This is a genomic window from Blastococcus sp. SYSU DS0533, assembly GCF_054050775.1.
On record NZ_JBJGZZ010000008.1, the window covers coordinates 113,191 to 169,775 of the forward strand.

Sequence of the window (56,585 nt, forward strand, 5' to 3'; positions counted from 1 at the left end):
CGCCGTCCTTCGCGCGGCGGAGGGTCTCCAGCGGGCTGGCGAGGGTGCCCGTCGGGTCCGACAGCGCCAGCCCGACCCGCACGGTCCCGACGTCGACGCCGAGCACCCGGCCCCGGGCACGGCCGGCCCCGGGGCGGCGCGGGGGCACCTGGAGGTGCTGCGGCCAGCCGCCGGAGAGGTCGATCTCGGTGGTCTCGTGCTTGACCGGTGGGAAGCCCTGGCTCAGGTCGATCTCGGTGGTGGGGTGGTACGTGGGCTGCTCCCCCGTGGTCGGGCGCGGACGCGCCGGCGGCACCGCCGGCAGGTCGCGCCGCCGACCACCGACCGGGCCGGTGTCCTCGGGGTTGTAGTCGGTGTCGGGCACGTTGGTCACCTTCCCGTGGCGGTCGCGACCGCCTGCTCGCCGGCCTGCAGTGCCGCGGGGATACCCGCGGGATCGGTTCCGCCCCCCTGGGCGACGTCGGACTTGCCGCCACCGCGGCCGCCGACGGGTGCCGAGGCCGCCTTGAGGACGTCGTTGGCCGACAGCCCCCGCGAGACCGCGGCCGGGTTCAACGCCGCCACCAGCGCCACCTTGCCACCGGACTCCGACGCCAGCAGCACGACGGCCGGCCGGTCGGCGCCGAGCCGGCCGCGGACGTCGAGCGCGAGCGTGCGCAGGTCGCCGCCGCCGAGGCCGGCCGGGGAGCCGGTGACGACGGCGACGCCACCGGCGTCGCGGGCCGACGCGGCGAGCTCGCCGGCGACGGCCAGCGTCTGCTGCGCGCGCAGGTCGGCCAGCTCGCGGTCCACGTCGCGCAGCCGCGAGACCATGCCGCTGACCCGCTCGACCAGGCCGTCCTGCGGCGACTTGAGGAGCTCGGCGAGCTGGCGCACCAGGTCCCGCTCGCGCGCCAGGTAGCGGAAACCCTCCAGCCCCACCACGGCCTCGACGCGCCGGGAGCCCGAGCCCACCGACGACTCCCCGGTGAGCGCCAGCGTGCCGATCTGCGCGCTGCCGCGCACGTGGGTGCCACCGCAGAGCTCACGCGACCACGGGCCGCCGATCTCCACGACCCGCACCTGCTCGCCGTAGGTCTCCCCGAACAGCGCCAGCGCGCCGAAGGCCTGGGCCTCGGGCAGCGTCATCCAGGAAGCGGTGACCCTGTGGTCGGCGCGGACGGCGGCGTTGGCGACGTCCTCGATGTCGGTGCGCTGCTGCTGGGTGAGCGCGCCCTGCCAGGCGAAGTCCAGCCGCAGGTAGCCCGGCCGGTTGTAGGAGCCGGACTGCAGCGCCTGCGGGCCGAGCACCTGGCGCAGCGCGGCGTGCACCACGTGCGTGCCCGAGTGCGCCTGGCAGGCCGACAGCCGCCACTCGCGGTCCACCTCGGCGGTGAGCTCGGCGCCGGCGCGGAGCTCACCCTCGAGCACCCGCACCTGGTGGGCGACCAGGCCCTTGACCGGGCGTTGCACGTCGATCACCTCGGCGCGGCCGCCGTCCCAGGTCAGGGTCCCCGCGTCGGCCACCTGCCCGCCGGACTCGGCGTAGAACGGCGTGCGGTCGAGCACCACGCGGGTGATCTCACCGGGACCGGCCGGGCGGTCGCCCTCGTCCTCGCCCTCGGCGACGACGCCCAGCACCCGCGAGTCGGTGCGCAGGGTCTCGTAGGCCCGCCAGTCCGTGGGGCCGTGCTCGGCGAGCAGCCGCCGGTAGGCCAGGACGTCGACCGACCCGGTGCGCTTGGCCCGGGCGTCGGCGCGGGCGCGGTCCCGCTGCTCCTTCATCAGGGCCCGGAAGCCCTCCTCGTCGACGGTGACACCCTGCTCGGCGGCCATCTCGAGGGTGACGTCGATCGGGAAGCCGTACGTGTCGTGCAGGGAGAACGCCTGCTCGCCCGAGAGCGTGGGCGCGCCGGTCCGCTTGGCCTGCTGCACCGCGGTGTCGAACAGCGCCGTGCCCGAAGCCAGGGTGCGGCGGAACGCCTCCTCCTCGGCGTAGGCGACCGACGAGATGCGGGCGAAGTCGGTCTCCAGCTCCGGGTAGCTGGCCTTCATGGCGTCCCTGGACACCGGCAGCAGCTCGGGCAGGGTGGCCTCGTCGACGCCGAGCAGCTTCATCGAGCGGACGGCGCGGCGCAGCAGCCGGCGCAGGATGTAGCCGCGCCCCTCGTTCCCCGGTGTGACGCCGTCGCCGATGAGCATCAGCCCGCTGCGCACGTGGTCGGCGACGACACGCAGCCGCACGTCGTTCGTGTGACCTTCCCGCCCACCCGAGCCGTAGGTGACGCCGGCGAGGTCGGCGGCCCGGCGCAGCACCGGCGCCACCTCGTCGATCTCGTACATGTTGTCGACGCCCTGCAGCAGGAAGGCCACCCGCTCCAGGCCCATGCCGGTGTCGATGTTCTTGTTCGGCAGCTCGCCGACGACCGTGAACTCCTCCTTGCTCCGGACGTCGGTGAGCTCGTACTGCATGAAGACGAGGTTCCAGATCTCGAGGAACCGGTCGCCGGCGGTGTCGACCAGCGGACCGCCCTCGGGGCCGTACTCGGGGCCGCGGTCGTAGTAGATCTCCGAGCACGGGCCACCGGGGCCGGCCGCCCCGGTGTGCCAGTAGTTGTCCTTCTTGCCCAGCCGCTGGATCCGCTCCACCGGCAGCCCGGCGATGCGGTGCCAGGCGTCGGCGGCCTCGTCGTCGTCGAGGTAGACCGTCACCCAGATGCGGTCCGGGTCGAAGCCGAGACCGCCGTCCTCCAGCCGCCCGGTGATCAGGTCCCAGGCGTGCTGGATCGCCCCCTCCTTGAAGTAGTCGCCGAAGGAGAAGTTGCCGTTCATCTGGAAGAACGTGCCGTGCCGCGTGGTCTTGCCCACCTCCTCGATGTCGAGGGTGCGGACGCACTTCTGCACGCTGGTGGCCCGCGGGAAGGGTGCGGGCTCGCGGCCGGTCAGGTAGGGGATGAACGGCACCATGCCGGCGACGGTGAACAGCAGCGAGGGGTCGGGCGACACCAGCGAGGCGCTGGGGACGACGGTGTGGCCACGCTGGGCGAAGTGCTCCAGGAAGCGGCGGCGGATCTCGGCGGTCTGCATCAGGTCTTCTCGGTGTCGGGGGCCGGGGTGGTGCTCGGTCCGGCTCCGGGGGTCAGAGGTCGGCGGCGTGCGCCCCGCGGCGCAGCACGGCCGCGTCGCCGGTCTCGGGCAGCGGTGCGTCGAGCCCGGTGCCGGCGCGCAGCTCCAGCTCGCGCTCGGCCATCGCCTCGCGGACGTCGGCCCCGAAGTCGCCGATCGCGTCGGCGAGGTCGCGCAGCCCGTCGGCGATCGAGGCGCCGATGCCGGCGGGCGTCATCTTCTCGGCGGCGGCGGAGAGCTTGCGGACGACGAGCGCGCCGATGGTGACGCCCATCGCGAGCCAGAACAGCCGGCGCATCAGGCGGCCCGCCGGGCGGACCGGCGCGCGCGGCGCGCCTCCTTGTCGCGGCGGGCGGCGTCGGCGATCGCCTGCCCCTCCCGCTTCTTCTTCGTGGCGCTGCGGACCCCGTAGCTGAACGCGGCCACCTTGATCAGCGGGCTGCCCAGGGTGGCGGCGACGACGCTGGTGAGCGCAGCGACGTTGCTGGAGACGTTGGCCGCGTTGCCGGTGATGTCGTCGACCCGCTCCAGGTTGCTGTTCACGTGCGCGACCGTGGTCCCGGCCTGGCTCAGGATCGGCGCGCTCTGCTCGCGGACCTGGCGGATGGTCAGGGTCGTCTCGTCGAGCGTCCGGCCGAGCTTGAGCAGCGGGACAGCCACGAGCACCACCAGCAGCACCAGGGCCCCGGCTGCGATCAGCCCGGCGATCTCTCCTACGGACACGCGTGCTCCTGTTCTGAGGGGTTCGGCGCCGGGGGCGACGTTCCGGCCTCGTCACAGTAGTCGCGGGGCCGCCGGGCCGTCCGTGCCCCGCCGCGGGGTCAGCGCGTCCGGCGGAGGATCGCGCGCAGCTTCGCCAGCCGCTCGCCCAGCCGCGCCTCGACGCCGCGGTTGGTCGGGCGGTAGTAGTCCCTGCCCACGAGGGCGTCCGGCGGGTACTGCTGGGCCACGATCCCGTCGGGGTGGGCGTGGGGGTAGGCGTAGGTCTTCCCGTGGCCGAGCTTCTTCGCCCCGGCGTAGTGGGCGTCGCGCAGCACGGGCGGCACGGGGCCGGCCAGCCCGGCGCGGACGTCGGCCACCGACTCCCCGATCGCGACCGTGACCGCGTTCGACTTCGGCGCGGTGGCCAGGTGGACGACGGCCTGGGCGAGCGGGAAGTGGCCCTCGGGCATGCCGATGAACTGCACCGCCTGCATCGCGGCGACCGCGGTCGTCAGCGCGGTCGGGTCGGCCATGCCGATGTCCTCGCTGGCGCTGATGACCAGGCGCCGGGCGATGAAGCGGGGGTCCTCCCCCGCCTCGACCATGCGCGCCAGGTAGTGCAGCGCGGCGTCGACGTCGCTGCCGCGGATGCTCTTGATGAGCGCGCTGGCGACGTCGTAGTGCTGGTCGCCCTGGCGGTCGTAGCGGACCGCCGCCTGCGCGACCGCCGTCTCCAGCGTCGCCAGGTCGATCTCGGTGGCGCCGACCGCACGCGCCGCCCCGGCACCGGACTCGAGGGCGGTGAGCGCCTTCCGCCCGTCGCCGCCGGCGATGCGGACCAGGTGCTCCTCGGCTTCCGCGGCCAGGGTGACCGCGCCGTCGAGGCCGCGGTCGCTGGTGAGCGCACGGTGCAGCAACCGGCGGACGTCGTCGTCGGTGAGCGGCTGCAGCGCCAGCACGAGGCTGCGGGACAGCAGCGGGCTGACCACGGAGAAGAACGGGTTCTCGGTCGTGGCGGCGATCAGGCTGACGATCCGGTCCTCCACCGCAGACAGCAGGCTGTCCTGCTGGGTCTTGGAGAAGCGGTGCACCTCGTCGATGAACAGCACGGTGCGCCGGCCGGCGTAGGTGAGCTCGCGCTTGGCGCTCTGGATCACCGCGCGCACCTCCTTCACCCCGGAGTCCAGCGCCGACAACTGCACGAACTGCCGCTTGGTGGCCAGCGAGATGACGTGGGCGAGGGTGGTCTTGCCGGTGCCGGGTGGGCCGTAGAGCACCAGCGACATCGGCTCGTCGGACTCGACCAGCCGGCGCAGGGGCGCCCGGTCGCCCAGGAGGTGCTGCTGGCCGACGACCTCGTCCAGCGAGCGGGGGCGCATCCGCACCGCGAGCGGGGCGCCCGGGTCGACGCCCGGTGCACCCGCCTCGCCCGGCGCGGGGTCGAACAGCGAGGTCACGGTTCCCGACGCTACCCGGGGGGCACGACAGCCCCCATGCAGCAGCGACGCATCGGAGCCGTGACCGTGGGCGCCATCGGGCTGGGCGCCATGCCCCTGTCCACCAAGGACGAGCGCCCCTCGGCGGAGGACGCCGTCGCCGTGGTGCACGCCGCGCTCGACGCCGGCGTCACCCTGATCGACACCGCCGACGCGTACGCCCGCGACGAGGCGGAGTTCGGCCACAACGAGGAGCTGGTGGCGCGGGCGCTGGCCGCCTACGGGGGCGACACCTCTTCTGTGCTGGTCGCGACCAAGGGCGGGCACACCCGCCGCGGCACCGACTGGGAGCTCGACGGGTCACCGGCGTACCTGCGCCGGGCCTGCGAGGACTCGCTGCGGCGGCTGGGCGGGGACGCCATCGGGCTCTACCAGTTCCACCGGCCCGACCCGGCCACGCCGTGGGAGGAGTCGATGGGCGCGCTGCGGCAGCTGGCCGACGACGGGCTGGTGCGCATGGTGGGGATCTCCAACGCCGACATCGCCCAGATCGACGTCGCCCGGTCGATCGTCGGTGATGCGCTGGTGAGCGTGCAGAACCAGTTCTCCCCCGGCTGGCGCCACTCGGCCGACGAGCTGGCGCACTGCGCGGGCCACGGGCTGGCCTTCCTGCCGTGGAGCCCCTTCGGCGGGGTGACCTCCGCTGGGTCGCTGGGCTCCACCGCGCCGGCGTTCGCCGAGGTGGCCGACGAGCTCGGCGTCTCGGTGTACCAGGTGACCCTCGCCTGGCACCTGGCGCAGAGCGAGACCGTCCTCCCCATCCCGGGCGCCTCACGCGTCGCGTCGGTCCAGGACTCCGTGGCTGCGGCCGGGCTGACCCTCTCCCCCGACCAGCTCGCCCGCCTCGACGGCGCCTGACCCCTGGCCACCGCGCTCAAGGGCGCACCGCCCGGGCGGCGGGAAGGCGGCGCCGGGCGGCCCAGACCAGGGCGGCCACCGCGACGGCCACCAGCCGACCGCCGCCACTCCGACCAGCGCCCACGGCGGCAACCGGCGGGACGACCGACCCGGCGGTGCACCCTGGTGCGAGACCCCGTGGTGCAGCCGGTGCCCAGTGTGCCCTGCACCACATCCCGCCGGGCCCGCCGCGAGGGCTCGGCGGCGGCGGGCGTCAGCGGCCCAGGACGTCCGCCAGCGCGGCCAGCACGAGACCCACCTTCGCGGGCGAGGCGTTCGGGCCCATCAGGCCGATCCGCCACACCGTCGCCGCGTAGGCGCCGGCGCCCGCGCCGATCTCGACGTCGTAGCGTTCCAGCAGCTCCCTGCGCACCGCGGCGGAGTCCACGCCGTCGGGCACCTTCACCGTCGTCAGCTCCGGCAGCCGGTGGCCCTCGGCGGCGAACAGCTCCAGCCCGAGCTCGGCCAGCCCCTCGTGCAGCAGCCGCCCAGCCTCGGCGTGCCGGGCGTGCACGGCGTCCAGCCCCTCATCGAGGATCCGCCCGAGCCCGGCGTGCAGCGAGACGACCATCCCGGTCGGGGCGGTGTGGTGGTAGGTGCGGCCACCGGAACCGGCGGCCTCCCCGGCATAGCCGCCGAGCATGCCGAGGTCGAGGTACCAGCTCTGCGGCTTCTCGATCCGCCGCTCCCAGGCCCGGTCGGAGATGGTGAACGGCGCGAGCCCCGGCGGCACGCCGAGGCACTTCTGCGAGCCGGAGTAGGCGAGGTCCACGCCCCACTCGTCGAGCCGCACCGGGATGCCGCCCAGCGAGGTGACGCAGTCGGCGAGCAGCAGGGCGTCGCCCTTCCCGGCGGCCAGCGGCTCGAGGTCCGAGCGCACCCCGGTGGAGGTCTCGGCGTGCACCGCGGCGATGAGCGTGGGCGACGGGTGGGCGGCCAGCACCCGCTCGGGGTCGACCGGCTGCCCCCACTCGTGCTCGACGGCGACGACCTCGGCCCCGCACCGGGCGGCGACGTCGGTCATCCGCTGCCCGAACAGGCCGTTCACCGCGACGACGACGACGTCGCCCGGGCCCACGGTGTTGACGAACGCCGCCTCCATCCCGGCCGAGCCGGTGGCCGACAGCGGGAGCGTGCGGCGGTTGTCCGTGCCGAACACCTGGCGCAGCCGCTCCGAGGTCTCGTCCAGCACGTGCAGGAAGAGCGGGTCGAGGTGCCCCAGCAGGGGCAGGCCGAGCGCGGCGGTCGCCTCCGGGTAGGGGTTGGACGGGCCGGGTCCGAGCAGGGTGCGGGCGCGCAGCGGCATGCCCTGCAAACTACCGGCGTGGCCACCGACCAGCCGGGCGACCTCGACCGCACCGCCGCAGTCGCGTTGCACCGCGAGTACGCCGCCACGCTGCCCGACCCGCCGCTCGAGGAGCCCGCGGTCGAGCGGTTCGGTGACAGCACCACGCTGGCCGACGAGCTGATCGGCCTGGTGCTCGCCGGGACCAAGCGGGCGACGGCCGCCCTCGTCGTCGACTTCCTCGACGACGGCCAGCCCCTGCCGCGCATCGGGGGGCACTGGGTCGCCTGCGACGGCAGCGGGGCGCCGCGCTGCGTCCTCCGGACGACGGAGCTGCGCCTCGGCCCGCTGCACAGCGTCGACGACGCCTTCGCCTGGGACGAGGGCGAGGGCGACCGGACCCGGGAGAGCTGGCTGCGCGAGCACGAGCGCTACTTCCGGCGCACCCTGCCCCCGCGCGGCCGGGCGTGGTCCGACGACCTCGAGGTGGTCTTCGAGCGGTTCCGCGTCGTCTGGCCGCCCGAGGTCGCCGGCTGATCCCCTCCCCGCCGGGCGCCGCCCCCGGGGTCAGGACCACAGTGCACCCGCGCCAGTCGTGCTCTGCCCACCCCACGTGGGCAGAGCCCTACCACCCCGGCGGGGGTGGAGGACTACTTCGTCGGGTCCGACGGGCCGGGGGCACCCGGCTCACCGGGCAGCGCGGGCTCCTCCGGCTTCGCGTCGATGCCGGCCTCCTTGCGCTGGGCCTCGGTGATCGGCGTCGGCGCGCCCGTCAGCGGATCGAACCCGGCGCCGGTCTTCGGGAAGGCGATGACCTCGCGGATCGACTCCACCCCCGACAGCAGCGCCGAGAGCCGGTCCCAGCCCAGCGCCGCCCCCGCGTGCGGCGGCGGGCCGTAGGCGAAGGCCTCGAGGAAGAAGCCGAACCGCTCCCGGGCCTCCTCGCGCGACATGCCGAGGGTCTCGAACACCCGCTCCTGCAGCTCGGCGTCGTGGATGCGGACCGAGCCGCTCATCACCTCGTTGCCGTTGATCACCATGTCGTAGGCGTCCGACAGCGCCGCGCCCTTGTCCTCGGCGAACCGGTCGCGCCACTCGGGGGTGGGCGAGGTGAACGGGTGGTGCATGAAGGTCCAGTCGCCGTCCTCGGTCTCCTCGAACATCGGGAAGTCGACGACGAAGAGGAACGACCAGCTGCCCGGCTCGATCAGCTCCAGCCGCTTGGCGATCTCGTTGCGGGCCGCACCGAGCAGCTCCTGCGAGGGGCGGCGGGCGCCGGCGGCGAAGAACACGCAGTCCCCGGGCTGGGCCCCGACGGCCTCGACCAGCCCGTCGCGCTCCGCCTCGGAGATGTTCTTGGCGACCGGACCGCCCAGCGTGCCGTCCTCGGCGATCGTCACGTACGCCAGGCCGCGGGCCCCGCGCGACTTGGCCCAGTCCTGCCAGGCGTCGAACGCCCGGCGCGGCTGCGACCCGCCACCGGGCATGACGACGGCCCCGACGTAGGGCGCCTGGAACACCCGGAACGGCGTCCCGGCGAAGTACGACGTCAGCTCGGTGAGCTCGATGCCGAAGCGCAGGTCGGGCTTGTCCGAGCCGAACCGGTCCATGGCCTCGCGGTAGGTCATCCGCGGGATGTCGGGGACGTCGTAGGACGCCAGCTCCCGCCACAACGCCCGGACCACGTCCTCCGCGATCGCAAGCACGTCGTCGCGCTCGACGAAGCTCATCTCGAAGTCCAGCTGGGTGAACTCCGGCTGCCGGTCGGCGCGGAAGTCCTCGTCCCGGAAGCAGCGGGCGATCTGGTAGTAGCGCTCGAGGCCGCCGATCATCAGCAGCTGCTTGAACAGCTGCGGAGACTGCGGCAGCGCGTACCACTTGCCCTGCTGCAGGCGCACCGGCACGAGGAAGTCCCGCGCACCCTCGGGGGTGGAGCGGGTGAGGTTCGGCGTCTCCACCTCGGTGAACCCGTGCCCGGCCATCACCCCGCGCGCGATCCGGCTCACCTCCGAGCGGAGCCGGATCGCCTTCGCCGGGCCCTGCCGGCGGAGGTCGAGGTAGCGGTACTTGTAGCGGACGTCGTCGGACGCCGCCTGGTCGGTCTCGATGGGGAACGGCAGCGGCGCCGAGGCCGACAGCACCCGCAGCTCCGAGGTGGCCACCTCGACGTCGCCGGTGGGCAGCTCCGGGTTCTCGTTGCCCTCGGGGCGGCGCCGCACCTCCCCGGTGACGAGCACGCAGTACTCGTTGCGCAGGTGGTGGGCCTCGTCCTCGCGGACGACGACCTGGACGTACCCGGAGGCGTCGCGCAGGTCGAGGAAGACCACCCCGCCGTGGTCGCGGCGGCGGGCCACCCAGCCGGCGAGGGTGACGGTGGTGCCGGCGTCGGACGCGCGCAGCGTTCCGGCGTCGTGGGTGCGGAGCACGTCGGGCCTTTCGCAGGAACGGTAGGAGGGGGTTGCTTACCAGCGGTCGTGCACGTGGGCGCGGATGCGCTCGTCGTACACCCGCTCGAGGTCGGCGAGCTGGGCGTCCGAGAGCGGCGCCATGGTGGCCGCCGCGACGTTGCCGCGCACCTGGGTGACGTTGCGCGCCCCCGGGATGACGGTGGTGACGCCGGGCTGGTCGATCACCCAGCGCAGGGCGAAGGCCGCGGTGGGCACCGCGTCGCCGGCGATCTCGGCGACCTCCCGGGCCGCGGCGACGCCGACGTCGAACGGCACGCCGGCGAAGGTCTCGCCGACGTCGAAGGCCTCGCCGTTGCGGTTGAAGTTCCGGTGGTCGTCGGCCGGGAAGGTCGTCGACTCGTCGTACTTGCCGGTGAGCAGGCCGCTGGCCAGGGGCACCCGCGCGAGCACGCCCACCCCGGCGGCGGCCGCGGTGGGCAGCAGCTCCTCCAGCGGCTTGCGCCGGAAGATGTTGAGGATGACCTGGATGGTCGCCACGCCCTCGTGCTGCAGCGCCGTCAGCCCCTCGGCCACGGTCTCCACCGAGACGCCGTAGGCGGCGATCGAGCCGTCGGCGACGAACCCGTCGAGGGTGTCGTACACGCGCTGGTCGGAGTACACGGCGGTCGGCGGGCAGTGCAGCTGCACCAGGTCGAGGGTGTCGACGCCGAGGTTGCGGCGCGACCGGTCGACCCACGCACGCAGGTTCTCCGGGGTGTACTGCGCGGCCTCGAACGGGTCGGCGCGCCGACCGGCCTTGGTCGCCACGAACGGCCGGTCGGCCCGCGGCGCGAGCGCCTTGCGGATCCGCTCCTCGGAGCGGCCGTCGCCGTAGACGTCGGCGGTGTCCAGCAGGGTCACCCCGGCGTCGAGCGCCGCGTCGAGCACCTCGGCGGCGGTGTCCTCGTCGACGTCGCCCCAGTCACCGCCGAGCTGCCACGTGCCCAGCCCGATCACGCTGACCTCGGCCCCGGTCCTCCCGAGCGGACGCTGCTCCATCGAAGTACTCACTCCTCCACACTCGCACGCACGGTCTCGAACAGCTCGCCCACGGGGACGGGCCGCTGCTCGCCGGTGCGCATGTCCTTGAGCTGACCGACGCCCTCGGCCAGGTCCCGCTCCCCCACGACGACGACGTGCGCGGCGCCGGAGCGGTCGGCGGCCTTCATCGCGCCCTTGAGCCCGCGGTCGCCGTAGACGGTGTCGGCCGAGATCCCGGCCTCCCGGAGCTGCCCGACCAGCCGGACCGCCAGCCGCTTGGCTTCGGTTCCCAGCGGGACGACGAACGCCTGCACCCCGGCCGACGCCCCGATGTCGAGGCCCTCGGCCTGGACGGCGAGCAGCGTGCGGTCCACCCCGACGGCGTAGCCGATGCCCGAGACGTCGGGGCCGCCCAGGGCCGCCGACAGCCCGTCGTAGCGCCCCCCGCCGCCGATCGCCGACTGGGCGCCGAGACCGTGGTGCACGAACTCGAACGTCGTCTTCGTGTAGTAGTCCAGACCGCGCACCAGCTTCGGCGCCTCGGTCCACGTCACGCCGAGGTCGGTCAGGTGCTGGCGGACGGCGTCGTAGTGCGCCTTCGTGGAGTCCGAGAGGTGGTCGACCATCAGCGGGGCGTCGTCGAGCTGGGCCTGCACCTCCGGCCGCTTGTCGTCGAGCACCCGCAGCGGGTTGATCGCGGCCCGGCGGCGGGTCTCCTCGTCGAGGTCGAGCTTGTCGAGGTAGGCGACCAGCAGCTCGCGGTACTGCGGCCGGCAGGTGGCGTCGCCCAGCGAGGTGAGCAGCAGCTCGAAGTCGGTGAGCCCGAGGTCGCGGAAGCCCTGCACCCCCAGCGCCACCACCTCGGCGTCCAGCGCCGGGTCGTCGACGCCGAGCGCCTCCATGTCGACCTGCGTGAAGTGGCGGTACCGGCCGGCCTGCGGCCGCTCGTAGCGGAACGCCGTGCCGACCGTCCACAGCTTCACCGGCAGCGCCCCGCCGTGCAGGCGGTGCTCGATGAACGCCCTCATCAGCCCGGCGGTGAGCTCGGGGCGGAGGGTCAGCGAGCGGCCGCCGCGGTCGGTGAAGGTGTACATCTCCTTCGTCACGACGTCGGTGGACTCACCGACACCGCGGGAGAAGACGGCGGTCTCCTCGAACACCGGCGTCTCGACGTAGCCGTAGCCGGCCCGCCGGAGCGGCGCGGTCAACGTGTCGCGGACGGCGAGGAAGCGGGCGGAGTCCGGAGGCAGGGTGTCGAAGGTGCCCTTCGGGGCGGTCAGGCCGCTCACAGTGCACCCCGTCCGGCTCCGGACTCGTTCCGCTCCTCGGTCGCCGTCCCTCGCACGCGGGAGGTGCCCCCAGCCTGCGGCGATGCTCGCTCGCCCGTCGCGCTCACAGCCCCCGCCCCTTCGGTGCGGCCGAGGCCTCGGCCAGGTAGGGGTTCGTCGCCCGCTCGCGGCCGATCGTCGTCGCCGGGCCGTGGCCGGGCAGCACGACGGTCTCGTCGTCCAGGGGCAGGACGACGTCGCGCAGGGACGCGAGCATCGCGTCCCACGAACCGCCGGGCAGGTCCACCCGGCCGACGGAGCCGGCGAAGAGCACGTCACCGGCGAGCAGCCCGGGCGCCTCGCCGAGGTCGAGTTCGAAGACCACCGACCCCTGGGTGTGCCCGGGTGCGTGCCGGACCGTGAGGTCGACGCCCGCGAGCGAGAGCACCGCACCGTCGTCGAGCGGCAGGACGTCCGAGGGGTCCGGCAGCCGGACGCCGGTGATCAGCGGGGCCAGCGCGGGCCCGTGCCAGCGCGCGGGGTCCGACAGCATCCCGGAGTCCTGCGGGTGCAGGTAGGCGGGGATGCCGTACCCGTCGCACACCGGCAGCACGGAGAAGGTGTGGTCCAGGTGGCCGTGGGTAAGCACCACGGCGACGGGTTTGAGACCGTCGTCGGCGAGCATGCGGGCCAGGGGCTCGACGGCGTCCATGCCCGGGTCGACGACGACGCACTCCTGGCCCGGTCCGGACGCCACGGCGTAGCAGTTGGTGCCGAACGCGCCGGCGGGGAACGAGCGGATGAGCACCCGTGCAGGTTACGCGGGGGCGCACGGGGGTTCCGGCGCTGCCAGGGAACGTCCAGTCCGGCCGCCTAGACTCCCTCCCCGACCAGCGCGCCGCCGCCCGTCGTCGCGGCCGCCGACCGAGCCCGTCCGCCCGAGGAGTCCGCCCCCGTGCCCACGAACAAGCAGCGCCGGGAAGCCGCGCAGCGTCACCTGCAGCGCCAGCTGGAGCGCCGCGCCGAGCAGGCGAAGAAGCGCCGCCGCAACCTCGGCCTGCTGCTCACCGCGCTCGCCGTCGTCGTGGTCGTGGGGGCCGCCCTGCTCATCACGAACGTGCTTGGCGGCGACGACACGACCGACGACGTGGCGGCCGAGCCGACGACGCCGGCTGCCACCTCGTCGGCGGCGCGCACGACCAACGCCGACGGCACGGTCACCTGCGAGTACCTGCCCGACGAGTCGGGCAACACCAACCTCACGGACGTCGGCACCCCGCCGAACCCGGAGACCACGCCCACGCAGGGCACCGCCACCGTGCTGATGAGCACCGACCAGGGCGACGTCACCCTCACCCTGGACCGGGCGAAGGCGCCCTGCGCCGCGGCCAGCTTCGTGTACCTCACCGAGCAGGGCTTCTACGACGGCACGCCCTGCCACCGGCTCGTCAACGCCGACACGTTCGGCGTGCTGCAGTGCGGCGACCCGACCGGCACCGGCTCCGGCGGGCCCAGCTACAAGTACGCCGAGGAGGTCACCCCGGACACGACCTACCCCCGCGGGACCGTGGCCATGGCCAAGACCGCGGCGCCGAACAGCACGGGCGGCCAGTTCTTCCTGACCTTCGTGGACACGGAGCTGCCCCCGGAGTACACGGTGGTCGGGACGATCGACGAGGCCGGCCTCGGCGTGCTCGACGCGGTGGCCGCCGGCGGGGTCCAGGGCGCCGAGGGCCCCGGTGACGGTGCCCCGAACATCCCGGTCACCATCGAGGACATGGCCGTCGTCGGTTGAGCCGGCCGCCGTCCTGGCTCACCTGGAGGGGTCCTGGCTCACGGCCGGAGGTGAGCCAGGACCCGTCGTGATCAGGTGTGACCTGATCACGGGAGACGGCGAGTCCGGCGACCGCGGACGGCGGAAACGCCGCCGTCGCTCAGGCGGTGACGCGCTCGACGTCGAAGACGCCTTCGACGTTGCGCACCGTCTGCAGCACCGCGCCCAGGTGCGCGGGGTCGGCCAGCTCGAAGGTGAACCGGCTGATCGCGACGCGGTCGCGGCTGGTCTGCACCGACGCCGACAGGATGTTGACCCGCTCGTCGGCCAGCGCCTTGGTCACGTCCGAGAGCAGGCGGTGCCGGTCGAGGGCCTCCACCTGGATGGCCACCAGGAACACCGACCCCGGCGAGGAGGCCCACTCGACCTCCACCAGACGTTCAGGCTTGCTGCGCAGGTCCCCGGCGTTGGTGCAGTCGGTGCGGTGCACGCTGACACCCCCGCCGCGGGTCACGAAGCCGAGCACGTCGTCGCCGGGCACCGGGGTGCAGCACTTGGCGAGCTTGGCCCAGACGTCGGTCATGCCGTGGACGATGATCCCCGGGTCGCCGCGGGCCGGGCGCCGTGCCACCGGGCGACGGGTCGGGATGGCGGTCTCGGCGATGTCCTCCGCCGCACCCTCGCTGCCGCCGAGGGCGACCATCAGCTTCTCGACCACGGAGGCCGCAGAGAGCTGGTTCTCCCCCACCGCCGCGTACAGGGCCGTGACGTCGGCGAAGCGCAGGTCCTTGGCCAGCGTCGACAGCGCCTCGCCACCGAGCAGCCGCTGCAGCGGCAGGCCCGCCTTGCGCATGGCCCGCGTCAGCGCCTCCTTGCCGGCGTCGACCGCGTCCTCGCGGCGCTCCTTGGTGAACCACTGGCGGATCTTCGTGCGGGCACGGGAGGAGCCGACGAAGGTCAGCCAGTCCTTCGACGGGCCGGCCGTGGGCGACTTCGAGGTGAAGATCTCGACGACGTCGCCGTTGTTCAGCTTGCTGTCCAGCGAGACCAGCGAGCCGTTCACCCGCGCGCCGATCGTCCGGTAGCCGACCTCGGTGTGCACCGCGAACGCGAAGTCGACGGGCGTGGACTCCCCCGGCAGGCTCATCACGTCGCCCTTGGGCGTGAAGACGAAGACCTCCTGCGGCCCGAGGTCGTAGCGCAGGGTCTCCAGGAACTCGCCGGGCTCCTGGGCCTCGCGCTGCCAGTCCAGCAGCTGGCGGAGCCAGAGCATGTCGTCGGCCGAGCCGGCCTTGGGCGGCGCACCGCTCTCCCCGGCCGCGGGCTTGCCGCCGGCGCGGGCCTTCTCCTTGTACTTCCAGTGCGCCGCGATGCCGTACTCGGCGGTGCGGTGCATGTCGTGCGTGCGGATCTGCAGCTCGACCGGCTTCCCCTGCGGGCCGATCACCGTCGTGTGCAGCGACTGGTACATGTTGAACTTCGGCATCGCCACGAAGTCCTTGAAGCGGCCGGGCACCGGCTGCCAGTGGGCGTGCATGATGCCCAGCGCCGCGTAGCAGTCGCGCACCGAGTCGACCAGGATGCGGATGCCGACCAGGTCCCAGATGTCGGTGAAGTCCCGGCCGCGGACGATCATCTTCTGGTAGATCGAGTAGTAGTGCTTGGGCCGCCCGGTGACGACGGCCTCGATCTTGGCCGCACGCAGCTGCTCGGTGACCGATGCGGTCACCTCGGCCAGGTACGTGTCCCGGGAGGGCGCCCGCTCGGCCACCAGCCGCACGATCTCGTCGTAGCGCTTGGGGTACAGCGTGGCGAACGCGAGGTCCTCGAGCTCCCACTTGATCGTGTTCATGCCCAGCCGGTGGGCCAGCGGGGCGAGGATCTCCAGCGTCTCGCGCGCCTTCTTCTCCTGCTTCTCGGGCGGGAGGAAGCGCAGCGTGCGCATGTTGTGCAGCCGGTCGGCGAGCTTGATGACCAGCACCCGCGGGTCGCGGGACATCGCGACGATCATCTTGCGGATCGTCTCGGCCTGTGCGGCGTCGCCCAGCTTCACCTTGTCGATCTTGGTCACGCCGTCGACGAGGTGGGCGACCTCCGAGCCGAAGTCGGTGGTGATCGTCTCCAGGGTGACGCCGGTGTCCTCGACCGTGTCGTGCAGGAGCGCCGCGATCAGCGTCGTGGTGTCCATGCCGAGGCCCGCGAGGATCGTGGCGACGGCGAGCGGGTGGGTGATGTAGGGGTCGCCGCTCTTGCGCTTCTGGCTGCTGTGCGCTGTCTCGGCGACGTCGTAGGCCCGCTGCAGGAGCGCCAGGTCGGCCTTGGGGTGGCTCTGCCGGTGCAGCGCGGCGAGCGGCTCCAGGACCGGCCGCACCAGACCGCTGCGCTGGCCCGCGACGATCCGCCGGGCGAGCCGGTCGCGGACGCGCCGGCGCGGGATGCCGGGCTCTGCGTCGGGCTCGGCACCGACGTCGTCGGGACGGCGGACCGCCGGGCGCTCGGGCAGGGGGCTGCGCACGGGCGGCTCGGACACGGGGTCGACGACGGCCCCACCGGTGGCTGCCCCGGCCCGCGCGGCAGCCGTGTCGGCGGCTACTTCGGACGCCACGGCGACTCCTGCGGCTGGCAGAGGGGGGACCCTCACCATGCTAGCGGGACCGCGCCCGTCGCCGCCGGGCTCGCGTCCGGGACCTCCCTCGGTCAGGTGGTCCAGAGCGCGTGCACGGTGTGCGGCGCCAGCAGCTGGCGGCCACCGAGAGCGGCCAGCTCCACGACGACCGAGATCCCGGCCACGACGCCGCCGAGCCGCTCCACCAGCGCGACGGCCGCACCGAGCGTGCCCCCGGTGGCGAGCACGTCGTCCACGAGCAGCACCCGCTGACCGGGGACGACCGAGTCCGCGTGCAGCTCCAGCGTCGCGGTGCCGTACTCCAGGGTGTACTCCGCGGAGACCCGCTCGCGCGGCAGCTTGCCCGCCTTGCGGACCGGCACCACGCCGACCCCGGCGTCGAGCGCGACGGCCGCGGCGAGCAGGAAGCCGCGGGCCTCCACCCCGGCGACGACGTCGAACGGTCGCTCCCCGGGCTGCGGACGGGCCAGCGCGGCCGTCCGCGGGTCCGACGCCCCCGGGGTGGCCAGCCCGTCCACCACCCGGCGGAAGGCGGCCCCGTCGGCGAAGACCGGCGTGAGGTCCCGGAAGACGATCCCGGGCTCGGGGTGGTCGGGGACGTCGACGGTCAGCGAGGCGATGAGCTGGTCGAGCGGCAGCTCGGCGGGCGCCGCGCTCACCGGCGCCGCTTGCCCGACGGCCGGCCGGCGCCCGGACGCTGCGGGCGGGCACCCGGCCGCGGTGCGGCGGTGGCCCCCCGCGGCCCGTCCGGGCGCACCGACGCGGGTGACTCCACGACGACGTCCGCGGGCACGCTGCGGGGCAGGTCGGCCACGCCGACCGCGCCGGCCGGGCGGCGCCGGCGGGCGCTCGCGACCGGGCCGGCCGGCGCGACGGCACTCCCCGTGCGGGCGGCCGAGGAGCGCCGGGCCAGCACGCGCCGGCGCAGCGCCTGCACCTCGGGTTCCCGCTCCTTGAGGTCGGCGACGATCGGTGTCGCGAGCACGATCGAGGAGTAGGTGCCGGCGGCCAGGCCCACGAAGAGCACCAGGGCGAGGTCCTTGAGGGTGCCGACGCCGAGCAGCCCGGCTCCGACGAAGAGCAGGCCCGCGACCGGGAGCAGCGCGATGACCGAGGTGTTGATCGACCGCATGAGCGTCTGGTTGACGGCGAGGTTGGCCGCCTCCCCCCAGGTCATGCGGGCGCTGCGCTCGAGGTCCCGGGTGTTCTCGTCGACCTTGTCGAACACCACGACCGTGTCGTAGAGCGAGAAGCCGAGGATGGTCAGGAAGCCGATCACCGTCGAGGGCGTCACCTCGAACCCGATCAGGGAGTACACGCCCGCGGTGATCACGATGTCGTGGACGAGCGCCGCCATGGCGCCGACCGCCATCTTGGGCTGGAAGCGCACGGCCAGGAAGAGCACCACCGCGACGAGGAACACCGCCAGCGCGACGAGCGCCTGGTCGGTGATGTCCTGGCCCCACTCGGCGCTGACCGCCTGGGGGCTGACCTCGGCGGGAGAGATGCCGACGGTCTCGGCCAGCTCCTCCACCACGGCTCGCTCGGTCTCGTTGTCCAGCTGCGCGGTGCGGATGAGCAGGGTGTCGCCGCCGACGACCTGCGCCGTCGCCACCTCGGCGCCGGCGTCCTCGGCCGCCGTCCGGGCCTCCTGCAGCTGCTCCTGGGTACCGGGCAGCCGGAAGCTGTTCCCGCCGGCGAAGTCGATCCCGAAGTTGAAGCCCCGGAACACCATGGAGGCGATGCACAGCAGCACCACGACCGCGGTGATCTTGTAGATCAGCCGGCTCCGGCCGACGACGTCCAGGCCCGCCTCGCCGTTGTACAGCCGGTGCGCCAGCCCCGCGCGGCCGGCCCGTGGCGCCGGCGGGGCGGCGACGTCGTCGCCGGCCGGGTCCTGGGGCAGGCCCGCGTCCGCGAGCGCCTCCTCGCCGGTGTCCACCGGCTCCTGCGCGGGCGTCGGCTCCGCCGGGTCCGTCGGGCGGGTCATGGGGTGCTCCTGTCCTGGGTACCGCCTGCGGCGGCGCCGACGAGTTCTCCGGCGGGCGCCTCCGGGCCGGGCCGGCGGGTGTGCTCCACCCGGCCCAGCCCGGAGAAGCGGTTCCGGCCGAAGCCCTTGAACCGCGACAGCACGGCCATGAGCGGGTGGGTGAAGAGGAAGACGACCACGAGGTCCAGCACGGTGGACATGCCGAGGGTGAAGGCGAAGCCCTTCACGTCCCCGATCGCCAGCAGGTAGAGGATCGCCGCGGCCAGGAAGCTCACCGCGTCCGCGGACAGGATCGTGCGCCGCGCGCGGACCCACGCCCGCGGGACAGCGGAGCGCAACGACCGTCCCTCCCGGATCTCGTCCTTGAGCCGCTCGAAGTAGACGACGAACGAGTCGGCGGTGATGCCGATCGAGACGATGAACCCGGCGATGCCGGCGAGGCTCAGGGTGAACCCGATCTCACGGCCCAGCAGGATCAGGCACGCGTAGACCACCACCGCCGAGAGGGCGAGGCTGGCGATCATCACCAGGCCGAGCAGCCGGTAGTACAGCAACGCGTAGACGAACACCAGCGCGATCCCGATGGCGCCGGCGATCAGCCCGGCCTCGAGCTGCTCCTCGCCGAGCTCCGTGGAGATCGACTGCGCCGTCGCCTGGGTGAAGGTCAGCGGGAGGGCGCCGTAGCGCAGCTGGTTGGCCAGCTCCGTGGCCGACTCCTGGTTGAACTGGCCGGTGATCGTCGTCGGGTTGGTCGTGATCGCGCTGTTGACGGTCGGCGCCGAGATGACCCGGCCGTCCAGCGTGAAGGCGACCGGCGAGCCGACGTTGGCGGTGGTGTACGCCGCCCACGTGGCGAGGCCGTCGGACTGGAAGTCCAGCAGCACGACCCACTCACCGGTGCCGGGCTCGGTGCCCGGGTTGGCGTCGTCGATCTCGGTGCCCTCGATGATCGTGGGGCCGAGGAGGTACTTGGCGCTGCCGTCCTCGCTGCAGGCGGCCACGAAGTCCTGGGGCCGGGTGACCTCGCCGGTGACGTTGTCCGCCTCGCAGGTGAGGGTGGCGAACTCGGCCGCCGCCTCCTCCTCGGTGACGGCGGGGGCGTCCGGGTCGGGCAGGGTCGGGTCCTCGACGGCGCCGTCGCCGACCTCGGGCTCCGCGCCCTCCTCGGTGCCGGTCCCCTCCTCGGCGGCGGGGTCTCCCTCGGCCGGGACGGCCGGGGCCGGGCCCTGGACGACCGGGCGGAAGCGCAGCTGCGCGGTGGCGCCGAGCTCGCGGGCCTGCTCGCCGTCGTCCCCGGGGACGGAGATGACGATGTTGCTGTCGCCCTCGGTGACCACCTCGGCCTCGGCGACACCGAGCCCGTTGACCCGCTGCTCGATGATTTGGCGGGCCAGCTCCAGGTCCTCCTGCGCCGGCGCCTGGCCGTCGGGGGTCCGGGCGGTGAGGGTGACCGTGGTGCCGCCGCGCAGGTCGAGGCCGAGCTGCGGGGTGCGGGTGTCGCCGGTGAAGAACACCAGCCCGTAGAGCAGGGCGACGATCAGCGTGAACGCGGCGAAGTAGCGCCCCGCCGGGAGCGTGCGGTTGGCCACGGAGCTCCCCCGGGTCAGACGGTGCCGTCGGCCGGGCGCGCGCTGTCCCCGTCGGACGGCGCGGCGCCGGCCGGGCGGCGCACCTCGAGGATCGCCTGCCGGGCGAAGGTGACGACGACACCGGGCGCGACCTCGAGGTCCAGCGTCGTGTCCCCCAGCGCCGCCACCGTTCCGTGCATGCCGCTGGTGGTCATGACCGGGGTGCCGATCGTGAGAGAGGCCTGCAGAGCGGCGTGCTGCTCCTGCATGCGCTTGCGCTGCCGCGCGGGCAGCACGAACAGCACGACGGCCAGCAGGGCCAGCATGATCAGCGGGAAGTACTCCACGACAGGTGTGCCTCTCTTCCGCGACAGGTGCCTCGCGGTGGGTGCGGCCCGGGACGGGACCGCTCGGGTGCGACGGTTGCCGTGCGCGCGGCGACCAGGCGGGACGCGCACGGCCCGGCCTGCGAGTTGCGCGCCAGCGTCCGGGAGTCTAGGCGTCGAACAGGGTCTCTGACGACGACCCCGGTACCTGTGGTTCTGCTGTGACCCGCCCGAGGGGGACGCCGCCCCGCGGCACCGGCCTGCCCAGGTGCTCCCAGGCGGCCTCGGTGGCGACGCGGCCGCGCGGGGTGCGGGCCAGCAGCCCGGCGCGCACGAGGAACGGCTCGCACACCTCCTCGACGGTGTGCGGCTCCTCCCCCACGGCCACCGCCAGGGTGGCGACGCCGACGGGCCCCCCGCCGAACTTGCCCACCAGCGCCTCGAGGACGGCGCGGTCGAGGCGGTCGAGCCCGAGGTGGTCGACGTCGTAGAGGGCCAGCGCGGCCTCCGCGACCTGGCGGGTGACGCGGCCGTCGGCCTCCACCTCGGCGTAGTCCCGCACCCGGCGCAGCAGCCGGTTGGCGATGCGCGGGGTGCCACGGGAGCGGCCGGCGATCTCCGCCGACCCCTCGTCGGTGAGCTCGACGCCGAGCAGCGCGGCGCTGCGGGCGAGCACCCGCTGGAGCTCGGCGGGCTCGTAGAACTCCATCTGGCCGACGAAGCCGAACCGGTCGCGGAGCGGGCCGGTCAGCAGCCCGGCGCGGGTGGTGGCCCCGACCAGGGTGAACGGGCTGATCTCCAAGGGGATCGCCGTCGCCCCCGGCCCCTTGCCGACGACGACGTCGACGCGGAAGTCCTCCATCGCCATGTAGAGCAGTTCCTCGGCGGGGCGCGCGATGCGGTGGATCTCGTCGATGAACAGGACGTCGCCGGGCGCCAGGTTCGACAGCATCGCCGCGAGGTCGCCGGAGCGCTCGATCGCCGGGCCGCTGGTGATCTTCACCGAGGTGCCGAGCTCGGAGCCGATGATCAGCGCGAGGCTCGTCTTCCCCAGGCCCGGCGGGCCGGACAGCAGCACGTGGTCGGGCGTGCGGCCCCGGCGCTTGGCCCCCTCGAGGACCAAGGCGAGCTGGCGGGCGACCTTCGGCTGGCCGATGAAGTCGTCGAGCGAGTGTGGGCGGAGCGCCGACTCGACGACCCGCTCCTCGTCGCCGGCCTGCGGTGACACCGTCCACTCCGGCGTCGGGTCGGCCAGCTCCCCGGTCAGCGACCGGTCGAACGGGGCGCTCACGACCTACCCAGCAGCTGGAGCGCCCGCCGGAGCAGCGCCGCGACCTCCACGGACCCGGTCGCGGCCATCTGCTCGTCCGCCACCGGCGCGAGCTGGCCGACCGCGCTCTCGGCCTCCTTGCCGCTCCACCCGAGGCCGACGAGCGCGCTGGTGAGCTGGTCGCGCCAGGGTGCCACCGGCGTCACCGACGGCAGCCCCGTGGGCGCGGGCGCGTCCAGGGAGGTGTCGGTGGAGGTGGAGCCCAGCCGGTCGCGCAGCTCGAGGATCAACCGCTCGGCGCCCTTCTTGCCGATGCCCGGCACCTGCATGAGCGCCTTGACGTCGGCCATCGACACCGCTCGGCGCACCTCCCGCGGCGGGTGGATGGCCAGCACCGCCTGGGCCAGGCGCGGGCCGACGCCGTTGGCGGTCTGCAGCAGCTCGAACAGCTGGCGCTCGTCGTCGTCGGCGAAGCCGTAGAGGGTCAGCGAGTCCTCGCGCACCACCAGGCTGGTGGCCAGCCGGGCGGCCTCCCCCACCTGCAGGCGGGCGATCGTGCCCGGGGTGCACTGCACCGCCAGGCCGATCCCGCCGACCTCGACGACGGCGCCGTCCGGCGAGACCGCGGCGACCCGGCCGCTCACGCTGGCGATCATCGCGCCGCCACCCCCGTCCACCGCGGCAGCGTGGTCCGGCGCACCGGCGCGCCGATGCCGCCGGCGAGCGCCGCGGTGCGCAGCCGCTGCTGGGCGGGGCCGCGCCAGGCGTGGCAGACCGCGAGCGCGAGGGCGTCGGCGGCATCGGCAGGCTTGGGGGCAGCGGCGAGCCCGAGGACCCGGGTGACCATGAGGGTGACCTGCTCCTTGTCCGCGCGGCCGTTGCCGGAGATGGCCGCCTTGACCTCGCTGGGCGTGTGCCACGCGACCGGCCGGTCGGCCTGGGCCGCGGCGAGCGCGGCGACCCCGGCCGCCTGCGCCGTCCCCGTGGCGGTGCCCTTGTTGTTCTGGGTGAACACCCGCTCGATGGCGACGACGTCGGGGCGGTGCTCGCGCAGCAGCGCCGTCACCGCGGTGTGCAGCTCCAGCAGCCGCAGCTCCAGGTCCAGCTCCGCCAGGGTGCGGACCACGCCGACGCCGACCGCCGTCGGCCGCGCCCCGGGGCGCCCGTCGACCACCCCCCACCCGCACCGGGTGAGGCCCGGGTCGATGCCGAGCACCCGCATGGTCACTCTCCCGTCAGCCGAACTGGTGTTCGACCGAGGTTAACCGGACCCCCCGACCGAACCCCGCCAACACGCCCGGCGACCCGAGGGACGACCCCGGTGCGGGGCCCCGCGGCGAGCGCAGCGAGTCGTGGGGGGCACCGGGGTCCTTTCAGGCGTCGGCGGTGACCTTCTCCATGACGTCGTCGGGCACGTCGTAGTTGGCGTAGACGTTCTGCACGTCGTCGAGGTCCTCGAGGGCGTCGATGAGCTTGAACACCTTGGTCGCCCCCTCCTCGTCCAGCTCCACCTGCACGCTGGGCTGGAAGCCGGCCTCGGCCGAGTCGTAGTCGATGCCCGCGTCCTGCAACGCGGTGCGCACCGCGATGAGGTCGCCCGGCTCGCACAGCACCTCGAAGCTGTCCCCGAGGTCGCGGACCTCCTCGGCACCGGCGTCGAGCACCGCCATCAGCACGCTGTCCTCGTCGACGTCTCCGGACCTGGGCACGACGACGACGCCCTTGCGGGAGAAGAGGTAGGACACCGAGCCGGGGTCGGCCATCGACCCGCCGTTGCGGGTCATGGCGGTGCGTACCTCCATGGCCGAGCGGTTCTTGTTGTCGGTGAGGCACTCGATGAGCACCGCGACGCCGCCGCTGGCGTAGCCCTCGTAGGTGATGCCCTGGTAGTCGACGCCACCGGCCTCGAGGCCGGCGCCCCGCTTGACGGCGCGGTCGATGTTGTCGTTGGGCACCGAGCTCTTCTTCGCCTTCTGGATGGCGTCGTAGAGCGTCGGGTTGCCGGCGGGGTCACCGCCGCCGGTGCGGGCCGCGACCTCGATGTTCTTGATCAGCTTGGCGAAGAGCTTGCCGCGCTTGGCGTCGATCCCGGCCTTCTTGTGCTTGGTCGTCGCCCACTTGGAGTGGCCGCTCACGGCTCTCCCCTCTCTGCGTCGGCCAGGTGACGGCGCACGATGTCGACGAACAGCGCGTGCACCCGGCGGTCCCCGGTCAGCTCGGGGTGGAAGCTGGTGGCCACCACGTCCCCCTGGCGGACCGCGACGATCCTACCGTCGGCCGGTCCGCCGACGACCCGGCCGAGCACCTGCACCCCCGGCCCGGCCTCCTCGACCCAGGGGGCGCGGATGAAGACGGCGTGCAGCGGCCCGCCGGTCAGCCCGTCGAGCTCGACCCGCGTCTCGAAGGAGTCGACCTGGCGGCCGAAGGCGTTGCGGCGGACGGTGACGTCCAGCCCGCCGAGGGTCTCCTGGCCCGGCGCGGCGTCCCGCAGCCGGTCGGCGAGCAGGATCATCCCGGCGCAGGAGCCGTACGCCGGCAGCCCGCCGCCGATCGCTGCACGCAGCGGGGCCAGGAGCCCGAACCGGCCGGCCAGCTTGGCCATGGTCGTGGACTCGCCGCCGGGCAGGACGATCCCGTCGATGCCGGCGAGCTCCTCGGGGCGGCGGACCGACCGCGCTTCGGCGCCCTCGGCGTGCAGCGCGGCGACGTGCTCGCGGACGTCGCCCTGGAGGGCCAGCACCCCGACGAGGGGGCGGGTGGGGCCGGTGGACACGGCCGCCCACGCTACGGCGTGGGTCAGAGGGCCGGTGCCGACGGGGCGAGGCCGGCGGCGCGGCTCGACGTCCAGGTGACCAGCGCCTCCAGCGGCCCGCGGCCGACCGTGCGCCGCCACGCCCAGGCACCGGCGAGCGCGGCGCCGGCGAACCACAGCCACAGGGCGGCGCCCTCCACGCGGCCCGGGGCGATCTCCATGAGCACCCGGATCGCCACGAGGTGGGCGGCGTAGACGGTGAGCGCCATCGCCCCCACGGCGGCCACCGGGGCGCTCGGCCGCGGCACCCGCTCGGCGACCACCAGGCACCCGACCACCACGAGGACGGCGAACCCGGTCGACCCGACGACCTCGAAGGTGGTCCCGCTGTGCGCCTCGGCGCCGGTCAGCCAGCGGACGTCGAAGACGTCCGGCACGGTGAAGCCGGTCTCGGGACCGGCCGAGGGCACGCCGGAGGCCAGCAGCCGCGTGCTCGCCCAGCCGGCGCCGTAGCCGACGACCGCGGCCACCGCGGCGGCCGCCGCCAGCCACAGGCGAACGGCGCCGGAGTCGAGATCCAGCCGGCCGATCGCGAGGCCGACCAGCACGAAGGCGATCCAGAGCAGCGCCGGGTAGTAGCCGGTGACCAGGAGCGAGGGCACCAGCGCCTGCGCCAGCCCGACCGTGGTGAGCACCTGCCCGGCGACGACGAGCAGCGGCGGGCCGACGACGGCGACGACCCCCGCGGTGACCAGCAGCCGGCGCACCGGCCAGCGCAGGAAAGGCAGCACGAGCACGAACAGCACCCCGTACACGCCCAGGATCACCGCGACGAAGGTGCCCAGCCCCTCGAGGACCAGCCCGAACAGGAAGACCCAGAGCGCGCGGACGGCGATCCGCACCCGCGCCCGCCGCAGCTCCGGCCCCTCGGCCGGCCGGTCGCGCCCCGAGAGGAGCGCGACCGAGATGCCGGCCAGGGTCGCGAAGAGGATCGACGAGCGGCCGTCGACCACCGCCGTCCAGGTGCGCGGGTCCGGGTGCAGCTCGCCCCCGACGCGCATGTGCGCGGCGAACATGCCGAGCACGGCGAGCCCGCGCGCGACGTCCAGCCCGCCGATGCGCCGCCGGACGTCCACGCTCACCAGCCGCGGGTGGCGTACCGCTCGCTCCCCGGGAGCGTCGCGACGTCGATCCCCACCATCGGCTCCCCCAGCCCGCGCGAGACCTTGGCGATCACGTCCGGGTCGTCGTGGAAGGTCGTCGCCTGGACGATGGCGGCCGCGCGCTGCGCCGGGTCACCGGACTTGAAGATGCCGGACCCGACGAAGACGCCCTCCGCACCGAGCTGCATCATCATCGCCGCGTCGGCGGGGGTGGCGATGCCGCCGGCGGTGAAGAGGACCACGGGCAGCTTTCCCGACCGCGCCACCTCGGCGACGAGGTCGTGCGGGGCCCGCAGTTCCTTCGCCGCGACGAAGAGCTCGCTCTCGTCCAGGGTCGCCAGCCGGCGGATGCCGGCACGCAGCGCCCGCATGTGGCGGGTCGCCTCGACGACGTTGCCGGTGCCCGCCTCACCCTTGGAGCGGATCATCGCCGCGCCCTCGGAGATGCGCCGCAGCGCCTCGCCGAGGTCGGTGGCGCCGCACACGAAGGGCACGGTGAACGCGCGCTTGTCGATGTGGTGGGCCTCGTCCGCGGGCGTGAGCACCTCGGACTCGTCGATGTAGTCGACGCCGAGGGACTGGAGCACCTGCGCCTCGACGAAGTGGCCGATGCGGGCCTTGGCCATCACGGGGATGGAGACCGCGTCGATGATGCCCTGCACCATGTCGGGGTCGCTCATCCGCGCGATCCCGCCCTGGGCGCGGATGTCGGCCGGCACCCGCTCCAGCGCCATGACGGCGACCGCGCCGGCGTCCTCGGCGATGCGTGCCTGCTCCGGGGTGACCACGTCCATGATGACGCCGCCCTTGAGCTGCTCGGCCATGCCGCGCTTGACGCGGTCGGTCCCGGTTCGGTCGTCCGCCCGGTCGAGGTGCCCTGCCACTGTCGTCCGCCTTCGCTAGCCCGGTTGAGTTGCGAGCAACCTTACGGCCGTCAGGACGCCCGGCGGCCGGCGACGTCGGCACCCGCGCCGACACCGCCCAGCCGGTCGTCGATGTCGAAGTAGCGCGGCAGCGGGCGCCCGCGGTGCAGCCCGGCCCAGCGGGAGGAGCGGCGGCCGCGCAGCTCCCGGGTGTCGCGGACGGCGTCGTTGTAGAAGCGGCGGGCCAGCGCGACCCTGGTCTGCGTGCCGGCCAGGTCGGTGCGCAGCGCGGCCGGGACGCCGGGCAGGTCCGGCGGCAGCTCCCGCAGCTCGTGGCCCAGTGCGTTCTCCGCCAGCTCGCGGTCGCCCGCGTCCCGGGCGGCGCGCGCCCCCGCGGCGGCGACGGCCAGCCGCGAGGAGGCGCCCACGCCGAGCGCCGCGGGGTGGTGGCGGGCCAGCTCCTCGGCCAGGGCGGCGCGGCGCTGCAGCTGGGCGTCCAGCGTGGCCCAGGCCCGGTCCACCCGTGCGGCCAGCCGCCGCAGCCGGGTGAGCGTCCACCCGGTCCAGACCACCAGGAGCAGGAGCACTCCGGCGGCGAGCAGCAACCAGGCCTCGGGCGTCACGGTCCCCGAGGCTAGCGGCGCGGCCGCCGGATGCGGGGAGGTCCGGACGCGGTGCCGGTCGGCGGGACCCCGGGGAATTCGTGCTCCGGCGCGGCGGTGACCACGCCACCACCGGGCGGGAGCACGGTCTCGTAGACGGCGAGGATGCGGCGGGCCAGCACCTGCCAGTCGTAACGGGCCGCGGCCCGGGAGCCGCGCGCGGCGAGCTCGGCGCGCCGGTCGGGGTCGGCGAGCAGGTCCGACAGGGCCTGCCCGAGGGCGGCGGGGTCGTCCCGGCGCACCACCACGCCCGCGGCGCCGTCGTCCAGCACCCGGACGAAGGCGTCCAGGTCGCTGGCAACGACGGGGGCCCCGGCGGCCATCGCCTCGATGAGGATGACGCCGAAGGACTCGCCGAGCAGGTTGGGTGCGCAGTACACGTCCACGCTGCGCAGCAGCGCCGCCTTGTCCGCCTCCGAGACCTCGCCCAGCAGCGTCACGTGCGGCCGGAGGTCATCGCCGACCATGGACCACAGCTGGTCGGCGTCACCGCGCCCGGCGATGAGCAGCCGGGTGCCCGGGTGCGCCCGGACGACGGTGCGCAGGGCCTGGAGCAGCACCGGCAGGCCCTTGCGGGGCTCGTCGAAGCGGCCCACGAACCCGATGGTCGGCGGGCCGCCGCTCCCCCGCCCGAATCCCGGCAGCGCCGGGCCCTGGGCGAAGAACGGCACATGCACCCCGTTGGGCAGGATGACCGCGTCTCCCCCGAGGTGCTCGACCTGCACGCGCCGGGCGAAGTCGGAGACGGCGATGCGGCCGCTGATCTTCTCCAGCCACGGCCGGGCCATGGGGCCGACGGCGGCCAGCCACTTGGAGCGCGTGGTCGCCGCGTGGAAGGTGGCCACGATCGGCCCGGTCGCGATCATGCACACCAGCAGGGACACCGACGGCGTGGCCGGCTCGTGCACGTGGACGACGTCGAAGCGGCCCTCGCGCAACCAGCGGCGCACCCGCGCGGCCGAGACCGGCCCGAACTGGAGGCTCGCCATCGACCCGTTGTAGGGCACGGGGACGGTGCGGCCGGCGAAGGTGATCCAGGGGTCGGTGACCGACTCCTCGTGCTGGGCGGGGGTCAGCACCTCGACGTGGTGGCCCATGCCGCGCAGCGTCCCGGCGAGGTCGCGCACGTGGTACTGGACGCCGCCGGGGACGTCCCACCGGTAGGGGCAGACCAGGCCGATGCGCATCAGGGCACCGCCTCCCCGCGGGGTGGGTCGGGCGGCACGTCGGGCCAGACGCGGCCCAGCATGTGCCAGTCCTCGGGTCGCTCGGCGATGCCGGCGGTGAACACGTCGGCGACCTGCTGCATCGCCGTCGACACCCGGTCCTTCAGCCGGCCGGGGCCCCGCACCGGCACCTCGGGGTGCACGCACATGCGCCACCCGCCGGGGGTGAACTGGCAGACCGCGGGGACGAGGGCGGCGCCGGTGCGCTCGGCGAGCAGCGCCGCACCGCCGGGCATGGTGGCCGGCCGGCCGAAGAAGGTCACCGGGACACCACCGGCGCCCAGGTTGCGGTCGACGAGCAGGCACGCCACACCGCCGTCGGCGAGCCACTCCCGCAGCACCTCCGAGCTGGGGCGCTCGCCACCGGTGAGCGGCACCACGCGGAAGCCCAGCGCCTCGCGGTAGTCGAGGAAGCGCCGGTACAGCGATTCCGGGCGAAGCCGCTCGGCGACGGTCATGAACGGCCCGTCCAGCCAGTCGGTGAACCAGGCGCCGGCGGCGTCCCAGTTCCCGCTGTGCGGCAGCGCGACGACCACCCCCCGCCCCTCGGCGCGGGCGCGGGCGATGTGCTCGATCCCGGGGACGTCGCTGCCGGCGCGGATGCGCTGCGCGGTCAGCGTCGGCAGCCGGAAGGCCTCCTGCCAGTAGCGGGAGTAGGAGCGCATCGCGCGGCGGGTGAGCTCGGCGAGTTCCGGTTCGGTCAGCCGGCCGCCGGTGACCACCCGCAGGTTGGCCCGCAGCTGCCGCACGCCCCTGCCGTCGCGGCCGGCGGCCCACGCCCCGGCCCGGTCGAACAGCACCCGGGCCGCCGGCTCCGGCAGCATGCGCACCGCCCGCCAGCCGGCCGCGTACCCCGCGTCCGAGAGGCGGCCGGTGAGCCGCTGCCGGACACCGTTCACGGGGTGATCCGCCGGCCGTCGGCGGCCCGCCTCACCGCCAGGACCCGCTGGGCCACCGTCACCGCGCTCCCGGCGAGCAGCACCCACAGCGCCACGTGGACCGCGTACGGGATGCCGAGGCCGGTGAAGCCGGTCCCGGTCAGCACGAGGATCAGCCGCTCGGTCCGCTCGACGACCCCCACGTCGCACGCCAGGCCCATCCCCTCGGCGCGCGCCTTGATGTAGGAGGTCAGCACGCCGAGCACGAGGCAGAGCAGGGCGAGCAGCACCAGCAGCCGGTTGTCGCCGCTCCCGGAGAACCACCACACCAGCGCACCGAAGATCGCGGCGTCGGCGGCGCGGTCACCGGTGGAGTCCAGGACCGCGCCGAACACCGACCCGCCGCCGCGCAGGCGGGCGAGCGCGCCGTCGAGCATGTCCAGCAGGACGAAGACCGTGACGGTGAAGGCGCCCCAGAAGAGGTGCCCGGTGGCGATGAGCCCCGCGGCCCCGGCGATGGCGCCGACGGTGCCGGTGATGGTGACCATGTCGGGTGTGACCCCGATCCGGGCCAGCCGCACCGCCAGCGGGTTGACCACCTTGGCCACCACGGGCCGGGCGTTCACGCCGAGCACTCAGGCCTCCGGCAGGGGTGCGTCGTGGTCGGCCCAGGCGTCGGCGAGCAACGCCCGGGTCTCCGCCAGCACCTGCGGCAGCACGCGGGTGAGCCCGACCACCGGCATGAAGTTGGTGTCACCGCCCCAGCGGGGCACGGCGTGCTGGTGCAGGTGGTCGGCGATGCCCGCCCCGGCCACCGCGCCCTGGTTCATGCCGATGTTGAACCCGTGGGCTCCGGTCACGGCGCGCACCACCCGCATCGCCGTCTGGGTGAACGCGCCGAGCTCTGCCACCTCCCCGGGCGTGAGGTCGGTGTAGTCCGGCACGTGCCGGTACGGCACGAGCATCAGGTGGCCCGCGTTGTACGGGTAGAGGTTGAGCACGGCGAAGACCGACGCGCCCCGCGCCACCACCAGCCCCTCCTCGTCGCCGAGCGTGGGGATGACACAGAACGGGCAGTCGTGGGCACCCGTGGGCTTGCCCTCCCCCCGGATGTAGGCCATCCGGTAGGGCGTCCACAGGTGCTCGAACACCGTCGCCGGGCCGCCGTCGTCCGAGGAGACCGGCACCCGGTAGGGGGCGTTGTCCTCGCTCATCCGGGGACCGCCGCGGTCTCCGCCGTCGGGTCGGTGTTGTTCCGGGTCGCGACCCAGGCGGCGATCCGCTCGACGGCGTCGTCGACCGCCACCCCGTTGTCCTGGCTGCCGTCGCGGAAGCGGAAGGAGACCGCGCCGGCGTCGGCATCGGTGGCGCCGGCGATGAGGACGAACGGGATCTTCTGCTTGCTCGCCGTCCGGATCTTCTTCTGCATGCGGTCGTCGGAGTCGTCGATCTCCACGCGGATGCCGCGGGCACGCAGCTTCAAGGCCACATCGGCCAGGTAGGGCACCTGCTCGTCGGTGACCGGTACGCCCACCACCTGCACGGGGGCCAGCCAGGCCGGGAAGGCGCCTGCGTAGTGCTCGGTGAGCACGCCGAAGAACCGCTCGATCGACCCGAACTTGGCCGAGTGGATCATGACCGGCTGCCGGCGGGAGCCGTCGGCGGTCGTGTACTCCAGGCCGAACCGGGCGGGCTGGTTGAAGTCGTACTGGATGGTCGACATCTGCCAGGTGCGGCCGATCGCATCCCGCGCCTGCACCGAGATCTTCGGGCCGTAGAAGGCGGCGCCACCCGGGTCGGGGACCAGTTCCAGGCCGGTCTCCCTGGCAGCGTCCTCGAGCACCCCCGTGGCGATCGCCCACTCCTCGTCGGAGCCGATGAACTTGGCCTGCTTCTCCGGGTCGTCCCCGCGGGTGGAGAGCTCCAGGTAGTAGTCGTCGAGACCGAAGTCGCGCAGCAGCCCCAGCACGAACGACAGCAGGTGCCGGATCTCCCCGGGCGCCTGCTCCGGGGTGACGTAGCTGTGCGAGTCGTCCTGGGTGAGCCCGCGGACGCGGGTCAGCCCGTGCACGACGCCCGACTTCTCGTACCGGTACACCGACCCGAACTCGAAGAAGCGCAGCGGCAGCTCGCGGTAGGACCGCCCGCGCGACCGGAAGATCAGGTTGTGCATCGGGCAGTTCATGGCCTTGAGGTAGTACTCCGCGTTCTCCAGCTCCATCGGCGGGAACATGGTGTCGGCGTAGTACGGCAGGTGCCCCGAGGTCTCGAACAGGTGCGCCTTGCTGATGTGCGGGGTGCCGACGTAGTCGAAGCCCTCCTCGATGTGCCGGCGGCGGACGTAGTCCTCCATCTCCCGCTTGACGACGCCGCCCTTGGGGTGGAAGACCACCAGGCCGGAGCCGATCTCGTCGGGGAAGCTGAACAGGTCGAGCTCGGCGCCGAGCCGCCGGTGGTCGCGCCGCTCGGCCTCGGCCAGGTGCTCCAGGTACGCCTTGTGCGCCTCCTTGCTCTCCCAGGCGGTGCCGTAGACGCGCTGCAGCTGCGGGTTCTTCTCGCTGCCCCGCCAGTAGGCGGCGGCGCTGCGGGTGAGGGAGAACGCCGGGATGCTCGAGGTGCGCGGCAGGTGCGGGCCGCGGCACAGGTCGGTCCAGACCCGCTCGCGCGAGCGCGGGTCGAGGTTGTCGTACATGGTCAGCTGGGCGCCGCCCACCTCGACGTCGGCGCCCTCGGCAGCCTCGCCGGCACCGCCCTTGAGCCCGATCAGCTCGAGCTTGTAGGGCTCGTGCGCCAGCTCGACCTCGGCGTCGGCGTCGCTGATCTCGCGGCGGGAGAAGTACTGGCCGGCCTTGACGATCTCCTGCATCCGCTTCTCCAGCGCCTGCAGGTCCTCCGGCGTGAACGGCCGCTCGGGGTCGAAGTCGTAGTAGAAACCGTTCTCGACCGGCGGGCCGATGCCCAGCCGGGTGCCGGGGAACAGGTCCTGCACGGCCTGCGCGAGCACGTGCGCCGTGGAGTGGCGGATCACCGCGCGACCGTCCGCGCTGGACGCCGCGACGGCCTCGACCTCCGCGTCGGCGTCCGGCGCCCAGGCGAGGTCCTTGAGGTCACCGGTCGCCACCTCGCGGACGACGACGGCGCCGTCGGGCCCCTTCACCGGTACCCCGGCCGACTTGAGCGCGTCCTGCGCCGTCGTCCCGGCCGGCACCCGGATCGGTCCGACGGCGGTGGGCGAGGGCTGGGTGGACACGAGCATGCTCCAGTGATCGAGGCGGCGGGCGTCATCCGACGCCCGTTCTGCGGCCCCGAGCCTAGTGCGCACCGGGCTCGGTCCCGGACGACCTCCAGCCCGGCCGCCACCGCGCCAGGCCGACCGGGTCGGCCGGCACCACCCGCACGCCGGCGCCGGACTCGATGCGCAGGGGCACCGCCTCGGCCGCCGAAACGGTGTACCGGCCGTCGTCGCCGCGGGTGAAGGTGAAGCGCGCAGCCACCGAGTCCTCGGTCGGGTGGCCGCGGGTGGCGTGCTCGGCGACGTGGTTGCCCAGGCCGTAGGCGACCCACTCGCCGTCGATCCGCTCGAAGGGCTGCACCACGTGCGCGTGGTGCCCCAGCAGGAGATCGACGTCGGGCGAGGCCAGCAGGGTGCGTGCCGCCGCCTCCTGGGCCGCCGTCGGGTCGTGGTCGTGCTCTTGGCAGCAGTGCAGGCTCGCGACGACGACGTCGGCACCGGCCGCCCGCGCCCGTACCGCCCCGGCGAGCACCCCGGTGACGTCGGGCACCGCGGCGACGTCGACCGACCACTCCCGCCCGGGCGGCAGCGGCACGCCGTCGAGGCTGAACGTCGCGGCGACGTGGCCCACGCGCACGCCGTCCACGTCGACGACCGTCGGCTCCGTGCTCTCCGCCTCGCTGCGGTACGTGCCGGTGACCGCGATGCCGGCCTCCTCCAGGGCGTCGACGGTGCGGGTGAGGCCGTCGAAGCCGGCGTCCAGCGAGTGGTTCGACGCCGTCGAGCACACGTCGTACCCCACCCCGGCGAGCGCGTCGACGATCTCGGGCTGGACGCTGAAGCTCGGGTAGCCGCGGTAGGGGCCGCCCTCGGGCGCCACCGGGGTCTCCAGGTGGCAGATCGCCAGGTCCGCCCAGCCGATGATCCCGGACACCGGGGCGAGGACCCCGCTGAAGTCGTAGGAGCCGTCCGGCCGCGACGCGCCGGTGGTGAGCGCCCGTCCCTGGTGCACCAGCACGTCACCGGTCACGACCAGGGTGAAGCCGTCCGGCTCGGGAGCGGGTGTGCGGGGGGGGGCCGAGGCGTCCGGGGCGGGCAGCCCGGCCGGCTCCGGGTTCCCCGGCCCGCTCCCGCAGCCGGTCAGCAGCAGCACGGCCGCCCCGGCGGCCCACCAGCGACGCACGGGGAACGCCGCTGGAGCAGCACGGGGTCGCCGACGGCGATCTCGCCGGGCTGGCGCACCTCGGCGTACACGCCCAGGCAGTGCTTCGGCGTCCGGACGACGGCCAGCCGTGCGGTGCCGATGCGCAGCTCGCGGCCCACCCAGGTGCGCTCGTCGTCGTCGGGGAGGTCGAGCAGCACGTTGGCGCGGGGCTCCTCGGCCGAGCAGCCCTCGGGGACGTCGCCCGCCGCGGCCCGGTCGATCGCCTGGCGGGAGACCAGGTGGACCGGTGCGGCGTCCGCCGCGGAGCCGCCCGCCGCCGGCTCGATCCGCACCGGCCGGCCGAGCGCCCCGGCGACCGCGCCGGCGTCGGCACCGGGGTCCCCGGTCGGGGTGAGCGCGGCCAGGCCCGGTGCGTGCTTGCCGCGCACGACCTCCCCGCTCCCCGCGTCGACGACGGTCCAGGCGCGGTCGCCCTCCGGGCCCGCCGCGTGCAGGTGCACCCGCTCGCGGGCTGTGCCGCCGAGTGACTTGACGGGGTAGATCCAGATACGTGCCACGCGCCCGGTCGTCGTCACGGCCCCGACCCTAGGCCGCGGGGCGGGACCGGCGCAGGCGGCGCCGCTGGGCGTCCAGGTAGGGGCGGGCCCGCCGCTGCCCACCGGCGCGGGCGATCGCCGCGGCGAGGCCGGTCAGGGCGCGCGCCAGCCGTTCCTCGTCGGCCGGCCACCCCCGGCGCCGGCACTCCTCCAGCCACTCGACGGGGCTGCGGTGCCCCCGCTCCCCGTTGCAGCGACCGCACGCGGCCACCTCGTTCTCCAGCCAGGACGGCCCGCCCTTGACCCTCGGGACGACGTGCTCGGTGGTGGGACGGACCAGCGGTGAGAAGCGGCGCCCGCACCACACGCAGGTGGGCCCGTCGCGGTCCAGGACCAGCTGGAGCCGGGCGGCGCGGTCGGGCTGGGCGCTCATCCCCACCATGGTCCCGCTATCGGGCTCCCGGCGCCGCGACGGCGAAACGGGCTGGGTACGACGGAGGGCCAGGCTCCCCCGTCTCCGGGTTCACCTGGCCCTCGTGCCGGTGGGCGATACTGGGTTCGAACCAGTGACCTCTTCGGTGTGAACGAAGCGCTCTACCACTGAGCCAATCGCCCGTTGCGCATCCGATTGTGCCAGACGCTCATCGCCAGAGCGGCACCCACCCCGGCACCCAGTCCGGCACGCCCATCAGGTGCAGGCTGACGACCAGGATGCCGTACACGAAGGCCGCCGTCGCGAGGCCGAGCAGCAGGCGCACCCACACCCGCTGGGCGCCGACCCACTCGGTCCAGCGGGCCACGTGGCGCTTGGTGAAGGCCAGCAGCCGCTCGGCCCAGGTGAACTCGGTGGCCAGGATGAAGAGGCCGGCGATCACGGTGAGCCAGCCGGGGCCGGGCAGCGGGATGGTGGCCAGGCCCAGGGCGACCACCAGCCCGCCGACGATCCCCACGCCCACGCGGTAGGAGCGGTCGATGCTGCGGCGCGCCGCGAGCCGCCGGCGCCAGCGGGCCTCGGCGACCCGCTCGCGAAGGCTGTGCACGTCGTCGGAGTCCAACCGCGCGCGCCGCTCCTCCCGGGTCTCCGGCTGCCGCGGTCCACCCACGGGTGCCGTCGTCGTCTCTCGCGCGCTCAGCTGGTCACCTGCCCGGTCGCGACTACCTCCGTCGGAGCCGACGGAGCCTGCCGACCGGGCTCGATGCTGATGCCGTACTCCGGGAAGCCGTCGAGACCGGTCTCCCCGGAGCCTACGGTCTGCACCTCCATCTGCGAACGGACGACGTCGAACGCGCCCGGCGCCACGGGGTCGCCCGCGCCGAGCCCCCACTGGACGTAGGTCGAGGACGACGTGTCGTTGCGCGCCAGCCCGTCGCTGACCACCTGGACCGCCCGCTCCCGCACCACCAGCGTCGCCACCCGCCGGTCGCCGGCGGTCAGCGGCGCGATCGTGGCCCGCCCGGGGCGCAGCAGCTCGGTCACGGCCTGTTCCTGGGCGGCCACGGTCGAGCGCAGGTCGTCGCGGTCCCGGTCCAGCGCGGCGGCCCACACGCCCAGCCCGACGACGACGGCGACCGCCGCCGCGACGAGCGCCCGGGGCAGCCTGGTCCGCCGTGCCGGTGCCGGTGCCTGCGCAGGCGCAGAGCGCGGCGCCTCCTCGTGCATGCGGACGGGAGCCGGCGGGTCGGCGGCCGCCCGGGGCGGCAGCTGCTCCGCCTCCTCGACGGCGGCGCGGAGGCGGTCGCGCAGCTGGGGCGGCCACCTCCGGCTGCGTGTAGCCCCCGTAGTGGGCGAGGGGCAGCGCCTCCCTCTGGGCGTCGGTCAGCTCCCCCAGCGCGGGGCGCACCTGCTGCGGGACGACGCCGGTCCAGGCGTCGCTCTCGACGTCCCGGGCGGCCACCGGGCCCTCCAGCACCGCCTGGTCCTCGGCCCGGTGCTGCCGCTCGCGCTGGGACTCCTCGCGGCGCACGGCGTCGACCGCCTTGTGGTGGACGACGGCAAGCAGCCAGGAGGAGGAGCTCCCCCGCGCCCGGTCGTGGGCCTCCGGATCGCGCCAGACGCCGAAGAACACGTCCTGCAGCACGTCCTGCAGCACGTCCTCTGCAAGCCCGTCGTCGGCGAGGATCCGCCGGGCCAGCGCGAAAGCCGGCCGGCGGTACAGCTCGTCGACGGCGTCACGGTCCCCCGCGCGGATGCGCCGGAGGCTCTCGGCGCCGCCGACCCCCTCCTCCGGCCGGAGGACCGGTCGGCTGACGGCTCCCATGGTCACACGGGGCGTTCGGAAGGACGCGCCTTCGAGGTTCAGAACACCCGTCCGTGACGCATGATGCTGGTGTGACTCGACGACACGAAGCACGTCACTTCTGCCAACCGCGGTCGTTGGAACTGTCATGACGAGCCGATGGACCCCCGGCCACATCTCCCCCATCACTCTTCAGCTGGTCGGCCCGCGGTCGTGGACCGAGGTCCCCGCCCTGCTGTGCTATGACCCCACCGACCCCTACGCGGTGCGCATCGCCTTCGGTGACGCCGACGACCGCGAGGGCGACGAGGGCATCGCCTGGCTGGTGAGCCGCGAACTGCTCCAGGCCGGGCTCGAGCACCCGGCGGGCGACGGCGACGTCCGCGTCTGGCCGGCCCGCGCGACGGCCGATGTGATGTACCTGCACCTGCGCGCCCCCTCGGGCGAGGCGCTCTTCGAGCTCTCCCGCGGGACGGTCGCCGCCTTCCTGCGGCACACCGAGGCGCTGGTGCCGTCGGGGTCGGAGGGTGAGCTGCTGCAGCTGGACCAGGAGCTCGACGCCCTGCTGTCCAACGGCGGCCCCGACTCGCCGGGGCGCTGACCTGCGAGAACGATCTGGCGGAACCGCCTGGGAAGGGGCGGGGACCCCCCCCCTGCACGCCCCCTCGGGACGTCCGCTAGAGTTCTTTCTCGTAACGCGGACGTGGCTCAGCTGGTAGAGCATCACCTTGCCAAGGTGAGGGTCGCGGGTTCGAATCCCGTCGTCCGCTCGGAACCTCGGGCACCGGTCGAGAGACTGGTGCCCGCGTGCGGTGGAGTGGCCGAGAGGCGAGGCAACGGCCTGCAAAGCCGTCTACACGGGTTCAAATCCCGTCTCCACCTCGTCGCTTCCTCGCGGGGCACGAGCGCGGAGGAGGGAGCCGGTCAGCTGACCGGATCGGGCGATTGGCGCAGTGGTAGCGCGCTTCCTTGACACGGAAGAGGTCACTGGTTCGAACCCAGTATCGCCCACCACACGGACCCCAGGACGCCGGACAGGCGCCTGGGGTTTCCGCGTTCCAGGGGCTCACACGCGGTCGCGCAGCACCTGTTCGGCCGACCACCGCGAGGACCGCCGCGCAGGAGCGACCTCCTACCGCGCCGCACGCCGGCCACGGGCGAGCGAGCCCGTCTCAGCCACGGGCCGGCTCCACGCGCTCCACCCAGAAACGGTCGACCTGCTCGGTCAGCTGCTCGAGCGTCCCGCTGTTGTCCAGGACGACGTCCGCGACCGCCCGCCGCTGCTCGTCGGTGGCCTGGGCGGCGATCCGGGCGCGCGCGTCGGCCTCCGTGAGGCCCCGCCCGACCAGCCGGGCCACGCGCGTCTCCCGATCGGCCTCCACGACGACGACGAGGTCGTAGCCGGCCGCCTGCCCGGTCTCCACGAGCAGCGGCACGTCGTTGACCAGCACGGCGTCCTCCGGGGCCGCGGCGACGAGCTCCGCCGAGCGCTTTCGAACCAGCGGGTGGACGAGCGCGTCGAGCCTCCGCCGCGCAGCCTCGTCGGAGAAGACGATCGCAGCCAGGGCGGCGCGGTCCAGGGAGCCGTCGGCGGACAGGATCCCCGCACCGAACTCCTCGACGACGGCGGCGAGCCCGGGCGTACCGCGCTCGAGCACCTCGCGGGCGATCCGGTCGGCGTCCACCAGCACGGCTCCGCGTTCGACCAGCAGGCCGGAGACGGTGCTCTTGCCCGAGCCGATCCCGCCGGTCAGTCCGATCCGCAGCACGCACGGACAGTAGCGGCCGACCGACTGGAGATCACGGAGAGGTAACACGCAACCGACGTGCCCGGCGCGTCGCGCCAGTCACACGCGCACCACCGTTAACGTCTGCACCGGCGATCTTCCCCGCCGAGAGAGGCAGACCGAGAACATGTCCCGTCACACGCCCGTTGCGTCCCCGTCGTCCCGCGCCGCCGGCCGGCACCGGCTCGGCTCCGCCACGGGCGTGCGCTGCGCCGACATCCCCGCCGTCCGCGAGCGCATGGAGTTCCAGCGCCCGACCGTCGCCCACCGCAGTTCGCTGCTGCGCTGGATGTTCTCGACGCCGACCACCGGCCGGCACACCTGGACCTTCCTCGCCGGCTCCGGCGGCCGCCCGCGCACGGCGTTCGCCATCATCCTGAGCCTGTAGGAGCCCGCCCCGTCCGCGCGCTGCGAAGGACGCGGCAGGCGGGGAAGGACCGGCACCCTGCGCACGAGGCCCGTGGACGTCGTCCACGGGCCTTCGTCGTGCCCGGGGCCCCGCCACACCGCGCAGCACCCTCCGGGGACGACGGAGGCCCAGGACCGGTGAACGGTCCTGGGCCTCCGACGTGCGGTGCTCCGCGGGTCAGACCCTCAGGTCACTCCCCGCCGGCCAGCTTGGCGCGGAGCGCGGCGAGCGCCTCGTCGCTGGCGAGCGTGCCACCGGTGCTCGGGGCATCCGGCGTCGCGTCGGCGCTGGAGTAGCTGCCGCCGGCCGCCGCCTCGGCGTCGGCCTCCTTGGCCGCAGCGATCTGCTTGCGGTGCGCCTCGAAGCGGGCCTGGGCCTCGGCGTACTGCCGCTCCCACGTCTCGCGGGCCTCCTCGTAGCCCTCGAGCCACTCGCCGGTCTCGGCGTCGAAGCCCTCGGGGTAGATGTAGTTGCCCTGCTCGTCGTAGGAGGCGGCCATGCCGTAGGCGGCCGGGTCGAAGGTCTCCTCGTCGCCGACGACGCCCTCGTTGGCCTGCTTGAGCGACAGCGAGATCCGGCGGCGGTCCAGGTCGATGTCGATGACCTTGACCAGGATCTCGTCGCCGACCTGCACGACCTGCTCGGGGATCTCCACGTGGCGCTCGGCCAGCTCGGAGATGTGCACCAGGCCCTCGATGCCCTCGTCGACGCGCACGAACGCACCGAAGGGGACGAGCTTGGTGACCTTGCCCGGCACGACCTGACCGATCTGGTGCGTGCGGGCGAACTGACGCCACGGGTCCTCCTGCGTCGCCTTCAGCGACAGGGAGACCCGCTCGCGGTCCAGGTCGACGTCGAGGACCTCGACCGTGACCTCCTGGCCCACCTCGACGACCTCGGAGGGGTGGTCGATGTGCTTCCAGGACAGCTCGGAGACGTGCACCAGGCCGTCGACGCCGCCCAGGTCCACGAAGGCACCGAAGTTGACGATCGAGGAGACGACGCCGCTGCGGACCTGGCCCTTGGCGAGCTTGTTCAGGAACTCGCTGCGCACCTCGGACTGGGTCTGCTCCAGCCACTGGCGACGCGAGAGCACGACGTTGTTGCGGTTCTTGTCGAGCTCGATGATCTTGGCCTCGAGCTCGCGGCCCACGTAGGGCTGCAGGTCGCGGACGCGGCGCATCTCGACCAGCGACGCCGGGAGGAACCCGCGCAGGCCGATGTCGAGGATGAGGCCACCCTTGACGACCTCGATGACGGTGCCGGTGACGACCTCGTCGGCTTCCTTCTTGGCCTCGATCGTGCCCCAGGCGCGCTCGTACTGCGCACGCTTCTTGGAGAGGATCAGCCGCCCTTCCTTGTCCTCCTTCTGGAGGACGAGGGCTTCCACCTCGTCGCCGACGCTGACGACCTCGTTGGGATCGACGTCGTGCTTGATGGACAGCTCGCGCGAGGGGATGACGCCCTCGGTCTTGTAGCCGATGTCCAGCAGCACCTCGTCCCGGTCCACCTTGACGATGACGCCCTCGACGATGTCGCCATCGTTGAAGTACTTGATCGTCTGGTCGATCGCCGCGAGGAAGTCCTCGGCGCTGCCGATGTCGTTGATGGCGACCTGGGGGGTGCTGGAAGGACGGACCTGAGTGGAGGTCATGTGGTTGGTTGCTCCGGACGGTTTATGCGTAGGGACAGGACGACCCGCGACCGTCGGGCCGCGGGGAGGTACAGCGGGGAGAACCGGCGCGGGCATTCCCGGTTGGGGGAAGGGCACGACAGACCTCTGGCGCCTCTCCATGGTACGGACGTCCGGACCGTCCGGTCCACCTGGGTGCGACCGGTCTGCCCGGCCGGCGGCGTGTCACGATCGGCGTGTCATGAACCTTCCCCCTCCCGGTCCGGACCTCCCGCTCGGCAGCGACGGCTACCCCGCCGCCGGCGGGGTGGCCCGCCGCGCGGCGGGTGCCCAGGAGTCGGCGCGGGCCAACCGCCGCTGGTGGGACGCCGCGGCACCGGCCTACCTGGCCGAGCACGGCACGGACCTCGGTGACGTCGACTTCCTGTGGTGCCCGGAGGGGTTGCGCGAGGCGGACGCACACCTGCTCGGGGACGTCACCGGCCGGCGGGTGCTGGAGATCGGCTGCGGCTCGGCGCCCTGCGCGCGCTGGCTGCGCGCCGCGGGGGCCGACGTCGTGGCGATGGACCTCTCCGGCGGGATGCTCGCCCGGGCCGCCCAGCTCAACCGCACGACGGGGATCGCCGTCCCGCTGCTGCAGGCCGACGCGGGGGCGCTTCCGCTGGCCGACGCCACGCTGGACGCCGTCTGCTCGGCCTTCGGCGGGCTGCCCTTCGTGGCCGACGTGGGCACGGCGCTGCGGGAGGTGGCGCGCGTGCTGCGCCGCGGCGGGCGGTTCGTGGCGTCGGTCAACCACCCGATGCGCTGGCCGTTCCCCGACTCCCCCGACCCCGCGGACCTGCGCATCACCTCCTCCTACTTCGACCGCACCCCCTACGTGGAGACCGACGACGCCGGCCGGGCGGTGTACGTCGAGCACCACCGCACCGTCGGCGACTGGGTGCGGGCGGTGGTCGGCGCCGGCCTCGTGCTGGAGGACCTGGTCGAGCCGGAGTGGACGCCCGGACGCACCGAGAACTGGGGTCAGTGGTCACCTGAGCGTGGCGCACTCGTCCCCGGCACCCTCATCCTGGTCGCCGCTCGACCCTGATCCTCAGGTCGAGGTCGAGCCGCCGGCGAGAGGCCGGGACCCGTGCCGGACCCAGAGCTCGTGCGCGGCGGCGGAGATGGCGGCCGCGAGCGGCACGAACAGCAGCGCCCCGGCGATGCCCCACAGCACGCCACCCACGGTGACCGCGAGCAGCACCGTCGCGGCGTTGAGGGGCAGCCGGTTGCGCATGACGTACGGCTCCACGAACGAGTTGCCGAGCTGCTGCACGACCACGACCAGGCCCAGCACCAGGGCGGCCGTAACCAGGCCACCCGAGGCGTAGGCGACCACCACCGCGACGAGCCCGGCCACGAACGCACCGATCGTCGGGATGTAGGACGCCAGGAACTGCAGCGCCGCGAGGGTCAGCGCCAGCGGCACGCCGAGCAGCAGCAGGCCGACGCCGATGCCCACGGCGTCGAACACCGCCACGATGGTGAGGCCGCGGACGTATCCGCCGACGGTCGTCCACGCCGCCCGCCCGGCCGCGTCGACGTCCTCGCGCACCCGGCCGCCGAACTTCCCCAGCAACCAGCGCCAGATCCCCGGCCCGCCGTGCAGGAAGAGGTAGGCGAGCGCCACGACGAGGAACGCGGCGACCACGACCTCCACCACCGTCCGCGCCGGGCCCAGCAGGTCCCCGGCGCTGGTCCCGCCGCCGGAGCCGCCGCCGGACGAGGCGATGCCCGGCAGCTCGACGCCGAAGCGCTGCGACAGGTCGGCGGAGACCTGCCGGAACTGCTCCCGCAGGCGCGGCAACTGGTCGGCGATCCGCGCGCCGAGGGCCAGCAGGGCGCCGCCGAGGACGGTGACCAGCAGGAGCACGGCTCCGCCCGCGGCCAGCCAGCGAGGCGCCCCGCGGCCGTGCCCCCACTCCACGAGGGGCGCCAGGACCCCGGCGACGAGCACCGCGACCAGGACGGCCACCAGCGGCAGCGTCACCTTGACCGCGAATCCGGCGACGAGCCAGAGCAGGACCGCGAGGACGAGCAGCCGGCCGCCGACGGCCGACGACCGGGCCAGCCAGTCGGGGACCGCGGGAGGGGTCGGACCGGACGGTGGTGGGGATGCCATGCTCCCGGTGTGGGCGGGGGCGCCGTCCCCGACACCTCACGCGGCGCCCCCGAGGGCGATCGACAAGAGTCTGTAACGCGGCACCCCAGCGGGGGCGCCCGCCGTCAGTGGGCGGCGGCGTCCCAGCTGGCCCCGACGCCGACCGAGACCTCGAGCGGCACCGACAGCTGCGCGGCGCCCGCCATCTCGCGGCGGACCAGCGTCTCCAGGGCCTCCTTCTCCCCCGGCGCCACCTCGAGCACCAGCTCGTCGTGGACCTGCAGCAGCATCCGCGAGGCGAGCCCCTCGGCCGCGATCGCCTTTTCCACGTTGAGCATCGCGACCTTGATGACGTCGGCGGCCGAGCCCTGGATGGGGGCGTTGAGGGCCATGCGCTCGGCCATCTGCCGGCGCTGGCCGTTGTCGCTGGTCAGGTCGGGCAGGTAGCGGCGGCGGCCGAGGGTGGTCTCGGTGAACCCGGTCTGCCGCGCTTCGTCGACGACCCCGTCGAGGTAGTCGCGAATCCCGCCGAAGCGCTCGAAGTAGGCGTGCATCTGCGCCCGCGCCTCCTCGGTGGAGATGCGCAGCTGCTGGGAGAGCCCGTAGGCGGAGAGCCCGTAGGCCAGCCCGTAGCTCATCGCCTTGATCCGGCGCCGCATCTCCGGGTCGACCTCCTCGATCGGGATGTCGAAGGCCCGGGAGGCGACGAAGGAGTGCAGGTCCTCCCCCGAGGTGAACGCCTCGATGAGGCCCTCGTCGCCGGAGAGGTGCGCCATGATCCGCATCTCGATCTGGCTGTAGTCCGCGGTCATGAGCGACTCGTACCCCTGTCCGACGACGAACGCCTGGCGGATCCGCCGGCCCTCGGCGGTGCGGATGGGGATGTTCTGCAGGTTCGGGTCGGTGGAGGAGAGCCGCCCGGTCGCCGCGATCGTCTGCTGGAAGGTGGTGTGGATGCGCCCGGCGTCGTCGACCATCGGGATCAGCCCGTCGATGACCGTCCGCAGACGGGTCACGTCGCGGTGGCGCATCAGGTGCTCGAGGAACGGGTGCCCGGTCTGCGCGAGCAGGTTGGTCAGCGCCTCGGCGTCCGTGGTGTACCCGGTCTTGTTCTTCTTCGTCTTGGGCAGACCGAGCTCGTCGAAGAGGACGGTCTGCAGCTGCTTGGGCGAGCCCAGGTTCACCTCGCGGCCGATGACGGCGTAGCACTCGGCCGCCGCCGCGGCGACACCCTCGGCGAACTCGCGCTGCAGCTCGTGCAGGAAGTCGAGGTCGGCGGCGATGCCGCGGTGCTCCATCCGGCCCAGCACGAACGTCAGGGGCAGCTCGATCTCGCCGAGCAGGTGCCCGCCACCGCGCTGGCCGAGCACCTGCTCGAGGGCGTCGGAGAGGTCGTTGACCGCCACCGCCTTGAGGACGTCGGCCCTCGCGGCCTCGGCGGCGACGTCGTCCTCGCTCGGTCCCAGGCCGTCGAGGGTCAGCTGCTCCTCGGGCTCGGCGGCGTCCTTGAGCTCGCGGCGGAGGTAGCGCACCGCCAGGTCGCCGAGGTCGAAGGAGCGCTGCCCCGGCAGCGCGAGGTAGGCGGCCAGCGCGGTGTCGCTGACGACGCCGGCGAGCTCCCACCCGCGCGCCCAGATGGCCAGCAGCGGCCCCTTGACCTCGTGCACCACCTTCGGCCGGTCCGCGTCGGCCAGCCAGGTGGCCAGCGCCTGCTCGTCCGCGACGTCGAGCGCCGGGCCGAGGTCGACGAAGGTGGTGTGGTCGTCGGCCGCGGCCAGCGCGAGGCCGGTGAGCTCGCCGGTCCCGCGGCCCCAGCTCCCCCGGAAGATCACGCCGGTGCGGCCGGTGCGGGCGTGCGCGCCCAACCAGGCACCGAGCTCCCCGGGGGCGACCTGGTCGACGGTGACCTCGAAGCCCCCCTCGACCTCGGGCTCGGCGCTGGAGAGGGTGGCGAACAGCCGGTCGCGCAGCACGCGGAACTGCAGGTTGTCGAAGAGGGTGTGCACCTCGTTGCGGTCCCACGGCTGGACGGCCAGGTCGACCGGCCCCACCTCCAGGGGGACGTGCCGATCGAGCTCGGTGAGCCGCCGGTTCTGCAGCACCGAGGAGAGGTGCTCGCGCAGCTTCTCCCCGACCTTCCCCTTCACCGTGTCGACCTGGTCGACCAGGGCGTCCAGCGATCCGTACTCACGCACCCACTTGGCGGCGGTCTTCTCCCCGACGCTCGGGATGCTGGGCAGGTTGTCGCTCGGGTCGCCCCGCAGCGCCGCGAAGTCGGGGTACTGCGCCGGCGACAGGCCGTACTTGCTCTCGACCTCCTCCGGCGTGAAGCGCGTCATGTCCGAGACGCCCTTGCGCGGGTAGAGGACGGTGACGTGCTCGTTCACCAGCTGCAGGGCGTCGCGGTCGCCGGTGGCGATCAGCACGTCCATGCCCTGGTCGACGGCCTGCACGGTGAGCGTGGCGATGACGTCGTCGGCCTCGTAGCCCTCGGCGGTGATGACCGGGACGCGGAGCGCGCCGAGGACCTCCTGCACCAGGCTCACCTGCCCGCGGAAGTCGGTCGGGCTCTCGGCGCGGTTGGCCTTGTACTCCGCGTAGATCTCGCTGCGGAAGGTCTTGCGGCCGACGTCGAAGGCGACGGCGAGGTGCGTGGGCTGCTCGTCGCGCAGGATGTTGATCAGCATCGAGGTGAAGCCGTAGACGGCGTTCGTCGGCTGGCCCGTCGTGGTCGAGAAGTTCTCCACCGGCAGCGCGAAGAACGCCCGGTAGGCCAGCGAGTGGCCGTCGAGGAGCAGCAGCCGCGGGCGCGTGCCCTGGCTCGAGGGGACGGCGGGTGCGGAGGTGGAGACCGGAGCGGACATCGCCGCCGATCGTAAGGGCACCCACCGACACCCGAGCCCCGCCGGAGACGCCGATACGGTGCGGGGGTGAGCACCCCTCCTCCGGCCTGGCTCCCCGAGGGCATGCGCAGCCCTCTCGACGACAAGCTCGGCGTCCGGATCACCGACTACGACCCCGACCGGCTGGTCGCCACGATGCCGGTCGCCGGCAACGAGCAGCCCTTCGGCCTGCTCCACGGCGGCGCGACCTGCACGCTCGTGGAGACCATCGGCTCGGTCGCCGCGGCGCTCGGCGCCGGCCCCGGCAAGCAGGTCGTGGGCGTGGAGCTGAACGTGAGCTACCTGCGCGCCGCGACCGCCGGCACGGTGACCGCCGTCTGCACGCCGGTGCGCCGGGGCCGCTCGCTCTCCACCTTCCTCATCGACGTCGCCGACGACGAGGGGCGGCGCACCGCCACCGCGCGGCTGACCTGCATGACCCTCGCCGCGCGGGGCCGCAGCGGCGGCGACGGGGGCTGACCCGCCCCGCGCCCGCCGTGGCGGTGCTGCGCCACTGTGCGCGACCTGCCCGGCACGGCGTGTCGCGGAAAGGTCACAGCTCGGCGCACTCTGGCGGCAGGACAGCGCAACTGCGTTAGGTTCCGACCTCAACGAATCCGCCGAGGAGGTCGAGTGACGCACCCGACGGACCGTGTCCGCCGGCACGGTCGACGAAGCAGGCCCGCGCGAGCAGGGTCTCGGACGCCGGCCGGTGCAGCCAGCCGCAGCGGCCTCACCGTCCTGCGCCTGCTCCTGGTCGCGCTGTTCACCGCCGGCCTGGCCACGCTGACCCCCGGCATCGCCCACGCCGAGGGCGAGAGCGTCTCGGGCACCCTCCGCACCAGTCTGAGCGGCCCCATCGAGGGCGTCGAGGTCGTCGTCACCACGCCCGGCGGCGACGAGGTCGGCACCGACGAGACCGACGAGAACGGCCGCTTCTCCATCGAGGTGCCCGGTCCCGGCGAGTACACCGTCACCATCCCCGAGGACGCGCTCCCCGAGGGTGTCGAGTTCAACTCCGGCAACAGCCGCACGGTCACCGTCGACCCCGGGCGCAACCAGGGCGTCATCATCGGCCTGGACGACGGCAGCCGGGGCTCCGGCGGCGGGACCGTCCGCTGGGTCCAGCTCTTCGTCGACGGCCTCCGCTTCGGCCTGCTGATCGCCATGGCGGCGGTGGGCCTGTCCCTCATCTTCGGCACCACCGGCCTGACCAACTTCGCGCACGGCGAGCTGGTCACCATCGGTGCGATCGTCGCCTGGTTCATCAACGTCGACGGCGGGGTGCCGCTCATCCCGGCGGCGTTGCTGGCGATGGTCATCGGCGCCCTCATCGGCGCGGCCAACGAGCGGTTCCTGTGGCGGCCGCTGCGCCGCCGGGGCACCGGGCTGGTGGCCGCGCTGGTCATCTCCATCGGCCTGTCGCTGCTGCTGCGCTACGGCTACCAGATCTTCTTCGGCGGCAGCTCCGAGGCGTACGCCGACTACCGGGGGCAGCGCGCCGTCGACTACGGGCCGTTCAACATGACCGACAAGGACCTGTACTCGATCATCATCGCGCTGGTCGTGCTCCTGCTGGTCGCGGTCATGCTGCAGCGCACCACGATCGGCAAGGCGATGCGCGCGGTCGCCGACAACCGGGACCTCGCGGCGTCCTCCGGCATCGACGTGAACCGGGTGATCCTCGTCGTCTGGATGATGGGCGGCGCGTTGGCGGCGCTGGGCGGCGTGCTCCTCGGCCTCTCCGACGAGGTCCAGTGGGACATGGGCTTCCGGCTGCTGCTCCTGATGTTCGCCGGCGTGACCCTGGGCGGCCTCGGGACGGCGTACGGCGCCCTGGTCGGCAGCATCGTCGTCGGCGTCTTCGTGCAGATGTCGACGCTGGTCATCCCCAACGACGTCAAGTACGTCGGCGGGCTCCTGCTCCTGATCGTGATCCTCATGGTCCGCCCGCAGGGCATCCTCGGCAGCCGGGTTCGGGTGGGTTGAGCAATGGGTGAGTTCATCGACGCGCTGGCGATCGCCGTCAAGGCGGGCATCGGCTTCCAGGCGGTCTTCCTGGCCCTCCTGGCGCTCGGCATCAACATGCAGTTCGGCTACACCGGGCTGCTCAACTTCGGTCAGATCGCCTTCGCGATGGTCGGTGCCTACGGCATCGCCGTCTCGGTCAGCCAGTGGGGGCTGAACTTCTGGGTCGGTGTCGCCGTCGGCATCGCCGGCGCGGTGGCCCTGGCGCTGCTGCTCGGGCTGCCGACGCTGCGGTTGCGGGCGGACTACCTCGCCATCGCGACGATCGCGAGCGCGGAGGGCCTGCGGCTGCTGTTCCGCTCCGTGTCGGCCACGCCGGTCACCAACGGGTCGCGCGGCATCTCGGGGTTCAACAGCACCTTCGTGGAGCTGGCCCCGTGGGACACCGGCCGCAGGTACCGCATCCTGGGCACCTTCTGGAGCGGTGCGGACCTGTGGGTCGCCACCGTCGGCTGGACCCTGGTCGCCCTCGGCTGCCTCCTCGTGTGGTCCCTCGTCCGCAGCCCGTGGGGCCGTGTCGTGAAGTCCATCCGCGAGGACGAGGACGCCGTCCGCGCGCTGGGCAAGAACGTCTACGTCTACAAGATGCAGGCGCTGGTCCTCGGTGGCGTGTTCGGCGCCCTGGGCGGCATGGTCTACGCCGTCGGCACCGGCTCGGCCACCCCCGACCAGTACCAGAACGCCAACACGTTCCTGGCCTACGCCGCACTCATCCTGGGCGGTGCGGCGCGCGTCCTCGGACCCGTCGTCGGCGCCATGCTGATGTACTTCATCATCCAGTTCGCCGACTCCGGTCTCCGCAGCCTGATCGAGACCGGCGTCATCCCCGAGGGCCTGCTGTCGACGACCGACGTCGCCCAGATCCGCTTCGTCATCATCGGTCTCGGGCTGATCCTGCTGCTGGTGTTCCGGCCGCAGGGCATCTTCGGTGACCGACGAGAGGTGATGCTCGATGCCCGCTGAGCCCATCCCCACCGGCGCCACGGCGTCCGGGGTCTCGGCGTCCGGGGGCCGTCCCACGGCCCGCGAGGCGCTGCGCGACGTGCCCTGGGAGGTCGGCGTCGCCAAGCCCGACCCGACCATCGTCGTCGACGGGGTGACCCGCACCTTCGGGGGTCTGACCGCCGTCTCGGTCGACCACCTGGAGATCCAGCGCGGCGGCATCACCGGCCTGATCGGCCCCAACGGCGCCGGGAAGACGACGCTGTTCAACCTGCTCACCGGCTTCGACCAGCCCGACGGCGGTTCCTGGTCGTTCGACGGGCGCCCGCTGGGCAAGCTCGCCTCCCACCAGGTGGCCCGCCTCGGCGTCGTCCGCACCTTCCAGCTGACCAAGGCGCTGTCCCGGCTCACCGTGCTGCAGAACATGCTGCTCGGCGCCCAGGGGCAGAAGGGCGAGGGCTTCTTCTCCGCCCTGGTCCCCGGGTTGTGGCGGGGCCAGGAGAAGGCCAACACGGAGAAGGCGCTGAAGCTGCTCCGCCGCTTCAAGCTCGACGCCAAGAAGGACGACTTCGCCGGCACCCTGTCCGGTGGCCAGCGCAAGCTGCTCGAGATGGCCCGGGCGCTCATGAGCGACCCGAAGGTGGTCATGCTCGACGAGCCGATGGCCGGGGTGAACCCCGCTCTGACGCAGAGCCTGCTCGGCCACGTCAAGGACCTGCGCGAGCAGGGGATGACGGTCATCTTCGTCGAGCACGACATGGACGTCGTCCGCGACATCAGCGACTGGGTCGTCGTGATGGCCGCGGGCAACGTGATCGCCGAGGGCCCGCCGGAGTCGATCAGCCAGAACCAGGCCGTGGTCGACGCCTACCTCGGCGCCCACCACGACGCCCCCCTCAGCATCGAGGAGGAAGAGGCGCAGCTCGCGGAGGCCGAGGAGACGATCTCCCGGCAGGACCGCCGGGGCGGCGACCCACTCACCTCCGAGGCCACGCACCGGAAGGGCGGCGACCGATGACGATCGATCCGGGCGCGGGCGGGGACCCCCGCACCAGCACCGACCCCGAGTACGAGTTCGACCGGCCGGTCGGCCAGGGGCCGGACGCCCCGGCGGGCACCGACGCCGGCCGCGGTGGCGCGACCGCCGGCCTCTCCGCCGCCGAGCTCGCCGCCACCCGGCCCGAGCACACGCGGCTGGCCGAGGGCGCGCTGGTGCGGGCCGACGAGCTCGTCGCCGGCTACGTGCCCGGGGTCAACATCCTCAACGGGTGCGACTTCTACCTGCAGGAGGGCGAGCTCGTCGGCATCATCGGCCCCAACGGGGCCGGCAAGTCGACGCTGCTCAAGACCCTGTTCGGGCTCATCCCGGTGCGCTCGGGCACGGTCACGCTCCGCGGGGAGGACATCACCTCCGCTCCCGCGCACCGGCTGGTGTCGCTCGGCGTGGGCTACGTGCCGCAGAACAACAACGTGTTCCCCTCGCTCACCATCGAGGAGAACATGCAGATGGGCGCGTACCTGCGGCCCAAGGTGTTCCGCGAGCGCTTCGACTACGTGGCCGAGCTGTTCCCCATGCTCGGCGAGCGGCGCCGGATCAAGGCCGGCTCGCTGTCCGGTGGTGAGCGGCAGATGGTGGCCATGGGCCGCGCGCTGATGATGGAGCCGTCGGTGCTGCTGCTCGACGAGCCCTCGGCCGGCCTCTCCCCCGCCTACCAGGACGAGGTGTTCATCCGGTGCCGCCGGATCAACGCCACCGGCGTCTCGATCATCATGGTCGAGCAGAACGCCCGGCGCTGCCTGCAGATCTGCGACCGCGGCTACGTCCTCGACCAGGGCCGCAACGCCTACACCGCCTCCGGTGAGTCGCTGATGCACGACCCCAAGGTCATCGAGCTCTACCTGGGAACCCTGGCCAAGGCGCACTGAGCCCCGGCCGCACGACGACGGCGCCGGCACCCCTCCGCGGGTGCCGGCGCCGTCGTCGTCTCCTTGGTCGTCCCAGGCGCGTACGGCCGAGGTGGCGACCGCACGGTGCGGTGGTGGCGGGCCGTGCCGCTGCCTGCCACTGTCCGTGCAGACGCGCAGGGGCCCGGCACCGTTCGGTGCCGGGCCCCTGGTGGCCGTCAGCGGATCAGCGATCCGCCCGCCGGGTCAGTTCCGCGCCGGGCCGATGCCCTGGGCGTTGAGACCCTCGATGATCCGGGCGGACTCGTCGAAGCCGATGACCACGACGGCGTCGGGGTTCAGCTCGACCATGTCCTGGATCTCGGCGTCGAAGTTCGCCGCCGTGGGGTCGTAGATGACCAGCTCGATGCTGTCCTCCGCGAGCCCGCTGCTGACCAGGTTCTCGACGGTGTTCTCCGCCAGGCCGGTCCCGTACGAGTCGTTGCGGGCCAGGATGCCGACCGTGTTCGCGCCGTCCTCGATGATCAGGTCGGCGAGGGCACGGGCCTGCAGCGTGTCCGGCGGAGCGGTGCGGAAGTACAGCCCGTTGTCGTTGTAGGTGGTGAACTCGTCGGAGGTGTTGGCCGGCGAGATCTGCACGACACCGGCACCGGTGATGGCGTCGATGACCGTCCGCGTCACGGCCGAGGAGGCCGCACCGACGATCACGTCGACGTTCTGCTGCAGCAGCGCGTCGACCGACTGGGTCGCGATGTCGGTCGAGGTGTCACCGGAGTCGCGCTGGATCAGCTGCACCGGCTGGCCGAGGACACCGCCGGTCTCGTTGATCTCCTGGACGGCCAGATCGGCACCGGCGATCTCCGGCGGGCCGAGGAAGGCCAGGTCGCCGGTCTGCGGCAGCAGGGTGCCGATGATCAGCGGGTCGGTCGCGGTGGTGCCGGGAGCGGCCGGCGCGGGCCCCTCGTCGGATGCGGCGTTGGCCTCGTCACCGGCGAGCACGTACTCGGTCTCGTCGGCGGCGATGGCGTTGTCCTCGCCGAACTGCAGGATGCCGAAGCTGGCGACCGAGGGCTCACCGGGCTCGGCGAAGGCCAGCGGGCCGGAGACGCCCTCGTAGTCGGGGTTGCCCCCGCCGTCGACGATCTCCTTGCACGCCGCGAAGGTGTCGCAGGCCTCGCCGCCGAAGGTGACCCCGTTGATGTACGGCGCGAAGACGGCCGGGTCGGTGCTGCCGGCCAGCTGCGCGGCGATCGCCGAGATCATGATCGCGTCGTAGGTCTCGCCGGCGTAGTTGAAGTCCTGCAGGCCCGGGTCCACCTCGAGCAGGCGGTCGGTGAAGTCGGAACCGAGCTCGGTGAGCGGCGTGGTGCCCCGCATGCCGGCGAGGGCGCCCTGCTCCGAGAACGACTCCCCGAGTGCGTTGCCCATGTTGCCGTCGGTGCCGTAGACGTTGACCTGCTTCTCGCCGCCGCCGTCTCCGCCGCCCTCGGCCGACGTGCCGCCCTCGTCGCCGCCACCGCAGGCGGTGAGCGCCAGCAGGGCAGCCCCGGTGACGGCGATGCTGCGGGCAGTAGTGCCAGTGCGCATCAAGCAACTCCCAGTGTCATCAGTGCGCCCGGGCGCCGGCGCGTACGCGACGACCACCGACCGGGCGCCGATCGGTGCGCAGAACCTAGCTGTCGTCCGGGGGGTTGCACCCCGCTGCGGAGGGACCGTGATGAGGTCGTGACCTCGGCATTCGCACCGGGGACCTGGCAGCACGGCGCGTGAGCGACCGGTGACGCTCCCGCGCGGCAGCCGCGTCGGGCCGCGTGATCGGGGTCAGGCGGTGCCCTCACCGGCGGTGGTGGCCGCCAGGATCGACTCCGCCAGGGCCTTCATGCTGGTCCGCTGGTTCATCGCGGTGCGCTGGATCCAGCGGAAGGCCTCCGCCTCGGTCATGCCCTGGTCCGCCATCAGCCGCCCCTTCGCCCGCTCGACGACCTTGCGCGTCTCCAGCCGCTCCTCGAGGTCCTTGACCTCCCCGTCCAGCGCCGTCATCTCGGCGAACCGGCCACGGGCGACCTCGATGGCCGGCACGAGGTCGTTCTTGGAGAACGGCTTGACCAGGTAGGCCATCGCGCCGGCGTCGCGGGCACGCTCGACCAGCTCGCGTTGGCTGAAGGCGGTGAGCACGATGACCGGCGCGATCCGCGCCGAGGCGATCCGCTCCGCGGCGGAGAGGCCGTCGAGCACCGGCATCTGGATGTCCAGGATGACCAGGTCCGGTCGCAGCTCCTCCGCGCGCTCCACGGCCTGCTCGCCGTCACCGACCTCGGCGACGACGCGGTACCCCTCCTCCTCGAGCATCTCCTTGAGGTCGAGACGGATCAGTGCCTCGTCCTCGGCGATCAGAACCCGGATCGGCTCGCTGCTCACGGGACGGCAGCCTATCGGCGTCGGCCGCCGGGCACCGCCCCGCTACTCTTCTCGGGCGCCGGTCGCACCCGGCACGCCCCCGTACCCCAATCGGCAGAGGGAGCGGATTCAAAACCCGCGCAGTGTGCGTTCGAGTCGCACCGGGGGCACTGTGCTGGACTGTCGGTCGTCCGGATCGGCGACCGCGGCCAGGTGCCGTTCCCCTGCACGGCTGAGCCCTCCTCCACGCCGCCTGCAGGACCCCTCCGGGGCCCGCTCGTGGCGGGCAATAGTCTCGGCTGGTGACCGACCCCGCGCCGCACATGACGCCCGAGCAGTTCCGGCAGCACGGCCACGAGGTGGTCGACTGGATCGCCGACTACTGGACCCGCATCGGCTCCTTCCCGGTGCGCTCGCAGGTCTCCCCCGGCGACGTCCGGGCGGCCCTGCCGGAGCAGGCACCCGAGCACGGCGAGCCCTTCGCCGCGGTCCTCGCCGACCTCGACCGGGTGGTCCTGCCGGGTGTCACGCACTGGCAGCACCCCGGCTTCTTCGGCTACTTCCCCGCCAACACCTCCGGCCCCTCGGTGCTGGGTGACCTCGTCTCGGCGGGCCTCGGGGTGCAAGGCATGTCATGGGTGACCAGCCCCGCGGCGACCGAGCTCGAGCAGCACGTCATGGACTGGTTCGCCGAGCTCCTCGGCCTGCCGGAGTCGTTCCGCTCCACCGGCAGCGGCGGCGGCGTCGTCCAGGACTCCAGCTCCGGGGCCAACCTCGTGGCCCTGCTCGCCGCGCTGCACCGGGCGAGCGGCGGCGCGACAGTGCGCCAGGGCGTGCAGCCGGAGCGCGCCACCGTGTACGTCTCCAGCGAGACGCACTCCTCCATGGAGAAGGCCGTCCGCATCGCCGGCCTGGGGACCGACGCGGTCCGGATCGTCGAGGTCGACGGCGACCTCGCCATGAACCCCGGGGCGCTCGCCGCCCGCCTCGAGCGCGACGTCGCCCGCGGATACCGGCCCGTGCTGGTCTGCGCCACGGTGGGCAGCACCTCCACCACGGCGGTCGACCCGCTCGCCGCGATCGGGCCCGTCTGCCAGCGGTACGGGGTCTGGCTGCACGTCGACGCCGCGTACGCCGGGGTCAGCGCGGTCGCCCCCGAACTGCGCGTGCTGCAGGCCGGCATCGAGTGGGCGGACAGCTACACCACCGACGCCCACAAGTGGTTGCTGACCGGCTTCGACGCCACGCTGTTCTGGGTGGGCGACCGCGCGGCGCTCACCGGTGCGCTGGCGATCCTCCCCGACTACCTGCGCAACGCCGCGACCGACGCCGGCGCCGTCGTCGACTACCGCGACTGGCAGATCGAGCTCGGCCGGCGGTTCCGGGCGCTCAAGCTGTGGTTCGTGGTCCGGTGGTACGGCGCCGAGGGGCTGCGGGCGCACGTGCGCGGCCACGTGGCCCTGGCCCAGGAGCTCGCCGGGTGGGCCAAGGCCGACGAGCGGTTCGACGTCGTCGCCCCGCACCCGCTGTCGCTGGTCTGCCTGAAGCCGCGCTGGCCGGACGGGGTGGACGCCGACGTCGCGACGATGACGCTGCTCGACCGGCTCAACGACGGCGGCGAGGTCTTCCTGACCCACACGACCGTCCGCGGGCAGGCCGTCCTGAGGGTGGCGATCGGCTCACCGACGACCACGCGGGCCCACGTCGAGCGGGCGTGGGCCCTCCTCGTCGAGGGCCACGACTGGCTGGCGGCCGACTTCGCCGCCCAGGCCGCCGAGCAGGCCGCGGCCCGTGCGGCCGAACGCGAACGGGCCGAACGCGAACGGGCCGAGCGCGAGCGGGCCCAGGCGGCGCAGGCCGGCGAGCGCGGCGCCGACGAGCCGGTCCAGGAGCAGCCGACGGCCGAGCCGGCCGGCCAGGAGGCGGGCGACCGGGCCTGAGCCCGACCGCCCGGGGCCGCGGTCCCTCCTCAGCTCTCCGGGGACCGGATCAGCCCCTCCTGGGCCACGGTCGCGACGTGGGTGCCGTCGGCGGACCAGATCTGCCCGAAGCACAGCGCCCGCCCCGACGAGGCCGCAGGGCTGTCGGTCTCGTACAGCAGCCAGTCGTCCGCGCGCACGGGGCGGTGGAACCACACGGCGTGGTCCAGGCTCGCCCCGATGAAGTCCGGCCAGCCACCGCCGAGGCGGGCGAACCCGGCCGAGAGCAGCGTCAGGTCGCTCACGAAGGTCAGCGCGGCCGCCTGCACCACCGGGTCGTCGTGCAGTTCCCCGGCGACCCGGAACCAGGTCCACGACTGCGTGTGCGGCGGTGACTTGGGCGGCGCCGCGAACGGGTCGTGCAGGAACCGCTGCTCGACGACGCGCCCCATGGCCGCCATGAAGGCGGCTCGATCACCGTGCCGGGCGACGATCTCGTCGGTGCCCACCATCTCCGACGGGCCGGGCACGCGGGGCATCGGCAAGGAGTGCTCGGCGACGGCCGGCTCGCCGATGTGGAAGTCGGCGGTCAGCGCGAAGATGGCGACGTCCTCGCCCTTGCGCCGCTGGCAGGCGATCACCCGGCGCGTGGAGAAGGACCGCCCGTCGCGGATCCGGTCGACGGAGTAGCGGATCTCCTCCGACGGGTCACCGGGCCGGAGGAAGTACGAGTGCAGCGAGTGCACACCCCGCCCGGCCGGCACGGTGCGCCCCGCGGCGACGAGCGCCTGGCCGGCCACCTGCCCGCCGAAGATCCGCTGCCGCTCGCTGCTGGGCGTCTTGCCCACGAAGACGTCGTGGTCGCGCTCGGTGAGGTCGAGCACCGACAGCAGCGCCGCCGCCTGGGTGCCCTCCGGCCCGCCGGTCACGAGTCGGTACCCACCTCGTGCACCCGGATCAGGTTGGTCGACCCGACGGTGTTCGGTGGGCTCCCGGCGACCACGACCACGCGGTCGCCCACCTGGAGCCGGCCGATCGACAGCAGCGAGAAGTCGACCTGCGCCACCATGTCGTCGGTGTGCTCGACCGCCGGCACCAGGAACGTCTCCACGCCCCAGGAGAGCGCGAGCAGGCTCCGGACGCGGGCGTCCACCGTGAAGGCGAGCAGGGGTTGACGCGGGTGCAGGGCGGCCAGCCGGCGCGCCGTCTCACCGGTCTGGGTGAAGGTCGCCAGCGCCTTGACGTCGAGGGACTCCCCGATGTCCCGGGCGGCGCGCACGATGGCGCCGGAGCGGGAGCGAGAGCGGCGGGCGAGGTCGGGCACCCAGAGGTGGTCGCCCTCGACGGCGCTGATGATGCGGTCCATCGTCCGGACCGCGCCGATGGGGTACTGCCCCACCGAGGTCTCCCCCGACAGCATGACCGCGTCGGCCCCGTCGAGGACCGCGTTGGCCACGTCGGAGGCCTCCGCGCGGGTCGGCCGGGAGTTGGTGATCATCGACTCGAGCATCTGGGTGGCGACGATGACCGGCTTGTTCCGCTCGCGGGCAGCCTGGATCGCGCGCTTCTGCACCAGGGGCACCTGCTCGAGGGCCAACTCCACACCGAGGTCGCCGCGGGCCACCATGATGCCGTCGAAGGCCTCGACGATCGCATCCAGGTTGCGCACCGCCTCCGGCTTCTCCAGCTTGGCGATGACCGGGACGTGGATGTCCTCCTGCCGCATGATGTCGCGGACCAGGGCGACGTCGGCGGGCGAGCGCACGAAGGACAGCGCGATGAAGTCCACGCCCAGGTGCAGCGCGAAGCGCAGGTCCCGCTCGTCCTTGTCCGACAGGGCCGGCACGCTCACGGCGACGCCGGGCAGCGAGAGGCCCTTGTTGTTCGACACCTTGCCGCCCTCGACCACCAGGCAGAAGACGTCGGGGCCGTCCACCCGGACGACGCTCAGCGACAGGTTGCCGTCGTCGACCAGGAGCCGGTCGCCGACGCGGACGTCGTTGGCCAGGTTCTTGTAGGTGGTCGAGACCCGCTCGGCGGTGCCCTGGACGTCCTCGACGGTGATGCAGACCTGGCTGCCGGTGGCCCAGG

53 protein-coding genes, 5 tRNA genes and 1 pseudogene (2 of these 59 only partly in view) are annotated in these 56,585 nt (G+C 73.6%); 16 read left to right on the top strand and 43 right to left on the bottom strand.

The annotated features are described in order from the left end of the window. The 5 genes from ruvX to ACI79W_RS11915 form a co-directional block, all read right to left on the bottom strand. Window positions 1-364: the 5' portion of a Holliday junction resolvase RuvX gene (gene ruvX, locus ACI79W_RS11895; RefSeq protein ID WP_456562292.1), read on the bottom strand. It extends 311 nt beyond the left edge of the window; only the first 364 of its 675 coding nucleotides appear in the window; the start codon lies at window positions 362-364; its stop codon lies off the left edge, out of view. A gap of 5 nt (window positions 365-369) precedes the next feature. Then, window positions 370-3,066: an alanine--tRNA ligase gene (gene alaS / locus ACI79W_RS11900; protein ID WP_456562293.1), complete on the bottom strand. Its 2,697-nt coding sequence runs from the start codon at window positions 3,064-3,066 to the stop codon at window positions 370-372. A gap of 52 nt (window positions 3,067-3,118) precedes the next feature. After that, a complete protein-coding gene (locus tag ACI79W_RS11905) occupies window positions 3,119-3,403 on the bottom strand; it encodes a hypothetical protein (RefSeq protein WP_456562294.1) in 285 nt (94 codons plus the stop codon). Then, complete coding sequence (locus ACI79W_RS11910) at window positions 3,403-3,828, bottom strand: DUF948 domain-containing protein (RefSeq protein WP_305999633.1); 426 nt, start codon at window positions 3,826-3,828, stop codon at window positions 3,403-3,405. Before ACI79W_RS11910 ends, ACI79W_RS11905 begins: the two co-directional genes overlap by 1 nt. Before the next feature lie 98 nt (window positions 3,829-3,926). Further along, window positions 3,927-5,264: a replication-associated recombination protein A gene (locus tag ACI79W_RS11915; RefSeq protein ID WP_456562295.1), complete on the bottom strand. Its 1,338-nt coding sequence runs from the start codon at window positions 5,262-5,264 to the stop codon at window positions 3,927-3,929. Between the two features lie 36 nt (window positions 5,265-5,300). Here ACI79W_RS11915 and ACI79W_RS11920 point away from each other — a divergent pair, with 36 nt between their 5' ends. Continuing rightward, window positions 5,301-6,161 (top strand): aldo/keto reductase, encoded by an 861-nt coding sequence (locus ACI79W_RS11920; RefSeq protein ID WP_456562296.1) that lies wholly within the window; start codon window positions 5,301-5,303, stop codon window positions 6,159-6,161. Window positions 6,162-6,414: 253 nt separating this feature from the next. Here the strand turns inward: ACI79W_RS11920 and ACI79W_RS11925 are convergent, their stop codons facing one another. After that, entirely contained in the window at window positions 6,415-7,506 is a 1,092-nt protein-coding gene (locus ACI79W_RS11925) for a pyridoxal-phosphate-dependent aminotransferase family protein (RefSeq protein ID WP_456562297.1), read from the bottom strand. Between the two features lie 18 nt (window positions 7,507-7,524). Between ACI79W_RS11925 and ACI79W_RS11930 the strand changes: the two genes are divergently transcribed. Beyond that, on the top strand, window positions 7,525-8,022 hold the full coding sequence (locus tag ACI79W_RS11930; protein ID WP_456562298.1) for an ASCH domain-containing protein: 498 nt from the start codon (window positions 7,525-7,527) through the stop codon (window positions 8,020-8,022). Between the two features lie 113 nt (window positions 8,023-8,135). Here ACI79W_RS11930 and aspS read toward each other — a convergent pair whose 3' ends face one another. The 4 genes from aspS to ACI79W_RS11950 all read right to left on the bottom strand — a co-directional run bounded on the left by aspS (window position 8,136) and on the right by ACI79W_RS11950 (window position 12,989). Further along, window positions 8,136-9,911 (bottom strand): aspartate--tRNA ligase, encoded by a 1,776-nt coding sequence (gene aspS, locus ACI79W_RS11935; protein WP_456562299.1) that lies wholly within the window; start codon window positions 9,909-9,911, stop codon window positions 8,136-8,138. Between the two features lie 36 nt (window positions 9,912-9,947). Further along, window positions 9,948-10,931 (bottom strand): aldo/keto reductase, encoded by a 984-nt coding sequence (locus ACI79W_RS11940; protein WP_456562300.1) that lies wholly within the window; start codon window positions 10,929-10,931, stop codon window positions 9,948-9,950. Window positions 10,932-10,939: 8 nt separating this feature from the next. Continuing rightward, window positions 10,940-12,202 (bottom strand): histidine--tRNA ligase, encoded by a 1,263-nt coding sequence (gene hisS / locus ACI79W_RS11945; protein ID WP_456562301.1) that lies wholly within the window; start codon window positions 12,200-12,202, stop codon window positions 10,940-10,942. Between the two features lie 103 nt (window positions 12,203-12,305). After that, window positions 12,306-12,989 (bottom strand): MBL fold metallo-hydrolase, encoded by a 684-nt coding sequence (locus ACI79W_RS11950; RefSeq protein ID WP_456562302.1) that lies wholly within the window; start codon window positions 12,987-12,989, stop codon window positions 12,306-12,308. Between the two features lie 147 nt (window positions 12,990-13,136). On the opposite strand from ACI79W_RS11950, the gene ACI79W_RS11955 reads away from it, so the two are divergent. Continuing rightward, window positions 13,137-13,976 carry a peptidylprolyl isomerase gene (locus tag ACI79W_RS11955; protein ID WP_456562303.1) on the top strand — a complete coding sequence of 280 codons (840 nt, stop codon included), beginning with the start codon at window positions 13,137-13,139 and terminating at the stop codon, window positions 13,974-13,976. 139 nt (window positions 13,977-14,115) lie between these two features. Here ACI79W_RS11955 and ACI79W_RS11960 read toward each other — a convergent pair whose 3' ends face one another. The 25 genes and pseudogenes from ACI79W_RS11960 to ACI79W_RS12080 all read right to left on the bottom strand — a co-directional run. Then, a complete protein-coding gene (locus tag ACI79W_RS11960) occupies window positions 14,116-16,560 on the bottom strand; it encodes a RelA/SpoT family protein (protein ID WP_456562304.1) in 2,445 nt (814 codons plus the stop codon). Between the two features lie 92 nt (window positions 16,561-16,652). Continuing rightward, window positions 16,653-17,240 (bottom strand): adenine phosphoribosyltransferase, encoded by a 588-nt coding sequence (locus ACI79W_RS11965; protein ID WP_456562305.1) that lies wholly within the window; start codon window positions 17,238-17,240, stop codon window positions 16,653-16,655. Beyond that, window positions 17,237-18,571, bottom strand: a complete 1,335-nt coding sequence (gene secF, locus ACI79W_RS11970) for a protein translocase subunit SecF (protein WP_456562306.1) — start codon at window positions 18,569-18,571, stop codon at window positions 17,237-17,239. The genes ACI79W_RS11965 and secF overlap by 4 nt, the downstream gene beginning before the upstream one ends. Next, window positions 18,568-20,160, bottom strand: coding sequence for a protein translocase subunit SecD (gene secD / locus ACI79W_RS11975; protein ID WP_456562307.1), 1,593 nt, complete (start codon window positions 20,158-20,160; stop codon window positions 18,568-18,570). Before secD ends, secF begins: the two co-directional genes overlap by 4 nt. A gap of 14 nt (window positions 20,161-20,174) precedes the next feature. After that, window positions 20,175-20,486 carry a preprotein translocase subunit YajC gene (gene yajC / locus ACI79W_RS11980; protein ID WP_456562308.1) on the bottom strand — a complete coding sequence of 104 codons (312 nt, stop codon included), beginning with the start codon at window positions 20,484-20,486 and terminating at the stop codon, window positions 20,175-20,177. Between the two features lie 148 nt (window positions 20,487-20,634). Then, window positions 20,635-21,756 carry a Holliday junction branch migration DNA helicase RuvB gene (gene ruvB / locus ACI79W_RS11985; protein WP_456562309.1) on the bottom strand — a complete coding sequence of 374 codons (1,122 nt, stop codon included), beginning with the start codon at window positions 21,754-21,756 and terminating at the stop codon, window positions 20,635-20,637. Beyond that, window positions 21,753-22,412, bottom strand: coding sequence for a Holliday junction branch migration protein RuvA (ruvA, locus tag ACI79W_RS11990; protein ID WP_456562310.1), 660 nt, complete (start codon window positions 22,410-22,412; stop codon window positions 21,753-21,755). Before ruvA ends, ruvB begins: the two co-directional genes overlap by 4 nt. Next, a complete protein-coding gene (gene ruvC / locus ACI79W_RS11995; protein ID WP_456562311.1) occupies window positions 22,388-22,957 on the bottom strand; it encodes a crossover junction endodeoxyribonuclease RuvC in 570 nt (189 codons plus the stop codon). Before ruvC ends, ruvA begins: the two co-directional genes overlap by 25 nt. Window positions 22,958-23,108: 151 nt before the next feature. Then, on the bottom strand, window positions 23,109-23,870 hold the full coding sequence (locus ACI79W_RS12000) for a YebC/PmpR family DNA-binding transcriptional regulator (RefSeq protein WP_456562312.1): 762 nt from the start codon (window positions 23,868-23,870) through the stop codon (window positions 23,109-23,111). Further along, a complete protein-coding gene (pdxT, locus tag ACI79W_RS12005) occupies window positions 23,867-24,508 on the bottom strand; it encodes a pyridoxal 5'-phosphate synthase glutaminase subunit PdxT (RefSeq protein ID WP_456562313.1) in 642 nt (213 codons plus the stop codon). The genes ACI79W_RS12000 and pdxT overlap by 4 nt, the downstream gene beginning before the upstream one ends. A 23-nt stretch (window positions 24,509-24,531) precedes the next feature. Beyond that, complete coding sequence (locus ACI79W_RS12010; protein WP_456562314.1) at window positions 24,532-25,629, bottom strand: heparan-alpha-glucosaminide N-acetyltransferase domain-containing protein; 1,098 nt, start codon at window positions 25,627-25,629, stop codon at window positions 24,532-24,534. After that, window positions 25,626-26,534: a pyridoxal 5'-phosphate synthase lyase subunit PdxS gene (pdxS, locus tag ACI79W_RS12015; protein WP_456562315.1), complete on the bottom strand. Its 909-nt coding sequence runs from the start codon at window positions 26,532-26,534 to the stop codon at window positions 25,626-25,628. The genes ACI79W_RS12010 and pdxS overlap by 4 nt, the downstream gene beginning before the upstream one ends. Before the next feature lie 50 nt (window positions 26,535-26,584). Beyond that, window positions 26,585-27,136 carry a hypothetical protein gene (locus tag ACI79W_RS12020; protein ID WP_456562316.1) on the bottom strand — a complete coding sequence of 184 codons (552 nt, stop codon included), beginning with the start codon at window positions 27,134-27,136 and terminating at the stop codon, window positions 26,585-26,587. Between the two features lie 11 nt (window positions 27,137-27,147). Continuing rightward, a complete protein-coding gene (locus tag ACI79W_RS12025) occupies window positions 27,148-28,362 on the bottom strand; it encodes a glycosyltransferase family 4 protein (RefSeq protein ID WP_456562317.1) in 1,215 nt (404 codons plus the stop codon). Next, window positions 28,362-29,300, bottom strand: a complete 939-nt coding sequence (locus ACI79W_RS12030; protein WP_456562318.1) for a phosphatidylinositol mannoside acyltransferase — start codon at window positions 29,298-29,300, stop codon at window positions 28,362-28,364. The genes ACI79W_RS12025 and ACI79W_RS12030 overlap by 1 nt, the downstream gene beginning before the upstream one ends. Then, window positions 29,297-29,905 (bottom strand): phosphatidylinositol phosphate synthase, encoded by a 609-nt coding sequence (gene pgsA / locus ACI79W_RS12035; protein WP_456562319.1) that lies wholly within the window; start codon window positions 29,903-29,905, stop codon window positions 29,297-29,299. Before pgsA ends, ACI79W_RS12030 begins: the two co-directional genes overlap by 4 nt. 9 nt (window positions 29,906-29,914) lie before the next feature. Beyond that, complete coding sequence (locus ACI79W_RS12040) at window positions 29,915-30,493, bottom strand: HIT family protein (protein ID WP_456562320.1); 579 nt, start codon at window positions 30,491-30,493, stop codon at window positions 29,915-29,917. Then, on the bottom strand, window positions 30,490-32,535 hold the full coding sequence (gene thrS / locus ACI79W_RS12045; RefSeq protein ID WP_456562321.1) for a threonine--tRNA ligase: 2,046 nt from the start codon (window positions 32,533-32,535) through the stop codon (window positions 30,490-30,492). Before thrS ends, ACI79W_RS12040 begins: the two co-directional genes overlap by 4 nt. Before the next feature lie 55 nt (window positions 32,536-32,590). Beyond that, a complete protein-coding gene (locus ACI79W_RS12050; protein WP_456562322.1) occupies window positions 32,591-33,694 on the bottom strand; it encodes a CapA family protein in 1,104 nt (367 codons plus the stop codon). Beyond that, window positions 33,652-34,251, bottom strand: a complete 600-nt coding sequence (locus ACI79W_RS12055) for an MOSC N-terminal beta barrel domain-containing protein (protein WP_456562323.1) — start codon at window positions 34,249-34,251, stop codon at window positions 33,652-33,654. The genes ACI79W_RS12050 and ACI79W_RS12055 overlap by 43 nt, the downstream gene beginning before the upstream one ends. Window positions 34,252-34,261: 10 nt before the next feature. Further along, entirely contained in the window at window positions 34,262-34,645 is a 384-nt protein-coding gene (locus ACI79W_RS12060) for an HNH endonuclease (protein WP_456562324.1), read from the bottom strand. Between the two features lie 110 nt (window positions 34,646-34,755). Then, a tRNA-Val gene (locus ACI79W_RS12065) sits at window positions 34,756-34,827 on the bottom strand. A gap of 26 nt (window positions 34,828-34,853) precedes the next feature. After that, window positions 34,854-35,267 (bottom strand): TIGR02611 family protein, encoded by a 414-nt coding sequence (locus ACI79W_RS12070; protein ID WP_456562350.1) that lies wholly within the window; start codon window positions 35,265-35,267, stop codon window positions 34,854-34,856. Window positions 35,268-35,341: 74 nt separating this feature from the next. Then, window positions 35,342-35,872 carry an anti-sigma factor domain-containing protein gene (locus ACI79W_RS12075; protein ID WP_456562325.1) on the bottom strand — a complete coding sequence of 177 codons (531 nt, stop codon included), beginning with the start codon at window positions 35,870-35,872 and terminating at the stop codon, window positions 35,342-35,344. Window positions 35,873-36,221: 349 nt separating this feature from the next. Further along, window positions 36,222-36,635: pseudogene (locus ACI79W_RS12080) on the bottom strand (hypothetical protein); the annotation flags it as partial. Between ACI79W_RS12080 and ACI79W_RS12085 the strand changes: the two are divergent. From ACI79W_RS12085 to ACI79W_RS12100, 4 genes are all read left to right on the top strand, one after another. Then, window positions 36,598-37,050: an SsgA family sporulation/cell division regulator gene (locus ACI79W_RS12085; protein WP_456562326.1), complete on the top strand. Its 453-nt coding sequence runs from the start codon at window positions 36,598-36,600 to the stop codon at window positions 37,048-37,050. The pseudogene ACI79W_RS12080 and the gene ACI79W_RS12085 overlap by 38 nt on opposite strands. Window positions 37,051-37,146: 96 nt before the next feature. After that, window positions 37,147-37,219 (top strand) — tRNA-Gly (locus tag ACI79W_RS12090). 41 nt (window positions 37,220-37,260) lie between these two features. Then, window positions 37,261-37,331: transfer RNA gene (locus tag ACI79W_RS12095), tRNA-Cys, on the top strand. 57 nt (window positions 37,332-37,388) lie between these two features. Next, window positions 37,389-37,463: transfer RNA gene (locus tag ACI79W_RS12100), tRNA-Val, on the top strand. 158 nt (window positions 37,464-37,621) lie between these two features. On the opposite strand, the gene coaE is transcribed toward ACI79W_RS12100, so the two are convergent. Continuing rightward, entirely contained in the window at window positions 37,622-38,218 is a 597-nt protein-coding gene (coaE, locus tag ACI79W_RS12105; RefSeq protein WP_456562327.1) for a dephospho-CoA kinase, read from the bottom strand. A gap of 145 nt (window positions 38,219-38,363) precedes the next feature. Between coaE and ACI79W_RS12110 the strand changes: the two genes are divergently transcribed. Continuing rightward, window positions 38,364-38,624: a hypothetical protein gene (locus tag ACI79W_RS12110; RefSeq protein ID WP_456562328.1), complete on the top strand. Its 261-nt coding sequence runs from the start codon at window positions 38,364-38,366 to the stop codon at window positions 38,622-38,624. 211 nt (window positions 38,625-38,835) lie between these two features. On the opposite strand, the gene rpsA is transcribed toward ACI79W_RS12110, so the two are convergent. Beyond that, complete coding sequence (gene rpsA / locus ACI79W_RS12115) at window positions 38,836-40,299, bottom strand: 30S ribosomal protein S1 (protein WP_456562329.1); 1,464 nt, start codon at window positions 40,297-40,299, stop codon at window positions 38,836-38,838. A 220-nt stretch (window positions 40,300-40,519) separates the two neighbouring features. Here rpsA and ACI79W_RS12120 point away from each other — a divergent pair, with 220 nt between their 5' ends. Next, window positions 40,520-41,368 carry a class I SAM-dependent methyltransferase gene (locus ACI79W_RS12120; protein ID WP_456562330.1) on the top strand — a complete coding sequence of 283 codons (849 nt, stop codon included), beginning with the start codon at window positions 40,520-40,522 and terminating at the stop codon, window positions 41,366-41,368. Between the two features lie 3 nt (window positions 41,369-41,371). Here the strand turns inward: ACI79W_RS12120 and ACI79W_RS12125 are convergent, their stop codons facing one another. After that, window positions 41,372-42,442, bottom strand: a complete 1,071-nt coding sequence (locus ACI79W_RS12125) for an AI-2E family transporter (RefSeq protein ID WP_456562331.1) — start codon at window positions 42,440-42,442, stop codon at window positions 41,372-41,374. Window positions 42,443-42,546: 104 nt separating this feature from the next. Further along, window positions 42,547-45,285 carry a DNA polymerase I gene (gene polA, locus ACI79W_RS12130; protein WP_456562332.1) on the bottom strand — a complete coding sequence of 913 codons (2,739 nt, stop codon included), beginning with the start codon at window positions 45,283-45,285 and terminating at the stop codon, window positions 42,547-42,549. 66 nt (window positions 45,286-45,351) lie between these two features. Between polA and ACI79W_RS12135 the strand changes: the two genes are divergently transcribed. From ACI79W_RS12135 to ACI79W_RS12155, 5 genes are all read left to right on the top strand, one after another. Further along, window positions 45,352-45,783, top strand: coding sequence for a PaaI family thioesterase (locus ACI79W_RS12135; RefSeq protein WP_456562333.1), 432 nt, complete (start codon window positions 45,352-45,354; stop codon window positions 45,781-45,783). 153 nt (window positions 45,784-45,936) lie between these two features. Continuing rightward, window positions 45,937-47,292 carry a branched-chain amino acid ABC transporter permease gene (locus ACI79W_RS12140; RefSeq protein WP_456562334.1) on the top strand — a complete coding sequence of 452 codons (1,356 nt, stop codon included), beginning with the start codon at window positions 45,937-45,939 and terminating at the stop codon, window positions 47,290-47,292. Between the two features lie 3 nt (window positions 47,293-47,295). Further along, window positions 47,296-48,294: a branched-chain amino acid ABC transporter permease gene (locus tag ACI79W_RS12145; RefSeq protein ID WP_456562335.1), complete on the top strand. Its 999-nt coding sequence runs from the start codon at window positions 47,296-47,298 to the stop codon at window positions 48,292-48,294. Beyond that, the gene (locus tag ACI79W_RS12150; RefSeq protein ID WP_456562336.1) at window positions 48,284-49,291 is read left to right on the top strand and encodes an ABC transporter ATP-binding protein; all 1,008 of its coding nucleotides are present in this window, start codon (window positions 48,284-48,286) and stop codon (window positions 49,289-49,291) included. The genes ACI79W_RS12145 and ACI79W_RS12150 overlap by 11 nt, the downstream gene beginning before the upstream one ends. After that, on the top strand, window positions 49,288-50,199 hold the full coding sequence (locus tag ACI79W_RS12155; protein WP_456562337.1) for an ABC transporter ATP-binding protein: 912 nt from the start codon (window positions 49,288-49,290) through the stop codon (window positions 50,197-50,199). Before ACI79W_RS12150 ends, ACI79W_RS12155 begins: the two co-directional genes overlap by 4 nt. A 225-nt stretch (window positions 50,200-50,424) precedes the next feature. Here ACI79W_RS12155 and ACI79W_RS12160 read toward each other — a convergent pair whose 3' ends face one another. Continuing rightward, entirely contained in the window at window positions 50,425-51,765 is a 1,341-nt protein-coding gene (locus ACI79W_RS12160) for an ABC transporter substrate-binding protein (RefSeq protein WP_456562338.1), read from the bottom strand. A 234-nt stretch (window positions 51,766-51,999) separates the two neighbouring features. After that, window positions 52,000-52,596 (bottom strand): ANTAR domain-containing response regulator, encoded by a 597-nt coding sequence (locus ACI79W_RS12165; RefSeq protein ID WP_456562339.1) that lies wholly within the window; start codon window positions 52,594-52,596, stop codon window positions 52,000-52,002. A gap of 75 nt (window positions 52,597-52,671) precedes the next feature. Between ACI79W_RS12165 and ACI79W_RS12170 the strand changes: the two genes are divergently transcribed. Then, a tRNA-Leu gene (locus tag ACI79W_RS12170) sits at window positions 52,672-52,745 on the top strand. A gap of 132 nt (window positions 52,746-52,877) precedes the next feature. Next, window positions 52,878-54,515, top strand: coding sequence for an aminotransferase class V-fold PLP-dependent enzyme (locus ACI79W_RS12175; protein WP_456562340.1), 1,638 nt, complete (start codon window positions 52,878-52,880; stop codon window positions 54,513-54,515). Window positions 54,516-54,544: 29 nt separating this feature from the next. Here the strand turns inward: ACI79W_RS12175 and ACI79W_RS12180 are convergent, their stop codons facing one another. Then, window positions 54,545-55,423, bottom strand: a complete 879-nt coding sequence (locus ACI79W_RS12180) for an acyl-CoA thioesterase (RefSeq protein ID WP_456562341.1) — start codon at window positions 55,421-55,423, stop codon at window positions 54,545-54,547. Continuing rightward, window positions 55,420-56,585, bottom strand: the 3' portion of a protein-coding gene (pyk, locus tag ACI79W_RS12185) for a pyruvate kinase (RefSeq protein WP_456562342.1). Its footprint extends 250 nt past the window's final position; the window shows 1,166 of its 1,416 coding nt (coding positions 251-1,416); the start codon falls outside the window, past its right edge; it ends in the stop codon at window positions 55,420-55,422. The genes ACI79W_RS12180 and pyk overlap by 4 nt, the downstream gene beginning before the upstream one ends.

What these genes read in the sequence shown, in the direction of transcription:
- ACI79W_RS12150 (WP_456562336.1), top strand. Translation starts at nt 48,284, where the DNA reads ATGCCCGCTGAGCCCATCCCCACCGGCGCCACGGCGTCCGGGGTCTCG.
- ACI79W_RS12060 (WP_456562324.1), bottom strand. Translation starts at nt 34,645, where the DNA reads ATGAGCGCCCAGCCCGACCGCGCCGCCCGGCTCCAGCTGGTCCTGGAC.
- ACI79W_RS11920 (WP_456562296.1), top strand. Translation starts at nt 5,301, where the DNA reads ATGCAGCAGCGACGCATCGGAGCCGTGACCGTGGGCGCCATCGGGCTG.
- thrS (WP_456562321.1), bottom strand. Translation starts at nt 32,535, where the DNA reads ATGCTCGTGTCCACCCAGCCCTCGCCCACCGCCGTCGGACCGATCCGG.
- ACI79W_RS12160 (WP_456562338.1), bottom strand. Translation starts at nt 51,765, where the DNA reads ATGCGCACTGGCACTACTGCCCGCAGCATCGCCGTCACCGGGGCTGCC.
- alaS (WP_456562293.1), bottom strand. Translation starts at nt 3,066, where the DNA reads ATGCAGACCGCCGAGATCCGCCGCCGCTTCCTGGAGCACTTCGCCCAG.
- ACI79W_RS11925 (WP_456562297.1), bottom strand. Translation starts at nt 7,506, where the DNA reads ATGCCGCTGCGCGCCCGCACCCTGCTCGGACCCGGCCCGTCCAACCCC.
- ACI79W_RS12025 (WP_456562317.1), bottom strand. Translation starts at nt 28,362, where the DNA reads ATGCGCATCGGCCTGGTCTGCCCCTACCGGTGGGACGTCCCCGGCGGC.
- ACI79W_RS12040 (WP_456562320.1), bottom strand. Translation starts at nt 30,493, where the DNA reads ATGAGCGAGGACAACGCCCCCTACCGGGTGCCGGTCTCCTCGGACGAC.
- ACI79W_RS12145 (WP_456562335.1), top strand. Translation starts at nt 47,296, where the DNA reads ATGGGTGAGTTCATCGACGCGCTGGCGATCGCCGTCAAGGCGGGCATC.
- ruvC (WP_456562311.1), bottom strand. Translation starts at nt 22,957, where the DNA reads ATGCGGGTGCTCGGCATCGACCCGGGCCTCACCCGGTGCGGGTGGGGG.
- ACI79W_RS12075 (WP_456562325.1), bottom strand. Translation starts at nt 35,872, where the DNA reads ATGCACGAGGAGGCGCCGCGCTCTGCGCCTGCGCAGGCACCGGCACCG.
- ACI79W_RS11940 (WP_456562300.1), bottom strand. Translation starts at nt 10,931, where the DNA reads ATGGAGCAGCGTCCGCTCGGGAGGACCGGGGCCGAGGTCAGCGTGATC.
- ACI79W_RS12155 (WP_456562337.1), top strand. Translation starts at nt 49,288, where the DNA reads ATGACGATCGATCCGGGCGCGGGCGGGGACCCCCGCACCAGCACCGAC.
- ACI79W_RS12125 (WP_456562331.1), bottom strand. Translation starts at nt 42,442, where the DNA reads ATGGCATCCCCACCACCGTCCGGTCCGACCCCTCCCGCGGTCCCCGAC.
- ACI79W_RS12085 (WP_456562326.1), top strand. Translation starts at nt 36,598, where the DNA reads ATGACGAGCCGATGGACCCCCGGCCACATCTCCCCCATCACTCTTCAG.
- ACI79W_RS12110 (WP_456562328.1), top strand. Translation starts at nt 38,364, where the DNA reads ATGTCCCGTCACACGCCCGTTGCGTCCCCGTCGTCCCGCGCCGCCGGC.
- ACI79W_RS11905 (WP_456562294.1), bottom strand. Translation starts at nt 3,403, where the DNA reads ATGCGCCGGCTGTTCTGGCTCGCGATGGGCGTCACCATCGGCGCGCTC.
- ACI79W_RS12120 (WP_456562330.1), top strand. Translation starts at nt 40,520, where the DNA reads ATGAACCTTCCCCCTCCCGGTCCGGACCTCCCGCTCGGCAGCGACGGC.
- rpsA (WP_456562329.1), bottom strand. Translation starts at nt 40,299, where the DNA reads ATGACCTCCACTCAGGTCCGTCCTTCCAGCACCCCCCAGGTCGCCATC.
- polA (WP_456562332.1), bottom strand. Translation starts at nt 45,285, where the DNA reads ATGTCCGCTCCGGTCTCCACCTCCGCACCCGCCGTCCCCTCGAGCCAG.
- secF (WP_456562306.1), bottom strand. Translation starts at nt 18,571, where the DNA reads ATGACCCGCCCGACGGACCCGGCGGAGCCGACGCCCGCGCAGGAGCCG.